The sequence below is a fragment of the Burkholderia sp. PU8-34 genome (assembly GCF_053427725.1).
Genome location: NZ_JBSAXC010000014.1, coordinates 112,408 through 168,454 on the forward strand (window position 1 = coordinate 112,408; position 56,047 = coordinate 168,454).

At 66.6% G+C, this 56,047-nt stretch carries 54 protein-coding genes and 1 tRNA gene (2 of these 55 running past the window's edge); 24 read left to right on the forward strand and 31 right to left on the reverse strand.

The genetic code is table 11. From position 1 onward, the window contains the following. The 3 genes from ACV22Z_RS27185 to mpl form a co-directional block, all read right to left on the reverse strand. Positions 1–906, reverse strand: the start of a protein-coding gene (locus tag ACV22Z_RS27185) for an RNB domain-containing ribonuclease (protein WP_448079366.1). It extends 1,188 nt beyond the left edge of the window; the window shows 906 of its 2,094 coding nt (coding positions 1–906); its start codon is at positions 904–906; its stop codon lies off the left edge, out of view. Between the two features lie 82 nt (positions 907–988). Continuing rightward, entirely contained in the window at positions 989–1,558 is a 570-nt protein-coding gene (locus tag ACV22Z_RS27190; RefSeq protein WP_448079367.1) for a YqiA/YcfP family alpha/beta fold hydrolase, read from the reverse strand. Beyond that, complete coding sequence (mpl, locus tag ACV22Z_RS27195; protein ID WP_448079368.1) at positions 1,555–3,168, reverse strand: UDP-N-acetylmuramate:L-alanyl-gamma-D-glutamyl-meso-diaminopimelate ligase; 1,614 nt, start codon at positions 3,166–3,168, stop codon at positions 1,555–1,557. Before mpl ends, ACV22Z_RS27190 begins: the two co-directional genes overlap by 4 nt. Before the next feature lie 41 nt (positions 3,169–3,209). Here mpl and ACV22Z_RS27200 point away from each other — a divergent pair, with 41 nt between their 5' ends. The 10 genes from ACV22Z_RS27200 (at position 3,210) to ACV22Z_RS27245 (ending at position 11,757) form a co-directional block, all read left to right on the forward strand. Then, a complete protein-coding gene (locus tag ACV22Z_RS27200) occupies positions 3,210–3,854 on the forward strand; it encodes a UDP-N-acetylmuramate--alanine ligase (protein ID WP_448079369.1) in 645 nt (214 codons plus the stop codon). Positions 3,855–3,861: 7 nt separating this feature from the next. Beyond that, complete coding sequence (locus ACV22Z_RS27205) at positions 3,862–4,410, forward strand: TlpA family protein disulfide reductase (protein ID WP_448079426.1); 549 nt, start codon at positions 3,862–3,864, stop codon at positions 4,408–4,410. 195 nt (positions 4,411–4,605) lie between these two features. Continuing rightward, positions 4,606–5,058 (forward strand): type II 3-dehydroquinate dehydratase, encoded by a 453-nt coding sequence (gene aroQ, locus ACV22Z_RS27210; RefSeq protein WP_448079370.1) that lies wholly within the window; start codon positions 4,606–4,608, stop codon positions 5,056–5,058. Positions 5,059–5,123: 65 nt separating this feature from the next. Next, a complete protein-coding gene (gene accB, locus ACV22Z_RS27215; RefSeq protein WP_448079371.1) occupies positions 5,124–5,603 on the forward strand; it encodes an acetyl-CoA carboxylase biotin carboxyl carrier protein in 480 nt (159 codons plus the stop codon). Positions 5,604–5,688: 85 nt separating this feature from the next. After that, positions 5,689–7,056: an acetyl-CoA carboxylase biotin carboxylase subunit gene (gene accC, locus ACV22Z_RS27220; RefSeq protein ID WP_448079372.1), complete on the forward strand. Its 1,368-nt coding sequence runs from the start codon at positions 5,689–5,691 to the stop codon at positions 7,054–7,056. A 2-nt stretch (positions 7,057–7,058) separates the two neighbouring features. Then, entirely contained in the window at positions 7,059–7,961 is a 903-nt protein-coding gene (prmA, locus tag ACV22Z_RS27225; RefSeq protein ID WP_448079373.1) for a 50S ribosomal protein L11 methyltransferase, read from the forward strand. Positions 7,962–8,006: 45 nt separating this feature from the next. Continuing rightward, positions 8,007–9,659, forward strand: coding sequence for a DUF3426 domain-containing protein (locus ACV22Z_RS27230; protein WP_448079374.1), 1,653 nt, complete (start codon positions 8,007–8,009; stop codon positions 9,657–9,659). Positions 9,660–9,732: 73 nt separating this feature from the next. Next, complete coding sequence (gene tpx / locus ACV22Z_RS27235) at positions 9,733–10,236, forward strand: thiol peroxidase (RefSeq protein ID WP_448079375.1); 504 nt, start codon at positions 9,733–9,735, stop codon at positions 10,234–10,236. A gap of 89 nt (positions 10,237–10,325) precedes the next feature. Then, on the forward strand, positions 10,326–11,264 hold the full coding sequence (locus ACV22Z_RS27240; protein ID WP_448079376.1) for a carbohydrate kinase family protein: 939 nt from the start codon (positions 10,326–10,328) through the stop codon (positions 11,262–11,264). Between the two features lie 19 nt (positions 11,265–11,283). Next, complete coding sequence (locus ACV22Z_RS27245) at positions 11,284–11,757, forward strand: glycine zipper 2TM domain-containing protein (protein ID WP_448079377.1); 474 nt, start codon at positions 11,284–11,286, stop codon at positions 11,755–11,757. Between the two features lie 203 nt (positions 11,758–11,960). Here ACV22Z_RS27245 and ACV22Z_RS27250 read toward each other — a convergent pair whose 3' ends face one another. The 7 genes from ACV22Z_RS27250 to ACV22Z_RS27280 form a co-directional block, all read right to left on the reverse strand. Beyond that, positions 11,961–12,680 (reverse strand): histone H1-like DNA-binding protein, encoded by a 720-nt coding sequence (locus tag ACV22Z_RS27250; protein ID WP_448079378.1) that lies wholly within the window; start codon positions 12,678–12,680, stop codon positions 11,961–11,963. A 28-nt stretch (positions 12,681–12,708) separates the two neighbouring features. Further along, positions 12,709–13,041 carry a hypothetical protein gene (locus ACV22Z_RS27255; RefSeq protein ID WP_448079379.1) on the reverse strand — a complete coding sequence of 111 codons (333 nt, stop codon included), beginning with the start codon at positions 13,039–13,041 and terminating at the stop codon, positions 12,709–12,711. 84 nt (positions 13,042–13,125) lie between these two features. After that, entirely contained in the window at positions 13,126–14,337 is a 1,212-nt protein-coding gene (locus tag ACV22Z_RS27260) for a ribonucleotide-diphosphate reductase subunit beta (RefSeq protein ID WP_448079380.1), read from the reverse strand. A 363-nt stretch (positions 14,338–14,700) separates the two neighbouring features. Continuing rightward, positions 14,701–17,676, reverse strand: a complete 2,976-nt coding sequence (locus tag ACV22Z_RS27265; protein WP_448079381.1) for a ribonucleoside-diphosphate reductase subunit alpha — start codon at positions 17,674–17,676, stop codon at positions 14,701–14,703. Positions 17,677–18,127: 451 nt separating this feature from the next. Beyond that, on the reverse strand, positions 18,128–18,718 hold the full coding sequence (ampD, locus tag ACV22Z_RS27270; RefSeq protein WP_448079382.1) for a 1,6-anhydro-N-acetylmuramyl-L-alanine amidase AmpD: 591 nt from the start codon (positions 18,716–18,718) through the stop codon (positions 18,128–18,130). Then, on the reverse strand, positions 18,715–19,047 hold the full coding sequence (locus tag ACV22Z_RS27275; RefSeq protein WP_448079383.1) for a PP0621 family protein: 333 nt from the start codon (positions 19,045–19,047) through the stop codon (positions 18,715–18,717). Before ACV22Z_RS27275 ends, ampD begins: the two co-directional genes overlap by 4 nt. Positions 19,048–19,062: 15 nt before the next feature. Beyond that, a complete protein-coding gene (locus ACV22Z_RS27280) occupies positions 19,063–19,959 on the reverse strand; it encodes a cytochrome C assembly family protein (RefSeq protein WP_448079384.1) in 897 nt (298 codons plus the stop codon). Positions 19,960–20,046: 87 nt separating this feature from the next. Between ACV22Z_RS27280 and ffh the strand changes: the two genes are divergently transcribed. Beyond that, positions 20,047–21,414, forward strand: coding sequence for a signal recognition particle protein (gene ffh / locus ACV22Z_RS27285; protein WP_448079385.1), 1,368 nt, complete (start codon positions 20,047–20,049; stop codon positions 21,412–21,414). Between the two features lie 95 nt (positions 21,415–21,509). Then, complete coding sequence (locus ACV22Z_RS27290; protein WP_448079386.1) at positions 21,510–22,061, forward strand: hypoxanthine-guanine phosphoribosyltransferase; 552 nt, start codon at positions 21,510–21,512, stop codon at positions 22,059–22,061. 88 nt (positions 22,062–22,149) lie between these two features. Here the strand turns inward: ACV22Z_RS27290 and ACV22Z_RS27295 are convergent, their stop codons facing one another. Together ACV22Z_RS27295 and ACV22Z_RS27300 are read right to left on the reverse strand one after the other, a co-directional pair. After that, complete coding sequence (locus ACV22Z_RS27295; RefSeq protein ID WP_448079387.1) at positions 22,150–22,752, reverse strand: MarC family protein; 603 nt, start codon at positions 22,750–22,752, stop codon at positions 22,150–22,152. A 21-nt stretch (positions 22,753–22,773) separates the two neighbouring features. Further along, positions 22,774–24,510 carry a proline--tRNA ligase gene (locus ACV22Z_RS27300; protein WP_448079388.1) on the reverse strand — a complete coding sequence of 579 codons (1,737 nt, stop codon included), beginning with the start codon at positions 24,508–24,510 and terminating at the stop codon, positions 22,774–22,776. A gap of 218 nt (positions 24,511–24,728) precedes the next feature. Here ACV22Z_RS27300 and ACV22Z_RS27305 point away from each other — a divergent pair, with 218 nt between their 5' ends. Next, positions 24,729–25,373, forward strand: a complete 645-nt coding sequence (locus ACV22Z_RS27305; RefSeq protein WP_448079389.1) for an RNA pyrophosphohydrolase — start codon at positions 24,729–24,731, stop codon at positions 25,371–25,373. 64 nt (positions 25,374–25,437) lie between these two features. Beyond that, entirely contained in the window at positions 25,438–25,995 is a 558-nt protein-coding gene (locus ACV22Z_RS27310; RefSeq protein ID WP_448079390.1) for a CNP1-like family protein, read from the forward strand. A gap of 91 nt (positions 25,996–26,086) precedes the next feature. Here the strand turns inward: ACV22Z_RS27310 and proB are convergent, their stop codons facing one another. The 4 genes from proB to rplU all read right to left on the reverse strand — a co-directional run bounded on the left by proB (position 26,087) and on the right by rplU (position 29,154). Then, positions 26,087–27,205 (reverse strand): glutamate 5-kinase, encoded by a 1,119-nt coding sequence (gene proB / locus ACV22Z_RS27315; protein ID WP_448079391.1) that lies wholly within the window; start codon positions 27,203–27,205, stop codon positions 26,087–26,089. 91 nt (positions 27,206–27,296) lie between these two features. Continuing rightward, complete coding sequence (obgE, locus tag ACV22Z_RS27320) at positions 27,297–28,400, reverse strand: GTPase ObgE (protein WP_448079392.1); 1,104 nt, start codon at positions 28,398–28,400, stop codon at positions 27,297–27,299. Between the two features lie 154 nt (positions 28,401–28,554). Next, positions 28,555–28,818: a 50S ribosomal protein L27 gene (gene rpmA / locus ACV22Z_RS27325; RefSeq protein ID WP_006400419.1), complete on the reverse strand. Its 264-nt coding sequence runs from the start codon at positions 28,816–28,818 to the stop codon at positions 28,555–28,557. A gap of 24 nt (positions 28,819–28,842) precedes the next feature. Next, positions 28,843–29,154, reverse strand: coding sequence for a 50S ribosomal protein L21 (gene rplU / locus ACV22Z_RS27330; RefSeq protein WP_006025184.1), 312 nt, complete (start codon positions 29,152–29,154; stop codon positions 28,843–28,845). Between the two features lie 210 nt (positions 29,155–29,364). Between rplU and ACV22Z_RS27335 the strand changes: the two genes are divergently transcribed. The 9 genes from ACV22Z_RS27335 (at position 29,365) to ACV22Z_RS27375 (ending at position 37,506) form a co-directional block, all read left to right on the forward strand. Then, positions 29,365–30,360, forward strand: a complete 996-nt coding sequence (locus tag ACV22Z_RS27335; protein ID WP_448079393.1) for a polyprenyl synthetase family protein — start codon at positions 29,365–29,367, stop codon at positions 30,358–30,360. A gap of 212 nt (positions 30,361–30,572) precedes the next feature. Continuing rightward, positions 30,573–30,649, forward strand: a tRNA-Pro gene (locus tag ACV22Z_RS27340). A gap of 142 nt (positions 30,650–30,791) precedes the next feature. Further along, the gene (locus tag ACV22Z_RS27345) at positions 30,792–32,084 is read left to right on the forward strand and encodes an HlyC/CorC family transporter (RefSeq protein ID WP_448079394.1); all 1,293 of its coding nucleotides are present in this window, start codon (positions 30,792–30,794) and stop codon (positions 32,082–32,084) included. Between the two features lie 126 nt (positions 32,085–32,210). Beyond that, positions 32,211–33,470, forward strand: a complete 1,260-nt coding sequence (locus ACV22Z_RS27350) for a GspE/PulE family protein (protein WP_448079395.1) — start codon at positions 32,211–32,213, stop codon at positions 33,468–33,470. Continuing rightward, positions 33,467–34,678 (forward strand): type II secretion system F family protein, encoded by a 1,212-nt coding sequence (locus ACV22Z_RS27355; RefSeq protein WP_448079396.1) that lies wholly within the window; start codon positions 33,467–33,469, stop codon positions 34,676–34,678. The genes ACV22Z_RS27350 and ACV22Z_RS27355 overlap by 4 nt, the downstream gene beginning before the upstream one ends. A gap of 45 nt (positions 34,679–34,723) precedes the next feature. Beyond that, positions 34,724–35,617 carry a prepilin peptidase gene (locus tag ACV22Z_RS27360; RefSeq protein WP_448079397.1) on the forward strand — a complete coding sequence of 298 codons (894 nt, stop codon included), beginning with the start codon at positions 34,724–34,726 and terminating at the stop codon, positions 35,615–35,617. Between the two features lie 156 nt (positions 35,618–35,773). Next, positions 35,774–36,382: a dephospho-CoA kinase gene (gene coaE, locus ACV22Z_RS27365; protein WP_448079398.1), complete on the forward strand. Its 609-nt coding sequence runs from the start codon at positions 35,774–35,776 to the stop codon at positions 36,380–36,382. A gap of 139 nt (positions 36,383–36,521) precedes the next feature. Next, positions 36,522–37,277: a cell division protein ZapD gene (gene zapD / locus ACV22Z_RS27370; RefSeq protein WP_448079427.1), complete on the forward strand. Its 756-nt coding sequence runs from the start codon at positions 36,522–36,524 to the stop codon at positions 37,275–37,277. 28 nt (positions 37,278–37,305) lie between these two features. Next, complete coding sequence (locus tag ACV22Z_RS27375) at positions 37,306–37,506, forward strand: DNA gyrase inhibitor YacG (RefSeq protein ID WP_448079399.1); 201 nt, start codon at positions 37,306–37,308, stop codon at positions 37,504–37,506. 74 nt (positions 37,507–37,580) lie between these two features. On the opposite strand, the gene ACV22Z_RS27380 is transcribed toward ACV22Z_RS27375, so the two are convergent. The 4 genes from ACV22Z_RS27380 to secA form a co-directional block, all read right to left on the reverse strand. After that, positions 37,581–38,024 (reverse strand): NUDIX domain-containing protein, encoded by a 444-nt coding sequence (locus ACV22Z_RS27380; RefSeq protein ID WP_448079400.1) that lies wholly within the window; start codon positions 38,022–38,024, stop codon positions 37,581–37,583. Further along, complete coding sequence (locus tag ACV22Z_RS27385; protein ID WP_448079401.1) at positions 38,021–38,890, reverse strand: ATP-binding protein; 870 nt, start codon at positions 38,888–38,890, stop codon at positions 38,021–38,023. Before ACV22Z_RS27385 ends, ACV22Z_RS27380 begins: the two co-directional genes overlap by 4 nt. Positions 38,891–38,909: 19 nt before the next feature. After that, positions 38,910–40,151: a bifunctional glutamate N-acetyltransferase/amino-acid acetyltransferase ArgJ gene (gene argJ, locus ACV22Z_RS27390; RefSeq protein ID WP_448079402.1), complete on the reverse strand. Its 1,242-nt coding sequence runs from the start codon at positions 40,149–40,151 to the stop codon at positions 38,910–38,912. 142 nt (positions 40,152–40,293) lie between these two features. Then, positions 40,294–43,089 (reverse strand): preprotein translocase subunit SecA, encoded by a 2,796-nt coding sequence (gene secA / locus ACV22Z_RS27395; protein ID WP_448079403.1) that lies wholly within the window; start codon positions 43,087–43,089, stop codon positions 40,294–40,296. A gap of 256 nt (positions 43,090–43,345) precedes the next feature. Here secA and ACV22Z_RS27400 point away from each other — a divergent pair, with 256 nt between their 5' ends. Beyond that, positions 43,346–43,822 (forward strand): DciA family protein, encoded by a 477-nt coding sequence (locus ACV22Z_RS27400; RefSeq protein WP_448079404.1) that lies wholly within the window; start codon positions 43,346–43,348, stop codon positions 43,820–43,822. An 80-nt stretch (positions 43,823–43,902) separates the two neighbouring features. Here the strand turns inward: ACV22Z_RS27400 and lpxC are convergent, their stop codons facing one another. From lpxC to mraY, 11 genes are all read right to left on the reverse strand, one after another. Continuing rightward, positions 43,903–44,820: a UDP-3-O-acyl-N-acetylglucosamine deacetylase gene (gene lpxC / locus ACV22Z_RS27405; protein ID WP_448079405.1), complete on the reverse strand. Its 918-nt coding sequence runs from the start codon at positions 44,818–44,820 to the stop codon at positions 43,903–43,905. 240 nt (positions 44,821–45,060) lie between these two features. After that, a complete protein-coding gene (locus tag ACV22Z_RS27410) occupies positions 45,061–45,567 on the reverse strand; it encodes a redoxin family protein (RefSeq protein WP_448079406.1) in 507 nt (168 codons plus the stop codon). A gap of 184 nt (positions 45,568–45,751) precedes the next feature. After that, on the reverse strand, positions 45,752–46,951 hold the full coding sequence (gene ftsZ, locus ACV22Z_RS27415; protein ID WP_017333468.1) for a cell division protein FtsZ: 1,200 nt from the start codon (positions 46,949–46,951) through the stop codon (positions 45,752–45,754). 193 nt (positions 46,952–47,144) lie between these two features. After that, a complete protein-coding gene (gene ftsA / locus ACV22Z_RS27420) occupies positions 47,145–48,377 on the reverse strand; it encodes a cell division protein FtsA (protein WP_124509643.1) in 1,233 nt (410 codons plus the stop codon). Between the two features lie 26 nt (positions 48,378–48,403). Beyond that, positions 48,404–49,156 (reverse strand): cell division protein FtsQ/DivIB, encoded by a 753-nt coding sequence (locus ACV22Z_RS27425; protein WP_448079407.1) that lies wholly within the window; start codon positions 49,154–49,156, stop codon positions 48,404–48,406. A 20-nt stretch (positions 49,157–49,176) separates the two neighbouring features. After that, positions 49,177–50,118, reverse strand: coding sequence for a D-alanine--D-alanine ligase (locus tag ACV22Z_RS27430; RefSeq protein ID WP_448079408.1), 942 nt, complete (start codon positions 50,116–50,118; stop codon positions 49,177–49,179). A gap of 105 nt (positions 50,119–50,223) precedes the next feature. Beyond that, positions 50,224–51,621 (reverse strand): UDP-N-acetylmuramate--L-alanine ligase, encoded by a 1,398-nt coding sequence (murC, locus tag ACV22Z_RS27435; protein WP_448079409.1) that lies wholly within the window; start codon positions 51,619–51,621, stop codon positions 50,224–50,226. Next, complete coding sequence (gene murG, locus ACV22Z_RS27440; RefSeq protein ID WP_448079410.1) at positions 51,618–52,721, reverse strand: undecaprenyldiphospho-muramoylpentapeptide beta-N-acetylglucosaminyltransferase; 1,104 nt, start codon at positions 52,719–52,721, stop codon at positions 51,618–51,620. The genes murC and murG overlap by 4 nt, the downstream gene beginning before the upstream one ends. Then, positions 52,718–54,001, reverse strand: a complete 1,284-nt coding sequence (gene ftsW, locus ACV22Z_RS27445) for a putative lipid II flippase FtsW (RefSeq protein WP_448079411.1) — start codon at positions 53,999–54,001, stop codon at positions 52,718–52,720. Before ftsW ends, murG begins: the two co-directional genes overlap by 4 nt. Next, positions 53,998–55,509, reverse strand: a complete 1,512-nt coding sequence (gene murD / locus ACV22Z_RS27450) for a UDP-N-acetylmuramoyl-L-alanine--D-glutamate ligase (RefSeq protein ID WP_448079412.1) — start codon at positions 55,507–55,509, stop codon at positions 53,998–54,000. Before murD ends, ftsW begins: the two co-directional genes overlap by 4 nt. A 28-nt stretch (positions 55,510–55,537) precedes the next feature. Continuing rightward, positions 55,538–56,047 carry the end of a phospho-N-acetylmuramoyl-pentapeptide-transferase gene (gene mraY / locus ACV22Z_RS27455; RefSeq protein ID WP_084900420.1) on the reverse strand. Its footprint extends 660 nt past the window's final position, so only the last 510 of its 1,170 coding nucleotides appear in the window; its start codon lies beyond the right edge, outside the window; it ends in the stop codon at positions 55,538–55,540.

Below are 56,047 nucleotides of genomic sequence, written 5' to 3' on the forward strand. Positions count from 1 at the left end.
GCCGGGCATGTAGACGGTCGACAGGCGCCCGCGCGCGATCGCGTCGACCGCGTCGCCGCGCGCGATGCCGAGCGCCGGCGCCGCGATGTGCACGCCGATCCGCACCCGGCCGTCGGACAGATGCTCGACCGAGAACGCGTCGTCGATCTCGGTCGTCGTGATGTCGTCGATCGAGAACGCCTCGACGTCGGCGCGCGGCAGGTCGTCGGGCAGCGCACCGACGCTGACGGGCGGAAAGCCGGTGCCGTGCGGGAAGAATTCGGCGAGGAAGCGCGCCTCGTGCAGCGCGCGCGCGGACGCGATGCCGCCGCAGTCGAGCATCAGCCGCGCGGGCGACACGCCGCGCGCGCCGGCCGCCGCCTCGAGCGCCTTGTATTCGATCGCGTTCTTGTCCGGACGGGTCAGCAGCGCGAGCACCTTGCCGTCGAACGCTTCCGGCAGCTTGCCGGCCTTCAGCTCCTCTTCGTACTGCGCCTGGACGAGCGCCTGCTGGCGCTTGCGCTCGAGCGACGCGAGCGCCATCTTGAGCTGCTCTTCCGGCGCGCGCTGGTACTGGCCCCGCCCCTTGCGGCGGAAATAGACGGGCGAGCCATGCAGGCGCAGCACCAGCGCCGCGCGCTCGACCGGGCCGTACGACGCGCCGAAGTACTCGTCGGCGAGCGTCGCATACGCGAACTCCTCGGCCGGCGCGCATTCCCACAGGAAATCCAGGTCGATCTGCTGCGCGGCCTCATCGGCCTGCTGCATCAGCTCGCCCGCGGCCGGCTTCTCGAATTCGATCAGCACGTCCTTCGCGCGTACCTTCGCGCGCCGCCCGCCGGGCAACTCGACCTGAAACGCATCGCCCTGGCGCGACAGCACGCTGCCCGCCTTGAAACTGCCCGATTCCTCGAAGAAAACGTTCACTCAGTACTCTCGTTCAGACTGCCGGGCGCCGCCGTCGACGGGGCGCCGCGTGATGATTGGGGTTCGATGGCCTGCAGCCGGTTCATGTCGCGGGGCTGTCGCAAAATGCGAGAACGTCGTCGACATAGTCGGCAAATTCGCTGATTCCGTGATCGCTGCCTTCGATCACGCGGGTTCGCGCACCCGGGTAATGGGCGAGCATCTCGCGATAGTCGAGCACTTCGTCGCCCGTGGCCGCGAACAGATAGTAGCGCTCGGGGCGCGTGATCGCCGGCACGCGCAGCGCGTCGAGCTCATCCAGATGATGCCGCTCGACGACGATCGTGCCGCCGCCATGCCATAGCGGCTGCTCGCCGAGATGCTGCTCGAGGTCGCGCTGCGGCACGGTCGCCGGATTCAGCAGCACGGCCTTCCAGCCGTGCTTCTCCGCGAGCCACGTTGCGTAATAGCCGCCGAGCGAGCTGCCGATCACCGTCACGTCGCGTGCGCCGGCGACTTCGGCTTCCGCCGCCGCGATCGCGTCGAGCGGCGCCATCGACAGCATCGGGCAGCGCCATTCGGCGGTGCGTCCGAGTGCGTCCATCCGTGCGGCGAGCAGTTGCGACTTCGCCGACTGCGGCGACGAGCGAAAGCCGTGCAGGTACAGGATCACGCGCGGCTCCCGCCGGCGTCGAGCGCGTCGAGCAGCTTCTGGTGGACGCCGCCGAAGCCGCCGTTGCTCATCACGAGCACGTGGTCGCCCGGGCGCGCGGCCGCCGCGACAGCCTTCACCAGCAGATGGAGATCGTCGAACGCGCGCGCCTTGTCGCCGAGCGGCGCGAGCGCTTCGCCGAGGTTCCAGCCGAGCGCGTCGCGGCCGGCCGGTGCGCCGTAGCCGAACACGAGATCGGCATCGGCGAGGCTCGCCGGCAATTGCGACTTCATCACGCCGAGCTTCATCGTGTTCGAGCGCGGCTCGAGCACGGCGAGAATGCGGGTGTTTTGCCCGCCGATGCGCGCACGAAGGCCGGCGATCGTGGTTTCGATCGCGGTCGGGTGATGCGCGAAGTCGTCGTAGACGGTCACGCCGTTCACGCTGCCGCGCACTTCCATGCGGCGCTTCACGTTGCGGAACGACGCGAGGGAAGCTGCCGCCTGCGCGGGCGGCACGCCGACGTGGCGCGCGGCGGCGATCGCCGCGAGCGCGTTCATCCGGTTGTGCTCGCCCTGCACCTGCCACGCGACTTCGCCGAGCCGTTCGCCGCGCCAGTAAACGGCAAAGCGCTCGTCGACCGGCACACCGTCCTCGGCGGGCAGCGCCTGCCAGCCGCCGTCGACGCCGAAGCGCTCGACCTCGCTCCAGCAGCCGCGCGCGAGCACGCGCTCGAGCGCGTCTTCTCGGCCGTTGCTGACCAGCCGCCCGACGCCCGGCACGGTGCGCACCAGGTGATGGAATTGCGTCTCGATCGCAGCGAGATCCGGGAAGATGTCGGCGTGATCGAATTCCAGGTTGTTTAGCACCGCGGTGCGCGGCCGGTAATGGACGAACTTCGAGCGCTTGTCGAAGAACGCGGTGTCGTATTCGTCGGCCTCGATCACGAAGAAGCTCGAATCGGTCAGCCGCGCGGACACGCCGAAGTTCAGCGGCACGCCGCCGATCAGGAAGCCCGGGTTCAGGCCGGCATCCTCGAGCAGCCATGCGAGCATCGACGACGTCGTCGTCTTGCCGTGCGTGCCGGCGACCGCGAGCACCCACTTGCCGGCGAGCACATGCTCGCCGAGCCACTGCGGGCCCGACATGTAAGGCAGGCCGCGATCGAGGATCGCTTCCATCAGCGGATTGCCGCGCGTCACGACGTTGCCGATCACGAACAGGTCGGGCTTCAGGTCGATCTGCTCGGCGCCGTAGCCTTCGATCAGCTGGATGCCCTGTGCCTCGAGCTGCGTGCTCATCGGCGGATAGACGCCCGCGTCGCAGCCGGTGACCGTGTGCCCCGCCGCGCGCGCGAGAACGGCCAGACCGCCCATGAAGGTGCCGCAGATGCCAAGAATGTGGATGTGCATAGGTGAATGCTTTCGCGCCGCCGGGCGCCGTCGATTCGGAAAGGATAGTTCTGCGGCGCGCCGGACAGGCCGCGCGGCCGGCGCCCGGCCAACGCATGTTGCCGCGACACAAAGAGCGCTATTGTAACTGACGGCCAGCCGCCCCCGGCGCCCCGCGCGACGCAAGCGGGCCCCGCCACGGGCGCCGGGCGCCGGGCGCCGGGCGGCGCGCGGCCGCACCGCGTCCGGGCGCCGCGGCGATCGAGTATGATTGCCGCATCATGTCTCGCAAACCCTTAGTCGATCCGCGGCGCGTCCGCGAGGAAATTGCCCAGGCCGCCGCGCGCCTCATCGCGGAGGACGGCCTGGACTACGCCGGCGCGAAGCGCAAGGCCGCGCGCCAGTTGCTCGGCGACTCGCGCGTTGCCGGCGAATGGCTGCCGGATAACGACCTGATCGAGGAAGCGCTGCGCGAATATCTCGTACTGTTCCAGAGCGACACGCAGCCCGACGAACTGCGCCGCCTGCGCGAAGTCGCGCTCGACTGGATGCGGCGGCTCGCCGACTTCAATCCGTATGTGACGGGCGCCGTGCTGAACGGCACTGCAAACGCGCATTCGGACATTCACCTGCAGACGTTTACCGACAACCCGAAGGACGTCGCGATCTCGCTGCTGAACCAGAACGTCCAGTACGACGTGTCCGAAACCCGCCACTTTGCGGGCCGCGGCGACGTCGAGACGCTGAGCTTCCTGTGGCGCATACAGCGCGACGCGGACGCCGTGGGCATCCACGTCGCGCTGTATGCGAGCGACGACCTGCGCGGCGCGGTGAAGGCCGACGCCCGCGGCCGGCTGCCGCGTGCCGATGCGGCCGCGCTGCGCGCGCTCCTCGCGGCGAGCGACGTCCCTTCCGAACCCACCTGATCCGATGATGAATATGAAACGCATGCTGGCGCTCGCCGTCGTCGCGGCGGCCGCCGTCGCGGGCGGCCTCGCTGCCGGCCACTGGTTCCGCGGCGCCCCGGCCGACTCCGTCGCCGAGGCCGCGCCCGCCCCCGGCAACCCGGTCGACCAGCTGTGGGCCGCCGCGCTGACCGACGTCGACGGCAAACCGGCGACGCTGGCTTCGTTCAAGGGCCAGAAGATCGTCGTCAACTTCTGGGCGTCGTGGTGCGGCCCGTGCGTCGAGGAGATGCCGGAACTCGTCGCACTGTCGCACGAGTACAAACAGAAAGGCATCCGCTTCGTCGGGATCGGCGTCGATTCCGGGCAGAACGTGAAGACCTTCCTGCAGAAAGTGAAGGTCGACTATCCGGTTTTCGTCAGCGGCTACGCCGGCGCCGATCTGGCCCGTAATTTCGGAAATACGGCTGGCGCGCTGCCTTTTACCGTCGTGATCGACGAACATGGCAAAATCCGCGAGACAAAATTAGGACAAATCCAGCCGGCCGAACTGAAAAAGACGCTCGATGCGCTTTGAGCCGGACGTGCGCACGCGCTGCACGTTGCCGGCGATTTGTATTGCGATCGACGCAATTTCGCGTGAATTCGCCGATACTTTGCGCGCACGCCGGTAATTCTTACAGGCGTCGCGCGGATGGCCGTTCGGCAAAACTAGACAAATTTCTCTAAATAGCGCTAAAGTTCGCGCAATTCCGCAGAAATAGAAGCGACCATGACACGATTGCTGGTGCTGCACGGCCCGAACCTGAACCTTCTCGGCACCCGGGAACCGGAGGTGTATGGCCGCGTCACGCTCTCGCAGATCGATCAGGCGCTCGCCGCGCGCGCGCAGGAAGCCGGTGCCGAACTGACGTCGTTCCAGAGCAACCACGAAGGCGCGCTCGTCGACCGCATCCAGGCCGCGCGGGATGAACAAACCGATTTCATCCTGATCAATCCGGCCGCGTACACGCACACTAGCGTCGCAATCCGGGACGCGATTGCCGGCGTCGGCATCCCGTTCGTCGAGATTCACCTGTCGAACGTGCACCGCCGCGAAGCGTTCAGGCACCACTCCTACTTTTCCGACCAGGCCGAAGGCGTCATCTGCGGGCTCGGCTGGAAAGGCTACCTGTACGCGCTCGAATACGCGCTCGACAAGCTGCAAGGCGCGTCGCGCGGCTGATTTCACGATCTAGATTCAGCGCCGGCTCCAACCGGCGCTTTCACGTATTGAAAGGGGAATTCCCGATGGATCTTCGTAAGCTGAAAACTCTGATCGACCTCGTCTCCGAGTCCGGCATCTCCGAGCTGGAAGTGACGGAAGGCGAAGGCAAGGTGCGTATCGTCAAGAACGCGCCGCCGGTCTACGTGCAGCCGACGGGCGGATATGCCCCGCAAATCAGCATGCCCGCGCAAACGATGGCACTGCCGGCCGAGGGCGCGGCCGGTGCTGCGTCGGCCGGCGGCGCGGCACCCGCGGCCGCCGCGCCGCAGGGCCACGTCGTGACGTCGCCGATGGTCGGCACCTTCTACCGTGCGCCGTCGCCGGGCGCGGACCCGTTCGCCCAGGTCGGCGACACGGTCAAGGAAGGCCAGACGCTCTGCATCATCGAAGCGATGAAGCTCCTCAACGAGATCGAGTCGGACAAGGCCGGCGTGATCAAGGAAATCCTCGTCGAGAACGGCCAGGCCGTCGAATACGGCCAGCCGCTCTTCGTGATCGGCTAAAGTCCGCCGCGCGGCTTCCCCGCCGCGCGCCGCCGATGCTCGCCAGGCGCCGCTCGCGCGCCCCTCGAAGAGACGAATAATCACTATGTTTGAAAAAATCCTCATTGCCAACCGCGGTGAAATCGCGCTGCGCATCCAGCGCGCGTGCCGCGAGCTGGGCGTCAAGACGGTGGTCGTCTACTCGGAAGCCGACAAGGAAGCCAAGTACGTGCGCCTCGCGGACGAAGCCGTCTGCATCGGCCCCGCCCCGTCGAACCTGAGCTACCTGAACATGCCCGCGCTGATCAGCGCGGCGGAAGTCACCGACGCCGAGGCGATCCACCCCGGCTACGGCTTCCTGTCAGAGAACGCCGACTTCGCGGAACGCGTCGAGCAGTCGGGCTTCACGTTCATCGGCCCGCGTCCGGAAACGATCCGCCTGATGGGCGACAAGGTCACCGCGAAGCAGACGATGATCAAGACCGGCGTGCCGTGCGTGCCGGGCTCGGAAGGCGCATTGCCGGACGATCCGAAGGAGATCGTGAAGATTGCGCGCGCGATCGGCTATCCGGTCATCATCAAGGCCGCGGGCGGCGGCGGCGGCCGCGGGATGCGCGTCGTGCACACCGAGGCTGCGCTCGTCAACGCGGTCAACATGACCCGCGAGGAAGCCGGCCGTGCGTTCGGCAACCCGCAGGTGTACATGGAGAAATTCCTCGAAAACCCGCGCCACATCGAGATCCAGGTGCTGTCCGACGCGCACAAGAACGCGCTGTGGCTCGGCGAGCGCGACTGCTCGATGCAGCGCCGCCACCAGAAGGTGATCGAGGAAGCGCCGGCGCCCGGCATCCCGCGCCGCCTGATCGACCGGATCGGCGATCGCTGCGCGGACGCGTGCAAGAAGATGGGCTACCTCGGCGCGGGCACGTTCGAATTCCTGTACGAGAACGGCGAGTTCTACTTCATCGAGATGAACACGCGCGTGCAGGTCGAGCACCCGGTGTCGGAGCTGATCACGGGCGTCGACATCGTGCAGGAACAGATCCGCATCGCGGCCGGCGAGAAGCTCGCGCTGCGCCAGCGCGACGTCCAGTTCCGCGGACATGCGATCGAATGCCGGATCAACGCCGAAGATCCGTTCAAGTTCACGCCGTCGCCGGGCCGGATCACGTCGTGGCATACGCCGGGCGGCCCGGGCGTGCGCGTCGACTCGCATGCGTACAATGGCTATTTCGTACCGCCGAACTATGATTCGATGATCGGCAAGCTGATCACCTACGGCGCGACCCGCGAGCAGGCGATCAGCCGGATGCGCATCGCGCTGTCGGAAATGGTGGTCGAAGGCATCCAGACCAACATCCCGCTGCACCGCGAGCTGATGATCGACTCGAAGTTCGTCGAAGGCGGCACCAGCATCCACTACCTCGAAAACCGGCTCGCACAGAAGCAGCAGGTCGCACCGGAAGAAGCGTAAGCATGAGCTATCGCGAACTCGTCGTCGAACTGGCCCGGGAGCATGCGGAGGCACTGTCCGACGCATTGCTCGAGCTGGGTGCGCTGTCGGTGTCCGTCGAGGACGCCGATGCCGATACGCCTGACGAGCAGCCGCTCTTCGGCGAACCGGGCCTCGTGCCCGACCGCACTGCGTGGCAGCACTCGCGCGTGGTCGCGCTCCTGCCGCCCGATCACGATCCGGCCGTGCTGCTCGCTGCGGCCGCGAACGACATCGGTCTTTCGGCGGCGCCGAAGTTTGACGTGCGCGAAGTCGAGGAACAGGACTGGGTGCGTCTTACGCAATCGCAATTCGATCCGATCCCGATCGGCGAGCGGATCTGGGTCGTGCCGTCGTGGCACGACGCGCCGGACCCCGACGCGCTCGTGCTCGAGCTCGATCCGGGCCTCGCGTTCGGCACCGGCAGCCATCCGACGACGCGCCTCTGCATGGAATGGCTCGAGCAGTCGGTAAAGCCCGGCCAGTCGGTGCTCGACTACGGCTGCGGCTCGGGGATCCTCGCGATCCTCGCGCAGAAATGCGGGGCGAACCCCGTCGTCGGCGTCGACATCGATCCGCAAGCGGTCGAATCGGCGCGGCAGAACAGCGAACGCAACCGTGCCGACGTCACGTACGGGCTGCCGGACGAATGCCCGGCCGGCGAATTCGACATCGTCGTCGCCAACATCCTGTCGAATCCGCTGAAGCTGATGGCGTCGATGCTCGCGTCGAAGGTGAAGCCGGGCGGGCGCATCGCGCTGTCGGGCGTGCTCGCGCGCCAGGCGGACGAAGTCGCGGCCGTCTATGCACGCTACGTCGACATCTCGGTCTGGCGCGAGCACGAAGGTTGGGTATGCCTCGCCGGAACCCGGCTGGAAAGCCATTAGAATAGCGCTGTCCTTCACTCTGGCCAGCAGGCCGCCCGGCTCGACATGCTTCTTGCGACGCGCTGCCCTCATTGCGAAACCGTGTTCCGCCTGCAGCAGGAACAGCTGGCGTTACACGGCGGGCTCGTGCGCTGCGGGCACTGCCAGCAGGTCTTCGATGCGGCCGCGTCGCTCGTCGACGAACACGCGGCGCAGCCCGAGCCGGCCGTAGCGGATGCGGCGCACGGCGATAGTGCCGTCGCCCGCTCGGCCGATGCGGCAAGCACTGCCGAAAGCGGCGCCGTCGAAGCGCATGCAACCGGCGAATCCGCCGTCGAAGCGCGCGACACCGGTCGCTCCGCTGCTAAGGTTTCTGCTGCTGAGGTTTCCGCTGCTCAGGTTCCCACTGCTGAGGTTCCTGCTGCCGAGGTTCCTGCCGCCGACGCTCCCGCTGCCGAAGTTCCCGCTGCCGAAGTTCCCGCAGCCGAGGTTTCTGCCGCCGAGGTTCCCGCTGCCGAGGTTTCTGCCGCCGAAGCTCCTGCTCCCGAAGCAGCGCATGGCGAGGGTCAACACGCGGTGTCCCCACCGCGACTGTTCGTCGAGACCACGCACGAAGAACGACCCGCGCATGCCAACTTCCGTCCCGATCACTGGGACATGTGGGCGCCGTGGCTCGACGGCAACGTCGATCCGGCGCTTCAGCACAGCGTGCGCAGCGTCAGCACCGAACCGCTCGTTCCTGTCTCGCTGCCCGACAGCGGCGTGACATCCGGCGCCGAGCCAGGCGTCGTCCGCCTGACGGGTACGCCGCAGCCCTCGTCCCCCGTTTCCCCGGCAACGACCGATGCGTCCGCCTCAGGCGCATTGCCGCCGATTTCGCCGACGCACGGCGACGAACCGGCGGCTTCGGCATTTGCAGCCCTCGGCGCGGCGCACGACGCGCGCGAACCGCACCTCGCGGCCGACCAGCCGCCCGCATCGCCCGACGAAGAGCAGACCGCCGCCGATCACGCGCCGTTTTCCGCGCCCCGCGATGCGCACGAACCGCGTTTCGTCACCGATATCCATCACGCACCGGCCCCGGCAACGCCCGCCGATGACGATCGCGCGGCCGGCCGCACCGAGCGCGAGCCGCGTTTCGCAGCCGATGCGCCGCGCGAACCGTTCACGGCCGCCCCCGATGACGACGACCGTCCGCATTTCACCGTCACGCGCGAAACGCGCGCGCCGGCACGGCGCGGCCTGCTCGGCGGCTTCCTCGGCGGCCTCGTGGCCGCCGCACTCGCGGTGCTGCTCGTCGTGCAGCTCGCGTGGTGGCAGCGCGAGTCGCTGATGATCTACTGGCCGGTCACGCAGGGCTGGTTCCGGCAACTGTGCGCGCCGCTCGGCTGCACGGTCGCGCCACCGCGCGCGATCGACGGGTTGCGGCTCGACGCGACCGACCTGCGCCAGATCGACGGCCCGCGCGTGCTCGAGCTGAAGGCGCCGCTGACCAATCGCTACCGTGTCGCGCTCGCGTACCCGTCGCTCGAGCTGACATTGCTCGACGACACCAATCACATCACCGTGCGCCGCGTGCTCGCCCCGCGCGAGTACGTCCGCCCCGGCACGCCGATCGAAGCCGGGCTGCCGGCCGGCGCGACACAGACGATGATCGTCCGCCTCGACACGAACGGCGCCCCCGCATCGAATTTCCGCGTCCAGATCTTCTATCCTTGACGCCCCGCGGCGCGCAGACGCGCGCCCGTCTCAACCCGCGCGTCCACGCGACGCGCTACTTCGGAGCACGAACATGAGCAAAGTTACGCTGGGTGGCAACCCGATCGACATCGCCGGCACGTTCCCGGCCGTCGGCGCACAAGCCCCCGATTTCTCGCTGGTCGGCAAGGACCTCGCCGACCTGACGCTCGCCAGCTTCGCCGGCAAGCGCAAGGTGCTGAACATCGTGCCGAGCCTGGACACGCCGACCTGCGCAACGTCGACCCGCAAGTTCAACGAAGCCGCATCGTCGCTCGACAACACCGTCGTGGTCGTCGTGTCGGCCGACCTGCCGTTCGCCGCAACGCGCTTCTGCACGACCGAAGGCCTCGCGAACGTGCTGACCGCATCGACGTTCCGCACCGGCCGCGCGTTCGCGAACGCGTACGGCGTCGACGTGACGAGCGGCCCGCTGAACGGCCTGACCGCACGTGCCGTCGTCGTGCTCGACGCCGACAACAAGGTGCTGCACGCACAGCTCGTCGGCGAGATCAAGGACGAGCCGAACTACGACGCCGCGCTCGCCGCCCTCAAGTAATCCCGGCTGCCGCCCGTGCCGCGCGGCGCCCGCTGGGCGCGCGCACGCCGGGCGGCGCCACCAACACGCTCATTACAGGAACGCACGCCTTGACTACGCTGATCTGCGGCTCGCTCGCCTACGACAACATCATGACCTTCGAGGGCCGGTTTCGCGAGCACATCCTGCCCGACCAGGTTCACCTTCTCAATGTGAGCTTTCTCGTGCCGACGATGCGCCGCGAATTCGGCGGCTGCGCAGGCAACATCGCGTACGCGCTGCACATGCTGGGAGGCGATGCGCGCATCATGGCGACGCTCGGCGCAAACGACGCGGACCGCTATCTCGAGCGTCTCGACGGCCTCGGCCTGTCGAAGGCAAACGTGCGCGTGGTGCCCGATACGCACACCGCGCAGGCGATGATCACGACCGATCTCGAGAACAACCAGATCACGGCCTTCCACCCGGGCGCGATGATGCAGTCGCACGCGAACCGCGCGGACGAAGTGCCGGGCGTGAAGCTCGGCATCGTCGCGCCGGACGGCTTCGACGGCATGGTGCAGCACGCCGAGCAATTCGCGCGCGCGGGCATCCCGTTCATCTTCGATCCGGGCCAGGGCCTGCCGCTTTTCGACGGTGCGACGCTGCGCCGCATCATTGAACTCGCCACGTTCGTCACGGTCAACGACTACGAAGGCAAGCTCGTCAGCGACAAGACGGGCTGGTCGGAACAGGAAATCGCCAGCCGGGTCCAGGCGTTGATCATCACGCGCGGCGAGCACGGCGCCACCATTCTTCACAAAAACGGCGAAGAACAGATTCCCGCGGTGCCCGCCGAGCGCGTCGTCGATCCCACCGGCTGCGGCGACGCCTTCCGGGGCGGCCTGCTGTACGGCATCGAAAACGGCCTCGACTGGGCGACCACGGGGCGCCTGGCCAGCCTGATGGGCTCGATCAAGATCGCTCACCAGGGGCCGCAAACCTACTCGCTGACTCGCGCCGAGATCGATGCACGCTTCGAGGCTGCGTTCGGCTACAGTCTCAAATGAATATTGTGGGAGAGCACAAATGTTGACGAAAAAGACCCTCACACTCGGGGCCATGCTGACCGCCACGCTGACGCTGGCGGGCTGCTTCACGCCGCCGGGCTCGGCCGACGTCTATAGCGTCGGCCAGGCGCAGCGGGAGCAGACCGTGCGGATGGGCACGGTCGAAAGCGTCCGCGCGGTACGGATCCAGTCCGACGGCGGCGGCAGCGCGATCGGCACGCTCGGCGGCGGCGCGCTCGGCGCGGTCGCGGGCAGCGCGATCGGTGGCGGCAAGGGCTCGATCCTGACCGCCATCGCAGGCGGTCTCGCGGGCGCGGTCGCAGGCAACGCGATCGGCGAGAACCTCAGCACCGCGAACGGTGTCGAAATCACCGTGCGCCTCGACAACGGCGACATGCGCTCGATCACGCAGGCGGCAAGCGGCGAAGTGTTCCGCGCCGGCGAACGTGTGCGGCTGCTGTCGAGCGGCGGCGTCACGCGCGTCACGCACTGACCGGTATCCTCAGCACGCGGCGCAAGCCGCGGTCGAACGCATGCGCGAAGCTGCGCATGCGTTTTTTTTCGCCTGCGCGCGCCGCGCTGCCGCGCGCGGACGAAAAAAATCCCGCCACCTGAGCCTGATGGCGGGACCGATTGAGTAGCGCTACTCAACCCGCGGACACCGCATGAGTGTCCGGGTGACGGTGCAATCCGCGATTACGGACGGCTGCCGGTCGGGAACGGCCACGCTGCTGCCGGGTTGAGCGCGGTCTTCACGCCCGATGCCGGCGCAACCGATGCGGTCGACGCGGTCGTCGCCGGTGCCGCCTTCTTCACGACAGCCTTCTTCGGCGCAGCAGCTTTCTTCGGCGCAGCTGCCTTCTTCGCAGGGGCAGCAGCAGGGGCAGCAGCAGCCGTCGTGACGGGCGCAGCCTTCTTCGCCGGTGCGGCCTTCTTCGCAGCAGCCTTCTTCGCCGGTGCAGCCTTCTTCGCCGGTGCAGCCTTCTTCGCCGGTGCAGCCTTCTTCGCCGGTGCAGCCTTCTTCGCAGCAGCCTTCTTCGCCGGTGCAGCCTTCTTCGCTGCGACCTTCTTCACGGCAACCTTCTTCGCTGCGACCTTCTTGACCGCTGCCTTCTTGGCCGGTGCCGCCTTCTTCGCAGCAACCTTCTTCGCAGCAACCTTCTTCACTGCAACTTTCTTCGCAGCGACCTTCTTGGCAGCAACCTTCTTCGTTGCGACCTTCTTGGCTGCAACCTTCTTCGCTGCCGCCTTCTTCGCCGGTGCCGCCTTCTTCGCAGCAACCTTCTTCACAGCGACCTTCTTGGCCGCAACCTTCTTCACTGCAGCGGCCTTCTTCGCCGGCGCGGCAGCCTTCTTCGCTACGGTCTTCTTCGCAGCAGCCTTCTTCGCAGCCGGTTTCTTCTTGGCAGTAGCCATGTTGTTCTCCTTCAGGTTCAGATGAGAGTCAGTTCAAACTACACCCTTCGTCAAAACCCGCTTCCCGCGGACGCTGTTCAGGACGTGCGCTGCGAAGCGGGCTATTCATCGGCGTACGCGGATACCACGCGCTTACGCTAATGAATACGGTATGGCGCACGTGACCATCGGGCCTCGCGCGCCAAATCAAGTCGGCGGCCGGCACACCACGCGCCGCCACCCAAGATCGCTTGAGCTTGATCAAGCGGACGGCCACACGGCCATCCGCTTTTTCCGGAGGGAAGTTTGCCCATCCCACTGAAGGGTTCGCAAAGTGCCTGTCGTGTCGTTGGGCCGTTAAGGCACCGGGCATGCTTTGCATCAGGCGTTCTTGCTCCTAAACCTTGTGCCGGGGCCGAGAGGCCGCCGGCTTCAACATCGTCGTGACGTGTGTCGCTGCTGCCGGTTATTCCCAGGACAGCGCGCCACCCGTCTGATACTCGATCACGCGCGTCTCGAAGAAGTTGCGTTCCTTCTTCAGGTCGATCATCTCGCTCATCCACGGGAACGGGTTTTCCTCGTTCGGGTACAGCGGATCGAGGCCGATCTGCTGGCAACGGCGGTTGCAGATGAAACGCAGATAGCTCTTGAACATCGACGCGTTCAAACCCAGCACGCCGCGCGGCATCGTGTCCTCGGCGTAGCGGTATTCGAGATCGACAGCCTGCTTGAACAGCTCGCGGATCTCCGCACGGAACTCGGCGGTCCACAGGTGCGGGTTTTCGAGCTTGATCTGGTTGATCAGGTCGATGCCGAAATTGCAGTGCATCGACTCGTCGCGCAGGATGTACTGATATTGCTCTGCAGCACCCGTCATCTTGTTCTGGCGGCCGAGCGCGAGGATCTGCGTGAACCCGACATAGAAGAACAGGCCTTCCATGATGCAGGCGAACACGATCAGCGACTTCAGCAGCTTCTGATCCGCCTCGAGCGTGCCGGTCTTGAAGGCCGGGTCCGTCAGCGTGTGGATGAACGGGATCAGGAATTCGTCTTTCGCACGGATCGACGTGACCTCGTGGTACGCATTGAAGATCTCGCCTTCGTCGAGACCGAGCGATTCGACAATATATTGGTACGCGTGCGTGTGGATCGCTTCTTCGAACGCCTGGCGCAGCAGGAACTGCCGGCACTCCGGCGCCGTGATGTGGCGGTACGTGCCGAGCACGATGTTGTTCGCGGCGAGCGAGTCGGCCGTCACGAAGAAGCCGAGGTTGCGCTTGACGATGCGGCGCTCGTCTTCGGTCAGGCCGTTCGGATCCTTCCACAGCGCGATGTCGCGGGACATGTTGATTTCCTGCGGCATCCAGTGGTTCGCGCAACCGGCCAGATACTTTTCCCACGCCCACTTGTACTTGAACGGCACCAGCTGATTGACGTCAGTCTGGCCGTTGATGATGCGCTTGTCGGCGACATTCACGCGCGCTTCCGAACCGGCAGCGGGAACAGCTGATGCTAGCGGTGCGACCGCAAGATCGCCTTGGAAAATGTCACGAGCCTGTTGGGCGGCAGGCGCTGCAGCCTGCATTCCGACAGCCGTGCCTGCGGGGGTGCGCATCGCGTTTTGCTGCGCTCCGCTCGCGGGCGTTACGGCGGTCATCTCGTCATCCCAGTTGAGCATAAATTCTCACCATCAATTTAGAACGGTTTGTACCATCTTTTCCTGAGCGATAAAAGGGCTCGCTCACGAAAAATCCCTTTTTCGATTCGCGTTGCGACCTCGATACAACACTTTGAGCAACGCATCGTCGTTCATGCAGCGCGCGACGTGTGCCGCGCGTGTATCGCGAGGTGCGCTCGACGTATCGAACGCCGATCGAAACGTGGTGCCGTCGGGGCTGCTTCGATCGCTTGTCACCGCCTGCAACGCGTGTGCCGCGTTACAGATTCCTTATCATTTTTTTAGTTGAGAGCGGCGCGCACTTCAACCTTTATCGGTTGCCGTGCGCGCCGCGTGGTGCCTCGCCGAGTCAGATGCGCGGCGTTACTGGCACGCTTCACACTCGTCGAAGCCCGCATCACCCGGACGCAGCGTGCACACCGGGCCATCCGCCTCGACCGGCGCGGCGCTCATCGCGCCTGCCGACGACGCTTCGCCGCCCGCCGCACCGAAGCCGCCCGCTGCGCCTTGCGCACCACCGCCCGCGCCACCGCTCGTCGGCACCGCGTTCAGCGCGCCGTGCGCGACCGTCGACTTCTCGACGTGCGTCGCCGCCATCGTGCGCAGGTAGTACGTCGTCTTCAGGCCGCGCAGCCATGCGAGCTTGTAGACCTCGTCGAGCTTCTTGCCCGACGCGCCGCCCATGTAGATGTTCAGCGACTGCGCCTGGTCGATCCACTTCTGGCGACGCGACGCCGCCTCGACCAGCCACGTCGGATCGACTTCGAACGCGGTCGCGTAGATCGCGCGCAGGTCGGCCGGGATGCGGTCGATGCGCGACAGCATGCCGTCGAAGTACTTCAGGTCCGCGACCATCACCTCGTCCCACAGGCCGCGCTCCTTCAGGTCGCGCACCAGGAACTCGTTGACCACCGTGAATTCGCCCGACAGGTTCGACTTCACGTACAGGTTCTGGAAGGTCGGCTCGATGCACGCCGACACGCCGATGATGTTCGAGATCGTCGCCGTCGGCGCGATCGCGACGCAGTTCGAGTTGCGCATGCCGTGCGTCGCGATCCGCGAACGCAACTCCGTCCAGTCGAGCGACTCCGACGTGTCGACCTCGACGTAGCCGCCGCGCGCTTCCGTCAGCAGCTTCAGCGTGTCCTGCGGGAGGATGCCGCGATCCCACAGCGAGCCGCGGTAGCTCGAGTAGCGGCCGCGTTCCTCGGCCAGCTCGGTCGACGCGTAGTACGCGTAGTAGCAGACCGCTTCCATCGAACGGTCGGCGAACTCGACCGCCGCTTCCGACGCGTACGGCGTGCGCAGCAGGTGCAGGCAGTCCTGGAAGCCCATGATGCCCATGCCGACCGGGCGGTGCTTCAGGTTCGAGTTACGCGCCTTCGGCACCGCGTAGTAGTTGATGTCGATCACGTTGTCGAGCATGCGCATCGCGACGCTGATCGTGCGCTTGAGCTTGTCGTGGTCGAGCGCGTAGCTGCCGTCCGCCTGCTTCACGAGGTGCGCGACCAGGTTCACGGAGCCCAGGTTGCAGACTGCGATCTCGGTGTCGCTCGTGTTCAGCGTGATTTCCGTGCACAGGTTCGACGAGTGGACGACGCCGACGTGCTGCTGCGGCGAGCGCACGTTGCACGGATCCTTGAACGTGATCCACGGGTGGCCGGTCTCGAACAGCATGCCGAGCATCTTGCGCCACAGCTGCTGCGCCGGGATCTTCTTGAACAGCTTGATCTCGCCGCGAGCGACCTTGGCCTCGTACGCCGTGTAGGCGGCCTCGAACTCGGCGCCGAACTTGTCGTGCAGGTCCGGGCAGGTCGACGGCGAGAACAGCGTCCAGTCGGCGCCTTCCATCACGCGCTTCATGAACAGGTCGGGAATCCAGTTCGCCGTGTTCATGTCGTGCGTGCGGCGGCGGTCGTCGCCGGTGTTCTTGCGCAGCTCGAGGAATTCCTCGATGTCGAGGTGCCACGATTCGAGATACGCGCACACCGCGCCCTTGCGCTTGCCGCCCTGGTTGACCGCGACCGCGGTGTCGTTGACGACCTTCAGGAACGGCACGACGCCTTGCGACTTGCCGTTCGTGCCCTTGATATGCGAGCCGAGCGCACGCACGCGGGTCCAGTCGTTGCCGAGGCCGCCGGCGAACTTCGACAGCAGCGCATTTTCCTTCAGCGCTTCATAGATGCCGTCGAGATCGTCCGCGACCGTCGTCAGGTAGCACGACGACAGCTGCGAGCGGTGGGTGCCCGAGTTGAACAGCGTCGGCGTCGAGCTCATGAAGTCGAAGCTCGACAGCACGTTGTAGAACTCGATCGCACGCGCTTCACGGTCGATTTCATTCAGCGACAGGCCCATCGCGACGCGCATGAAGAACGCCTGCGGCATTTCGATGCGGGTGCCGTCGACGTGCAGGAAGTAGCGGTCGTACAGCGTCTGCAGGCCGAGGTAGCCGAACTGCAGGTCGCGGTTCGCGTCGAGCGCTGCGCCGAGGCGCGCCAGGTCGAACTGCAGCAGCTTGTCGTCGAGCAGGCCGGCGTCGACGCCGCGCTTCAGGAACTGCGGGAAGTACTCTGTGTAGCGGCTCGACATCTCGGCCTGGACCACTTCCTCGCCGAGGATCTCGCGGCGGATCGTGTGCAGCAGGATGCGCGCCGTGACCTGGCTGTACGCCGGGTCCTTCTCGATCATCGTGCGGGCCGCCAGGATCGCCGAGTCGTACACCTGGCTCATCGGCACGCCGTCGTACAGGTTCTTCACCGTCTCCGCGACGATCGGGTCGGGGTTAACCGCAGTGCCGAGGCCGTCACAGGCCGACACGATCAGCGCGCGCAGCGCGTTCAGGTCGAGCGGACGCGTGACGCCCTTGTCGACGACGTTGATGCCGCCGCTCGATTCGACCACGGCCGCTTCCTCGCCCGCATGCTGGCGCTCGAGGTGGCGCTTCTCGCGATACAGCACGTACGCACGCGCGACGTTGTGCTCGCCGCCGCGCATCAGCGCGAGCTCGACCTGGTCCTGGATGTCCTCGATATGGAACGTGCCGCCGTTCGGGCGGCTGCGCACGAGCGCGCGCACGACGTTGTGCGTCAGCTGCTCGACGAGTTCGCGCACGCGCGCCGATGCCGCGCCCTGCCCGCCATTGACGGCCAGGAAAGCCTTGGTCACCGCGATCGCGATCTTCGAAGGCTCGAACGAGACCACGCTGCCGTTACGGCGGATCACCTTGTAGTCGGCGAACGTGGCCTGCGGCGCGAGCGCGTGCGCGCCTTGTTCGGTCCCGCCGAGAGGGCGGCTCGAGGCGCTCTCGTACTGGGACGTCGCGTTGTCGGTGGTTTGCATGTGCAAAGCTCCTGGTGTTGGATGGTGCGGAGAGAACCGCGGATTAAAACGAACGCTGCGCAATGCGATGCGCGAGCGGTAAGACGCGAGCGATGTGTCGAAGGGGTCGGTTCGGTCGTGGCGATACACGTGATGCCGTGTCGTGCTTCGTCATGTGTATCGCGACCCGTCGATGTTCGCTGCGCTGGTCGCGACGCCCTGACCGCCCGGCCTGGCGCGCCGCCCTGAGAACGCTGTCCGCCGACGTTGCCCGCCGGCCGGTGCCGCTCGGGTTCCCCCTGCGACACACACTACATCTAGTGCAGAACCGCTCAACTGGCACCAAGTATAGTGGACATTCGAACGACGTCCAACTGGATAATTTGCGCGATAGCCCTTGACATCGCTCGCGCGCAGACGCGGCAAGGCATTGGTCGGAGAAAAAAAATTTACGTGCCGGAAAACCGTACGCTCAGTGCTGCCGGAAAGGAAAGTATTCGGCGGAAAGGCCGGCATCGCCTGCGAAGCGTTGCCAATCGAAGTGCGGGCCGGGGTCGGTCTTCCGCCCCGGCGCGACGTCGGCATGACCGGCGAACGCGTCCACCGGATAGCGGGCGGCGAGCGCGCGCGCAAGCGTGGCGAGCGTCGCGTACTGCGCGGCCTCGAACGGCACGTCGTCCGCGCCTTCGAGTTCGATGCCGATCGAGAAATCGTTGCAGCGCGGCCGGCCGAAGAAATCGGACGCGCCCGCGTGCCATGCCCGCTCGTCGCACGACACGAACTGCACGAGTTCGCCGTCGCGACGGACGAGGAAGTGCGCGGACACGCGCACGCCGCGCAGGTGAGCCTGGTAATAAGGGTGCGTGTCGCAGTCGAGACGGTTCAGGAACAGCGCCTCGATCGCATCGCCGCCGAACTCGCCGGGCGGCAGGCTGATGTTGTGGACGACGACGAGCGTCGGCACGGCGCCGGCCGGACGTGCCTCGAAGTTCGGCGACGGCGCGTGGCGCGCTTCGCGCACCCAGCCGTTCCCGTCGATCGACAAAGACGGCGTGCCGCTCATCGCGCGTCGCGCTCGCTCGCGCGCGCTGCGTGGCGCTGCGCATGATCGGTGCTGCAGAAGTATTCGCCGCCTGCGGAGACCGCGTCGCCCTTCGGCGCATGCACACCGCATTCGGCGCAGCGCACCATCGGCTCGGGGAGCGACTGCGCGTCACCGGCGCGCGTGGCACCTGCGCCGCCGCCATATCCCGACGCACCGTTGCCGGGCCCGGCTTCACGACCGGCGCCCTGCCCGGCCCGCGCCTGCGCCTGCGCCTGCGCCTGGCGCAGCTTGCGCTGGATCCACGAGCCCGCGAAGAACAGGAGGATGAGGAGAAGTATCTGTCGCATCGGAAAAACGGACGGTCAAATCACGGAGCGGTGCAGCAGCACCTCGAACACAAAGCGGCTGCCGACATACGCGAGCAGCAGCGCGGCGAACGACACGAGCACCCAGCGCGCGGCCGCGCGACCGCGCCAGCCCGACGTCCTGCGCGCAATCAGCAGCCCGCCGAACATCAGCCACGACAGGATCGCGAACACGGTCTTGTGGTCGAGCCGCAGCGCGCGCGCGTCGACCTGCTCGCTGAACAGCATCCCCGACGCGAGCGTCAGCGTCAGCAGTACGAAACCCGCGCCGATCAGCCGGAACAGCAACTTCTCGAGCGTGAGGAGCGGCGGCAGCGTCTCGAGCCAGCTCGCGATCCAGCCCGTCGAGCCCGTGCGTCCGCCGCTCCTCAGCGACTGCAGGCGCCGCTCGACCATCAGCATCAGCACCGCGTGCAGCGCCGCGATCGCGAACAGGCCGTACGCGATGTTCGCGATCAGGAAGTGCAGCTTGAACAGCGGCGCTGCGGCATAAGGCAGCACCCGCACGCCGCCGAACACGAGCGGCAGCAGCGACGCGCCGCACGCGAGCGGCAGCACGAGCAGGCGCAGGCTGTCGAGCGGGAAGAAAAAGCTCTCGATCCAGTAGATGCCGGCGCCGAGCCAGAACATCGCGGACAGCGCGAACGCGAAGCCGAACACCATCGCGTCGTGCGGAAAGATCGTCATGTGGAGCAGCACGCCGTGCGCGACGAGCGCAGCGAACAGCAGCGCGCGGCCCGCGCCGCTCATGCCTGAGGCGGCGGACGCCGGGACCGGCACGGCCGGTACGCTCGCGACGAGCGGCGAAGCCACGCCCTGGCGGTGCGCGCGCCAGCCGGCGACGGCGAGACCGCCGTACAGGATCGCAGTGAGGGCATACAGTACAATATCCATGTTCGAAGTTTACACTAGGCCCCCTTCCCGCGACGGCTCCCGATTCAGTCCCGCCGCGCCTTCGGGCCCCACTGTCCATCGCTCCCCATGCTCGACAATCTCACTCAACGGATGGCGCGCGTCGTCAAGACGCTGCGCGGCGAGGCCCGGCTCACCGAGGCGAACACCCAGGAGATGCTCCGCGAGGTGCGTCTCGCGCTCCTCGAGGCCGACGTCGCCCTGCCCGTCGTTCGCGAATTCATCGCGAAGGTCAAGGAAAAGGCGCTCGGCGAGGAGGTGATCAGCAGCCTGTCGCCCGGCCAGGCACTCGTCGGCGTGGTCCAGAAGGAGCTGACCGCCGTGATCGGCGGCGACTACGAAGGCAAGGCCGCCGAGCTGAACCTCGCGGTCACGCCGCCCGCCGTCATCCTGATGGCCGGCCTGCAGGGCGCCGGCAAGACGACCACCGCCGGCAAGCTCGCGAAGCTCCTTCGCGAGAAGTACAAGAAGAAAGTGCTGACGGTGTCGTGCGACGTGTACCGCCCCGCCGCGATCATGCAGCTGAAAACGGTGAGCGAACAGGTCGGCGCCGATTTCTTCCCGTCGACGCCGGACCAGAAGCCCGTCGACATCGCAGTCGCGGCCGTCGACTGGGCGAAGCGCCACTACCATGACGTGCTGATCGTCGACACGGCCGGCCGTCTCGGCATCGACGAAGCGATGATGCAGGAGATCGCGGCGCTGCACGGCACGCTGAAGCCGGCCGAAACGCTGTTCGTCGTCGACGCGATGCTCGGCCAGGATGCCGTCAACACCGCGAAGGCGTTCAACGACGCGCTGCCGCTCACCGGCGTCGTGCTGACGAAGCTCGACGGCGACTCGCGCGGCGGCGCCGCGCTGTCGGTGCGTCACATCACCGGCAAGCCGATCAAGTTCGTCGGCGTCGCCGAGAAGCTCGACGGCCTCGAGATCTTCCATCCGGACCGGATGGCGAACCGGATCCTCGGCATGGGCGACATCCTCGCGCTCGTCGAGGAAGCGCAGCGCGGCGTCGACGTGCAGGCCGCGCAGAAGCTCGCCGACAAGGTCAAGAAAGGCGGCGACTTCGACCTGAACGATTTCCGCGCGCAGATCTCGCAGATGAAGAACATGGGCGGCCTGTCGTCGCTGATGGACAAGCTGCCCGCGCAGTTCCAGCAGGCGGCTGCCGGCGCTGACATGGGCCAGGCCGAAAAGCAGATCCGCCGGATGGAAGGGATCATCAGCTCGATGACGCCCGCCGAGCGCGCAAAACCCGAGATCATCAAGGCGACGCGCAAGCGCCGCATTGCAGCCGGCGCGGGCGTGCCGGTGCAGGAAGTCAACCGGATGCTGAACCAGTACGACCAGATGCGTACGATGATGAAGAAGCTGAAGGGCGGCAACATGCAGAAGATGATGCGCGGCCTGAAGGGCATGATGCCCGGCCTGCGCTGATTTCGTCCGGGCGGACGGCGCGCGGGTTTTTGCTGTAGCGCGCTCCGGCCGTTCTGCCTCATCCTTATTTGTATCCCGACTGCCCGCCTGAACACATGAACCGCGAAGAAGCCCTCCACATTTTCGAACACTCCGAAGAGATCGTCTCGGCGGACGCCGTCAACGCGTCGATCGCCCGGATGGCCGACGCGATCCGCGCCGAGATCGGCGACGCGTTCCCGCTCGTCCTCTCGGTGATGGGCGGCGCCGCGGTGTTTACCGGGATGCTGCTGCCGCATCTCGATTTCCCGCTCGAATTCGACTACATCCACCTGACCCGCTACCGCAACACGACGCAGGGCAGCCCGGAGATGCACTGGCGCGTCGCGCCGCGCGAATCGGTGAAGGACCGCATCGTGCTCGTGCTCGACGACATCCTCGACGAAGGCGAGACGATGGCCGCGATCCGCGACCGCATCCTCGACATGGGCGCGACGCGCTTCATGTCCGCCGTGCTGTGCGAGAAGACGCTCGCGAAGGCGAAGCCGCTGCATCCGGACTTCTGCGGCTTCAAGGTGCCGGACCGCTACGTGTTCGGCTGCGGGATGGACGCGAAAGGCTACTGGCGCAACCTGCCGACGATCCGCGCGCTGACCGCGAACGCCTGACGCCCGCGCGGCCCGCAAAAAGAAAAGCGGCGCTCCGGTTTTCCCGGAGCGCCGCTTTTTCGTTGAAGCGCCGTCGACCGCCGCTGCGCTACAGCTGATGTACGAACACGCGGATCCCGCCCAGCATCATCTCGACCGAGATCGCGACGAGCACGAGACCCATCAGCCGCTCGAACGCCGCGACCGTACGCTCGCCGAGCCATTGCTGGATCCGCTCGGCCAGCACCAGGGTGACCGCGCAGACGATCATCGTGACGGTCAGCGCGCCTGCCCACTCGATCATCTTGCCGGGCGCCTGCGACGTCAGCAGCATCACCGTCGCGAGCGCCGACGGCCCCGCGAGCGCCGGGATCGCGAGCGGCACGATGAACGGCTCGCCGCCCGCCCGCGGATCGTTGCCGAGCGCGCCGTCCGGATGCGGAAAGATCATCCGCAGCGCGATCAGGAACAGCACGATGCCGCCGCCGATGCGCAACGACAGGTCGGTGAGGTTCATCATCCGCAGGAAGCGGTCGCCGACGACCATGAAGAACAGCAGGATCACGAACGCGATCCCCACTTCGCGCAGGATCAGCTTCACGCGCCGCTCGCGCGGCACACTCCGCATCGCCGAGATGAACAGCGGAATGTTGCCGAGCGGATCGGTGATCAGCAGAAGGAGCACGGTGGCCGACAGGAAGGTGTATTCCACCGTGTCCTCCGGTCGGCCGGCTTAGCGCGCGAGCGCCGCGCGAACCTTGTCCGCGACCGTCGCCGCGGCCGTGTCGGCCGGCAGCAGCGTCGCCTCGGTGTCGCGGCGGCCCTGGTACTCGATCTTGCCTTCCTTCAGGCCGCGCTCGCCGATCACGAGACGGTGCGGCACGCCGATCAACTCCCAGTCGGCGAACATCACGCCCGGGCGCTCGCCGCGATCGTCGAGGATCACGTCGATGCCGGCCGCGGCCAGCTCCGCGTACAGCTTGTCGGCCGCTTCGCGCACCGCGTCGCTGCGGTCATAACCCATCGGGCACAGCACGACCTCGAACGGCGCGATCGACTCCGGCCAGATGATGCCCTTGTCGTCGAAGTTCTGTTCGATCGCCGCGCCGAGAATGCGCGTGACGCCCACCCCGTAGCAGCCCATCAGCATCGGCTGCGGCTTGCCCGACTCGTCGAGGAACGTCGCGCCCATCGCTTCCGAATACTTGGTGCCGAGCTGGAACACGTGGCCGACCTCGATGCCGCGGCAGATGTCGATCACGCCCTTGCCGTCCGGCGACGGGTCGCCCTTCTGCACGTTGCGGATGTCGGCGACTTCCGGTTCCGGCAGATCGCGGCCCCAGTTCACGCCGGCGATGTGATAGTCGACCTCGTTCGCGCCGACGACGAAATCGCTCATGTTCGCAACCGTGCGATCGGCGATCACCTTCACCGGCTTCTTCGTGCCGATCGGGCCGAGGTAGCCCGGCGGCGTGCCGAACCACTCGACGATTTCCGGCTCGGTCGCGAAGCGGTGGTTCGCCAGGCCCGGCAGCTTCGACGCCTTGATCTCGTTCAGGTCGTGATCGCCGCGCAGCATCAGCAGCCAGATCGTCGGTTCCGCGCCTTCGTTGTCCGTCGCAAGCACGATCGACTTGATCGTGCGCGCGAGCGGAATGCCCATCAGCTCGGCGACGGCCTCGCACTTCGCCTTGCCCGGCGTCGCGACCTTCGCCATCGGCTCGGCGGGCGCGGCGCGCTCGTCGAGCAGCGGCAGCGCTTCGGCCGCCTCGATGTTCGCTGCGAAATCGGAGGTCGGGCAGTAGGCGATCGCGTCTTCGCCGGTGTCGGCGATCACGTGGAACTCATGCGAGAAGTTGCCGCCGATCGAGCCGCTGTCGGCCGCGACCGGACGGAACTCGAGGCCGAGGCGCGTGAAGATGCGCACGTATGCGTCGTACATCTTGCGATACGACTCGCGCAGGCCGTCGGCGTCCTTGTCGAACGAGTACGCGTCCTTCATGATGAATTCGCGGCCGCGCATCACGCCGAAGCGCGGACGGATCTCGTCGCGGAACTTCGTCTGGATCTGGTAGAAGTTCACCGGCATCTGCCGGTAGCTCTTGATCTGGTTGCGCGCGATGTCGGTGATCACTTCCTCGTGCGTCGGCCCGATCACGAAGTCGTTGTCCTTGCGGTCCTTGAAGCGCAGCAGCTCGGGGCCGTACTGCTCCCAGCGGCCCGACTCCTGCCACAGCTCGGCCGGCTGCACGGCCGGCATCAGCAGCTCGATGGCGCCAGCCCGGTTCATTTCCTCGCGCACGATTGCCTCGACCTTGCGAATGGAACGCAGGCCGACCGGCAGGTAGTTGTAGATGCCGCCGGCGACACGACGGATCATGCCGGCGCGCACCATCAGCTTGTGGCTGACGATCTCTGCGTCGGCGGGTGCCTCTTTCAGGGTGCCGATAAAGAAACGGGAAGCTTTCATGCGGACGGTTCCAAAAACGGCGCCCCCAGGCGGGGCGCCCGAAAAAGATTCAAGGAGAAAAAGCTGCGCGCGGCGAACGACGATGGCGCAGATGACGTAGCAGACAAATCAGGGACAATTCAGTCGGTGCGCCCCGCGCGGATTCGCTCCGTTACGGTGCGCAGCGCCCGGTATCTGTTTATAATCAAAGCAATTTTAAAGGATTCGAAGGTGGTTGTATGCTGGATCGTGAAGGCTTTCGCCCGAACGTCGGCATCATCCTCTTGAACGCGCGCAACGAGGTGTTTTGGGGCAAGCGGCTCCGCGAGCACTCCTGGCAGTTTCCTCAAGGTGGGATCAAGTACGGCGAGACCCCCATGCAGGCGATGTACCGGGAACTGCACGAGGAGACAGGCCTGCACCCGGAACACGTCAAGATAATCGGCCGCACACGCGACTGGTTGCGTTACGAGGTGCCTGACAAGTTCATCAAACGCGAAGTACGCGGCCATTACCGCGGCCAGAAGCAGATCTGGTTCCTGCTGCGGATGGTCGGACGCGATTGCGACATTTGCTTGCGCGCGACCGATCACCCGGAGTTCGATGCATGGCGCTGGAACGAGTACTGGGTGCCGCTCGATGCGGTGATCGAGTTCAAGCGGGATGTCTATCAGTTGGCGCTGACGGAACTGTCGCGCTTCCTGCGCCGCCCGGCGCAGAGGGCCGACAGGCCGCGAGGTTTGCGTCCGCGCTATCCGCGCGTCGTGGATTCGCAGCCCCATCAGACGGTAACGGTTGTCGATGCATCGGTGGTGTGTTCCGAGGTCGAAGTGGAAGCGAGCACGCTGGACGAGGCACCGCCTCGCCTGATCCTCGGCGAATGACAAGTCGGACTGCATGACCGGGCGCGACCATGGTGTCGCGCCCTTTTTTTACAAGGAATGCATATTGAAAGCGATTGCTCTCGCGCTCACGTCGCTCGCAGCCGTGGCCGCCCTGGCCGGCTGCGCGCATTCGAACACGTCGTCCAACAAGGATGACAGCGCGTTCGTGTATCTGCTGGACCGCCAGCCGACCTGGAAGGAAAACACCGTCGACACGTTGCCGCCGCTGCCGCAGGCAGGCGACCTGCTGCCCTTCAACGTGTCGCAGAACACGCCGCTCAAGTTCTTCGTCGACGCGAAATCGCTCGCGGTCGGCACCGATGGCATCGTCCGGTATACGGTCGTCGTCACGAGCCCGGCCGGCGCACGCAACATCATTTACGAAGGGATCCGCTGCGATACGTACGAGTGGCGCCAGTACGCGGGCCTGAACGCGGACCACGACGGCTGGGATCGCACGGTCGAGAACGACTGGCGCCGCATCGAGAATGGCGAGCTGAACGCGTACCACGCCGCGCTCTACCAGGACTACTTCTGCGCAAACAAGATGCCGATGGGCACGTCGCAGTCGATTCTCGAGAACATCAAGTATCACCGCACCGCGCTGAACCAGCTGCGCTGATCGCGCGCGGCACGCAGCCGCCGCCATGCAAAAAGCCCGCGTCGCCGCGGGCTTTTTTTGTGCCGTCACCGCCGTCACCGCGGCGCGCGACTCACACGAGCACGAGGTTGTCGCGGTGGATCAGCTCCGGCTCGAGCATGTAGCCGAGCACCGATTCGATCTCGCCGCTCGGCTTGCGCTGGATCAGCTTCGTCTCCGCGCTGCTGTAATTGGTGAGACCGCGCGCGACCTCACGCCCGTCGGGGCCGACGCATGCGATCACCTCGCCGCGTGCGAACACGCCCTGCACGCTGACGATACCGATCGGCAGCAGGCTCTTGCCGCCCGACGTCAGCTTTTCAACTGCGCCGGCGTCGATCACGACGTGCCCGCGCACCTGCAGGTGATCCGCCATCCACTGCTTGCGCGCAGCCATCCGCGCCGTGCGCGCGATCAGCTGCGTGCCGATCGCCTCGCCCGCGGCGAGACGCGCGAGCACGTCGGGTTCGCGCCCACTTGCGATCACGGTGTTCGCGCCGCTGTGGGCCGCACGCTTGGCCGCGAGAATCTTCGTCAGCATGCCGCCGCGACCGAGGCTCGACCCCGCGCCGCCCGCCATCGCCTCGAGCTCCGGCGCGCCCGCGTTCGCTTCCGCGACGAGCGTTGCCGACGGGTCCTTGCGCGGATCGGCAGTGAAAAGGCCCGCCTGGTCGGTGAGGATGATCAGCGCATCGCCTTCGATCAGGTTCGCCACGAGCGCGCCGAGTGTGTCGTTGTCGCCGAACTTGATTTCGTCGGTGACGACGGTGTCGTTCTCGTTGATGATCGGCACGACGCCGAGCCGCAGCAGCGTGAGCAGCGTCGAACGCGCGTTCAGGTAGCGCTCGCGGTCCGCGAGGTCGGCATGGGTGAGCAGGATCTGCGCGGTGCGGATGCCGTGTTCGGAGAAACGGCTTTCATAGACCTGCGCGAGCCCCATCTGCCCGACCGCGGCCGCGGCCTGCAACTCGTCGATCTCGCGCGGACGCTTGCTCCAGCCGAGCCGCTGCATGCCTTCCGCGATCGCGCCCGAGCTGACGAGCACGACTTCCTTGCCCTCGTCGCGCAGCGCGGCGATCTGGGCCGCCCAGCGGCCAATTGCGGCATGATCGAGCCCCTTGCCGTCGTTGGTCACGAGGCTGGATCCCACCTTCACCACCAATCGCTTCGAATCCGCGATGATCGAACGCATCGTGCGCTGTCTCCTGTAAGTGATGCCTAGCCCGGCCGGGCGCGATTGAATTCCGCCGCCGGGCGGCTCGCGCCCGGTGCATGCTGACCGCTCAGGCGTCGCTGTCCTGAGCGTCGGCCGACGGCGCGTCGCGGAAGCGCACGTCGGCCGCCAGATCTTCCGCTTCCTCGGCGCGATGCGCGTCCGAATGCGCCGCGAGGTAATCGTAGATCGCATAGCACAGCGCCTCGCAGCCCTGGCCCGTCAGCGCCGAAATCTCGAACACGGGGCCGTCCCAGCCGAAGCGCTCGAGGAAATCCGCGACGCGCGCCTCGCGCTCGTCCTCGGGCACCATGTCGAGCTTGTTGAGCACGAGCCAGCGCGGCTTCTCGTAGAGCGCCTCGTCGTACTTGCGCAGCTCGCCGACGATCGCCGTCGCCTCGGCAACCGGATCGACGTTTTCGTCGAACGGCGCGAGATCCACGAGATGCAGCAGCACGCCCGTACGCTGCAGGTGACGCAGGAACTGATGGCCGAGGCCTGCGCCTTCGGCCGCGCCCTCGATCAGTCCCGGGATGTCGGCGATCACGAAGCTCTTGCTCGGCCCGACGCGCACGACGCCGAGATTCGGCGCGAGCGTCGTGAACGGGTAATCGGCAATCTTCGGCTTCGCATTCGACACCGACGAAATGAACGTCGACTTGCCCGCGTTCGGCATGCCGAGCAGGCCGACGTCGGCGAGCACCTTCAGCTCGAGCCGCAGCATCCGGCGTTCGCCGGGCTTGCCGTCGGTCTTCTGGCGCGGCGCGCGGTTCGTGCTCGACTTGAAGTGCAGGTTGCCGAGACCGCCCGCCCCGCCATTCGCGAGCATCACTTTCTGGTCGTGCTCGGTCAGGTCGGCGATCAGCTCGCCGGTGTCCATGTCGTTGATGATCGTGCCGACCGGCATGCGCAGCGTGATATCGTCGCCGCCCTTGCCGTAGCAGTCCGAACCGCGGCCGTTCTCGCCGTTGCGCGCCAGGTGCTTCTTCGCGTAACGGTAGTCGATCAGCGTGTTGATGTTGCGGTCGGCGATCGCATAGACACTGCCGCCCCGGCCGCCGTCGCCGCCGTCCGGCCCGCCGAACGGAACGAATTTCTCGCGGCGCATCGACGCGCTGCCATCGCCTCCGTCTCCGGCGATGACTTCGATTCGTGCTTCGTCAATGAACTTCATTCGTTACTCCGCCCAGTATTTCCGCTATTGTGCCGCGCGCCGCCGCGCTTGAACAATCGGCCATCCGGCCAATTGCGCCTGCGCAGCGACAAAATAAAAAAGGCCCCGCGACAACTGCGGGGCCTTCAGGCTACGAAGCCCGTGGATGCCTGACTTAGGCTGCCGCCGGGACGACGATGACCGTATGCTTCTTGTCCGCGCCCTTCGTCGCGAACTTCACGTGGCCGTCGACCAGCGCGAACAGGGTGTGATCCTTGCCCATGCCGACGTTCTCGCCAGCGTGCATGCGGGTGCCGCGCTGACGCACGATGATGCCGCCGGCGTTGATCGCCTGGCCGCCGTACACCTTCACGCCGAGACGTTTCGACTCGGAGTCGCGGCCGTTCCGGGAAGAGCCGCCTGCCTTTTTGTGTGCCATCTGATTGCTCCTTTACCGAGGCGCTTACGCGTTGATCGCGTCGATGCGCAGCTCAGTGTAGTTCTGGCGGTGGCCGCCGTGCTTTTGGTAGTGCTTCCGGCGACGCATCTTGAAGATGGTGACCTTGGCATGACGACCGTGCGACACAACGGTGGCCTTGACGGAAGCCCCACTGACCAGCGGCGTACCGAACTTAATCGATTCGCCTTCGCCCACTGCGAGAACCTGGTCGAGCGTGATTTCAGCGTCAATGTCAGCCGGTATCTGTTCTACTTTGAGTTTTTCGCCAACGGCAACCTTGTACTGCTTGCCGCCGGTTTTTATGACCGCGTACATTGAGAACCTCACTCTGGATCCAATTTTTCCGCACACCACGCGCGGAAAAGGCGTGATTATACAGAGAGTTAGCAGCGCTGTCAAAGCCGATCAGCGATTGCCGCGCGCGGGCCTCGGCCGGACGGCCAAAATCGCGCATGCGGCGCGGGCGACAACCCGGCGTGCCGCGGATTCGACTTATAATCCGCGGCATCACCCAATTCCATGATCATGTCGTCGTCCACCGCCTCCCCCACCCTCAGCGCCGCCCATCTGCTCGCCCCGATCGCCAGCGATATGGAGCAGGTGAATCGCGTCATCCGGCAAAGCCTCGCGTCCGACGTGGTGCTGATCAACCAGATCGCCGAGTACATCATCGGCGCGGGCGGCAAGCGGCTGCGTCCGGCGTTGCTGCTGCTCGTCGCGGGCGCGCTCGGCGAAACGTCGCACCAGCGGCATGTGCTGGCCGCCGTCGTCGAGTTCATCCACACGGCGACGCTGCTGCACGACGACGTCGTCGACGAATCCGAGCTGCGGCGCGGCCGCCAGACGGCCAATGCGCTGTTCGGCAACGCGGCGAGCGTGCTGGTAGGCGACTACCTCTATTCCCGCTCGTTCGAGATGATGGTCGGCGTCGGCAAGATGCGCGTGATGGAGATTCTCTCCGAAGCGACGACCATCATTTCCGAAGGCGAGGTGCTGCAGCTGCTGAACATGCACGACGCGGACGTCGACGAGTCCCGCTACATGCAGGTGATCCGCTACAAGACGGCCAAGCTGTTCGAGGCGTCGGCCCGTCTCGGCGCGGTTCTCGCGGGCGTCGACGCAACGACCGAAGCCGCCGCCGCCGAATACGGTCGCCGCATCGGCACCGCGTTCCAGATCATGGACGACTGGCTCGACTACGCGGGCACCGCCGAAGCGATGGGCAAGAATGCCGGCGACGACCTGCGCGAAGGCAAGCCGACGCTGCCGCTCATCTACCTGATCGAGCGCGGCACGCCCGAACAGGCCAAGCTCGCGCGCGAAGCGATCGAGCAAGGCGGTACCGACCGCTTCGACACGATTTTCGACGCGATCACGCGCTCCGGCGCGCTCGACCACACGCTCGAATGCGCGCGACAGGAAGCGCAGGCCGCGGCCGCCGCGATCGCCGCGTTCCCGGATTCCGTCTACAAGGAAAGCCTGCTCGAGCTGTGCTCGTATTCGACGTCGCGACAATCGTGAACGCACGCGGCCGGGTGCGAGCCGCCCGACCGCTTTAGTACTTCCGGCCTCCGTCCTTGACGATGAGGCCGGTCGAAATGGACCGCCAGACCAGCATCTCAAAAATTTCTTCAAAAAAGTGTTCCATTTTCGAAAAAGTGTCGGTATAGTTATGTTCTTGGCTGATGACGCAGCGGTCTTAAAGAAGACTGCCTAGTCGGAAGAGTCCAAATCGGGGTGTAGCTTAGCCTGGTAGAGCGCTACGTTCGGGACGTAGAGGCCGGAGGTTCGAATCCTCTCACCCCGACCAGATTTGTGAAAAACCGTGCACGCAAGTGCACGGTTTTTTTTTGCCTGATGGCCGGGAAGGCCGATCCGCTTCGCGACACGTCCCGGCCACCGGCCTCTGCTATAGTCCCTCCATCCCTGTCCTTCACTGCCCTTTCCGACGCGTGGACCAAATTCCCTTATGGGCGCAAATCGGCGCCGTCTTCCTGCTTCTCCTCTGCTCCAGCTTCTTTTCCATTTCCGAAACCGCGATGATGGCGCTCAACCGCCATCGGCTGAAGCACCTCGCGGGCAAGGGCGCGCTGGGCGCCAAAACGACCCAGGGTCTGCTCACGCGCACCGACCAGCTGCTCAGCGTGATCCTGATCGGCAACAACCTGTTCAACACGATCATCCCGGTCCTCACGACGTCGATCGCACTGCATACGTTCGGCCGTAACAACCTCGCGCTGTCGATCGCGACCGGCATCGTCGCGTTCCTGATCATCGTGTTCGCGGAGATCGCGCCGAAGATCGCCGGCGCGACGTTCCCCGAGCGCATCGCACTGCCCGCGAGCCTCGTGATCGCGCCGCTGATGCGCGTGCTCAAGCCGATCGTCTGGTTCGTCAACGCACTGGCGCACGGAGTACTGTGGGTGCTGCGCATCAATACGGCCAAGGGTCGCGACCAGCGGATGTCGCCCGATGAATTGCGCACCATCGTGCTCGAGTCGAGCAGCTTCATGCCGACCAAGCACCGCAGCATCCTGCTCAACCTGTTCGACCTCGAGAACATCACCGTCGACGACGTGATGGTGCCGCGCCGTCAGATCGAATCGCTCAATTTCTTTGCGCCGCTCGACGACATCCTCCATCAGCTGGAGACCTGCTATCACAACCGGCTCGTCGTCTACGAGGGCGACATCGACAAGGTGCTCGGCGTCCTGCACGTGCGCAAGACGCTGACCGCGCTGCACAACCAGGATTTCGACCGCGAAACGCTGCGTACGCTGCTCGCCGAGCCGTACTACGTGCCGTCGGGCACGCCGGTGTTCCAGCAGCTTCAGTTCTTCCAGGAAAGCCGCCATCGCACGGCGCTGATCGTCAACGAATACGGCGAGCTCGAAGGCCTCGTCACGCCCGAGGACATCATCGAGGAGCTGATCGGCGAGTTCACGACGTCGATGCCGCGCAGCGAGCGCAAGGGCGGCTGGGACGAGAACGGTGAATGCATCGTCGCGGCCAGCATGCCGCTGCGCGAGCTGAACCGCTGGCTGCACCTGAAACTGCCGACGGACGGGCCGAAGACGCTCAACGGCCTGATCCTCGAAGTCCTCGAGGAAATTCCAGAAGACGACGTGTGCCTGAAGGTCGGCGACGTGATGCTCGAGGTGATGCGCAGCGACGACCAGGCGGTGCGCACCGTCAAGCTCTTCAAGCCGCGCACGGCTCGCAACGCGCGCAGCCTCGTGCATTGAAGGGCATCAAGGCCGGCTCACGCTCACCGCGAGCTTGCGCTGGCCGAACGGCCGACTGTCGGCGCCGCCGTTGCCGCGCGACCATGCCAGGGTCACGGTAACAAGGCGGCCGACGCGCCGGCAATCATGCTTTTCAACCCATCCGACGGGATGCCCGCCATTCCCGACCCTGCGCCGTCCGCCGGCCCTCGCCCGCTCGACGCGGCCCGGCTCGACGAAGCACCCGCCGCGCGCCTCCTGACGGATACGCTGCGCGCCGCGAGCGAGCGCGCGGCGTCCGACATCCACATCGAACCGTTCGAAGCCGGCTGGCGGATCCGCCTGCGCGTCGACGGCGTGCTGCACGAGCAGTCGCGGCCGCCCGTGCACTTGCGCGACGCATTCGTTACCCGGATCAAGGTGCTCGCGCGCATGGACATCGCCGAGCGCCGCCTCCCGCAGGACGGCCGGCTGCGCATCGCGTTGACCGACGGCGAACGCGGCGACTACCGGGTCAGCTCGCTTCCCACGCTGTTCGGCGAAAAACTCGTGCTGCGCCGTCTCGAAACGCTGCCGCCCGAACTCACGCTCGCCAACCTCGGCTTCGACGCGCAACAGGCCGCCGCCATGGAGGCGGCGATCCGCGCGCCGCACGGCCTCGTGCTCGTTACCGGGCCGACAGGCAGCGGCAAGACGCTGTCGCTGTATTGCGCGCTGCAGATGCTCGATCGCGATGCATACAACGTCTGCACGGTCGAGGATCCGGCCGAGATCCAGCTCGACGGCATCAATCAGGTCGGCATCGCCGAGAAGGCCGGGCTGACCTTCGCCACCGCGCTGCGCGCGCTGTTGCGGCAGGATCCGGACGTCATCATGGTCGGCGAGATCCGCGATGCGGAAACGGCCGATGTCGCGATCAAGGCGGCGCAGACCGGGCACCTCGTGCTGTCGACGCTGCATACGAACGATGCGCCCGCCGCCGTCGCGCGACTGCTCGACATCGGCGTCGCGCCGTACAACCTCGCAGCGGCGCTGCGCCTCGTCACCGCGCAGCGCCTCGTGCGCCGCCTGTGCGCCACCTGCCGCACACCGTCGGACGCGCCGGCGCGCCTGTTGCGCGAAGCCGGCTGCGATCCGTCGGCGCTGGTATCGGGTTGGCGGCCGTTCGTTGCGCGCGGCTGCGCCGCCTGCCACGGCATCGGCTACCGGGGCCGCATCGGCGTGCACCAGACGATGCCGGTTTCGCCCGGGCTGGCGGAACGGATCGTTGCACGCGCGAGCGTCGGCCAGCTCGCCCGGCACGCCGCAAGCGAAGGCGTGCGCACGCTGCGCGCAGCCGTGCTCGCTCGCGTGCTGGACGGCACGACGAGTCTCTCGGAAGCGCTCGCGATGACGCCCGACGCATGAGTACGCAAACGCCGCCGCGGGAAATCCGCTTCGCCTGGCGCGGGCGCCACCGAGACGGCACGCCGCGCCGCGGGGCCATCATCGCGTTTGACGCAGCCGGCGCACGCGCGCACCTCGCGCGCAACGGCATCGCCGTGCTGTCGCTCGACGCGCGCGGCACGGCCCCGCCGCCGAACGCCCGCGGTCGCGATGTCACGCGCTTCACGCGTCAGCTCGCCAGCCTGCTGCAGGCCGGCTTGCCGCTCGCACCGTCGCTGGAGACGCTCGCGCGCACCGGCGGACCGGACGGCATGCCGCGCATCGCGGCCGGCCTTGCACGCCAGATCGTCGACGGTCGACGCTTCGCCGCGGCGCTCGCCCGCTATCCGTCGCAGTTCGGTTCGCTGTATTGCCAGCTGATCGAGGTCGGCGAGACGTCCGGTGCGCTCGGCACGGTGCTGACGCGCGTCGCGGACCACCGCGAGCGCGCTGATGCGCAGCGGCGCAAGCTGCGTGCCGCGCTCGCGTATCCGGTCGCGGTCATCGTGTTCGCGCTCGCCATCACGGTCGCGCTGATGCTGTGGGTCGTGCCGACGTTCCGGCAGATCTTCGACGGATTCGGCGCCGCGCTGCCGGCACCGACGCGCGTGCTGCTCGCGCTCGCGTCCGCGACATCGGCGTGGGGCCTTCCGCTGCTGGCCGGCGCCGCCGTGGCGAGCATCGCCGCCCGGCACGCCATCCGTCGCCTGCCCGCCGCGCGGTTCGCGTTTGCCAGCGCGATGTTGCGCGTGCCGCTCATTGGCGGCGCGCTGGGCCGGTTCGCCGCCGCGCGATGGTGCCGGTCGCTCGCGACCCTGCTCGGCGCCGGCGTGCCGCTCGCGGACGCGTTCGCGACGCTCGAACGCACGGCCGGCCATCCCGTGTACGAGCAGGCCACCGCGCGCATCGCCGCGCGCGTGCTGCAAGGCGCGCGGCTCGCCGATGCGATGCAGTCGGCCGGCTGCTTTCCGGACGACGTCGTCCGGCCGATCGCGGTCGCGGAAGAAACCGGCGCGCTCGATACGATGCTCGCCGACATCGCCGCGCTGTGCGAACGTCAGCTCGATGCGCATCTCGATACGCTCGCCGCGCTCGGCGAGCCGCTGATCGTGATCGTGCTGGGCGCGCTGGTGGGCAGCCTGGTCGTCGCGATGTACCTGCCCATCCTTCAGCTCGGCAACGTGGTGTAGCATCGCAACCGAATCTGTCGCCTTTTAGCCCGATCGCCCCGCCCCATGACATCCATGCCTCTGTTCGCTGCCCCCGCCTTGCCCGTGCTGGCGACGCTGCCGCCTGCCGCGCAGTACGCGTTCGCCGTCGTGTTCGGCCTGTGCGTCGGCAGCTTCATCAACGTCGTCGTTCATCGTCTGCCCGTGATGATGGAGCGCGCATGGCGCGCAGAAATCGCCGAAGCCACGGGCACCAGCGCGGAAACCGACGACGGCTATCCGCCGCGCTACGATCTGTGGCATCCGCGCAGCGCGTGTCCGCAATGCGGCCACGTGCTGCGGGTGTGGGAAAACATTCCGCTCGTCAGCTACCTGCTGCAGCGCGGACGCTGCCGCCAGTGCGGCCACGCGATCGGCATACGCTACCTGCTGATCGAACTGGCGGGCGCGTTGCTTGCCGCCGGCTCGCTCACCGCGTTCGGGCCGACCGTTGCCGCGCTCGCCGCGTTCGGCATGTGCGCCGCGCTGCTCGCGATGAGTGCAATCGACATCCGGACCGGCTACCTGCCCGACTCGATGACGCTGCCGCTCCTGTGGGCCGGGCTCGCGCTGAATCTCGGCGGCACGTTCACGTCGCTGCGCGCCGCCGTCATCGGCGCGATGGCCGGGTACCTGTTCCTGTGGTCGATCTACTGGCTGTTCAGGTGGCTGCGCGGCATCGAGGGCATCGGCTTCGGCGACCTGAAGCTGCTCGGCGCGCTCGGTGCATGGATGGGCTGGGCCGCGCTGCCGCAAGTGGTGCTGTTTGCCGCAGTGACGGGCGCGATCGTCGGCCTCGTCGCGACGTGGCGCGGCCGCATGCGTTTCGAGGAGCCGATTCCGTTCGGCCCGTTTCTCGCCGCCGGCGGTGCCGCGACGCTGTTTTTCGGCACCCCTTTCTACTCGGCGCTCGGAGGCTGAAATGAAACACCCCTCACGCTCACTTTGCTCGCTGCCCGCCGAAGGGGCGGTCAGCCGCTCACGGCCGGCTTTGCAAGGCCGGCCGGCTACGCAGGCACAGGGCGATGCTCTGGGCGTTCTTTGCTACGCCCTTGGGGCGGCCCGGCGGAGGCTGACATGTTTGCAGTAGGACTCACCGGTGGAATCGGCAGCGGCAAGACCACCGTCGCGGATTTGTTCGCGGCCCGCGGTGCGTCGCTCGTCGACACCGACCTGATCGCCCATCGCATCACCGCACCCGGCGGGCTCGCGATGCCGGCGATCGCGCAGGCATTCGGCGCCGAATTCGTCGCAGCGGACGGCTCGCTCGACCGCGCGAAGATGCGCACGCTGATCTTCAGCGACGATGCGGCACGGCGGCGTCTCGAGGCGATCACGCATCCGCTGATCCGCGCGGAGACCGACCGCGAAGGGCGCGACGCGCGAGGCGCGTACGTGATGTACGTCGTGCCGCTCCTCGTCGAGTCCGGCAACTGGAAGGCGCGCGTCGATCGCGTGCTCGTCGTCGATTGCGATGTCGAGACCCAGATCGCGCGCGTGATGCGCCGCAACGGATTCACGCACGAACAGGTCGAGGCGATCGTCGCGCGACAGGCGACGCGCGACGCGCGTCTCGCCGCTGCCGACGACGTGATCGTCAACGATGCGACGACACCCGATACACTCGCCGCGCAGGTCGATGCGCTGCACCAGCGCTATCTCGCTTACTCGTCAGAGGAAAAATGATCGCCGCATCGCGGCGCCGCGCGCACGCGGCCCGCGCGCGACCGTGTGACCGCGCACGAAATTGGCGCTTGGCCAGGGTAGACAGTGCGCATTAGAATGTCCTGCATTGTTTCATTCCCTACGCGAGAGGCGAGCGCGCTTGATTCTTTACGAGTATCCGTTCAATGAGCGAATTCGCACGTTGCTGCGCCTCGAAGACTTGTTCGAGCGCTTCGCGTTCTTTTTGGCTCAAGAAGACGCGCGAGAACATCACATCGCCCTGACGACGCTGTTCGAGATCGCCGAAGTCACAGGCCGCGCCGATCTGAAATCGGAGCTGATGAAGGAACTCGAACGTCAGCGCCAGACGCTCGCGCCGTTTCGCGGCAATCCCGGCATCGAACAGAACGCACTGGAAGCCGTGCTCGGCGAAATCGAGCAGACGCTCGCGAATCTCGCGCAAATGCAGGGCAAGACCGGCCAGCATCTGGTCGACAACGAATGGCTTGCCAGCATCCGCAGCCGCGCGGTCATTCCCGGCGGCACGTGCAAATTCGACCTGCCGTCGTACTACGCATGGCAGCAGTGGCCTGCCGAACAGCGGCGCCAGGACATCGCGAAGTGGATCATGCCGCTGCTGCCGCTGCGCGACGCTGCGGCAATCGTGCTGCGCCTCGCACGCGAATCGGGGCAGGCATCGAAGGTGATGGCGATGCAGGGCAGCTATCAGCAGATGCTGTCCGGTCGGAGCTATCAGCTGATGCAGGTGCGCGTGGCGCCGGAATTGCGCGTGATTCCCGAAGCAAGTGCGAACAAGTACATGCTGTGGGTGCGCTTCACGATGCAGGACGGCGACGTGCGGCCACGTGCGGTGGACATCGACGTGCCGTTCCACCTGACCCTGTGCAATCTGTAACGGCCGAGTGCCGGATCGACGTTTTCGTATGACTACCGTTGTGAAATGTCCGTCGTGCGGCGCCGAAGTGCGCTGGACACCTGAAAATCGCTTCCGTCCCTTCTGTTCCGCCCGCTGCAAGCAGCTCGATCTCGGCGCATGGGCTGCCGAAAAGTATCGGATCGGCAGCAATTCGGACGACGCTCCGTTGTCCGAAGAAGACGGCACGGACGGAAACCGTAACCGCTGAGCGGTTCGTCCTGCGGCGAGCGCACGATCGCGTGATCGTGATTCGGGCCCGCCACTGCGGACGAGCCCCGGACTTCAGCGTTGCGCTTCGTCCTTTGCAAGCAGTTCCAGGATCGGCAGCGCCGCAGGCAACAGCGGCGCAACGTCGACCGGCAGGTGCTGCCAGACGAACGCCTGCCCTTCCTTGCTGTGCGGCTCGCCCGTCCAGCCCGTCACCTTGCAGAAATAGAGCCGCACATACGCGTGCGGATAATCGTGCTCGAGCGTGTGCCAGCGATGGCAGGCCGTGACGACGATGCCGAGTTCCTCGTGGAGTTCGCGCGCGAGCGCGTCCTCGACGCTTTCCCCGGCCTCCAGCTTGCCGCCCGGAAACTCCCAGTAGCCTTCGTACGGCTTGCCCAGCAGGCGCTGCGCGAGCAGATACCGGCCGTCCGGCTGCACCATGATGCCGACCGCGACTTCGGTCACTTTCCGGCCGTCGGGCGCGTGCACGGCGTCCCGTGCGATGTCCGTGCTCATGCCTGCTCCTTGCGGCCCGACCAGTCGCGCGCGAACTGCCACGCGACGCGTCCCGAGCGCGAACCGCGCTCGAGCGCCCAGACGAGCGCATCGCCGCGCGCCGTTTCGATCTCGGCGTTGTCGCAGCCGAAATGGTGCAGCCAGTGCGCGACGATCCCGAGGTAATCGTCCTGCTTGAACGGATAGAAGCTGACCCACAAACCGAAGCGCTCGGACAGCGAAATCTTCTCCTCGACGACTTCGCCGGGATGGATCTCGCCGTCGGGCAGGTGCTTGTACGTCTCGTTGTCGCTCATGTACTCAGGCAGCAGATGGCGGCGATTCGACGTCGCGTAGATCAGCACGTTGTCCGATTGCGCGGCGACCGAGCCGTCGAGCGCGACCTTCAGCGCCTTGTAGCCCGACTCGCCTTCCTCGAACGACAGGTCATCGCAGAACACGACGAAGCGCTCGGGACGCTGTGCGATCAGCTCGACGATATCGCCGAGATCGTGCAGATCGTCCTTGTCGACTTCGATCAGGCGCAGCCCGTCCTTCGCATACGCGTTCAGGCACGCCTTGATCAGCGACGACTTGCCGGTACCGCGCGCGCCCGTCAGCAACACGTTGTTGGCCGGCTTCTGCTGCACGAACTGCCGCGTGTTCTGCTCGATCAGGCTTTTCTGGCGATCGATGTTGTGCAGGTCGGCGAGCGTGATCGTCGATGCGGCCGGCACCGGCTGCAGATAACCGCGCCCCTGGCGCTTGCGCCAGCGGAACGCGTGCGCGGCGTTCCAGTCGACGGCGGCCTGCGCCGGCGGCAGCATCGCCTCGAGACGGCCGAGCAGCGCTTCCGCGCGCGTCAGAAACTGTTCGAGCTTGTCCATGATGATCGACCGTCCTCGATCAGGAACGGTAGTCCGCGTTGATGCTCACGTAATCGTGCGACAGGTCGCACGTCCAGATCGTCGCCTGCGCGTCGCCGCGGCCGAGCAGCACGCGGATCGTGATCTCGCTCTGCTTCATCACGCGCTGGCCGTCCTCTTCCTGGTAGGCCGGGTTGCGGCCGCCCGCCTTCGCGACCAGCACGTCGTCGAGATACAGGTCGATCTTGCCGACGTCGAGATCGCCGACGCCCGCGTAGCCGATCGCCGCGAGAATGCGGCCGAGGTTCGGGTCCGACGCATAGAACGCGGTCTTCACGAGCGGGGAGTGGCCGATCGCGTATGCGATCTGGCGGCACTCGGCGACATTGCGGCCGCCTTCGACCTGCACCGTCATGAATTTCGTCGCGCCTTCGCCGTCGCGCACGATCAGCTGCGACAGCACTTGCGCGACTTCGGTCACCGCGTCGCGCAGCCCCGCGTACGCGGGCGAATCGGTCGACGTGATCTCCGGCAGCGTGCTCTTGCCGGACGCGATCAGGATGAACGAGTCGTTCGTCGACGTGTCGCCATCGATCGTGATGCAGTTGAACGAGCGGTCCGCGACTTCCTTCACGAGCGCGTCGAGCACCGGCTGCGCGACCTTCGCGTCGAACGCGAGGAAGCCGAGCATCGTCGCCATGTTCGGCTTGATCATGCCCGCCCCCTTGCTGATGCCCGTCAGCGTGACCGTGTGGCCGTCGATCGTCACCTGGCGCGACGTCGCCTTCGGCAGCGTGTCGGTCGTCATGATCGCCTGTGCCGCGTCGTACCAGTGCGCAGCCTGGCGGTTCGCGAGCGCCGCCGGCAGGCCGGCCTTCAGGCGGTCGATCGGCAGCGGCTCGAGAATCACGCCGGTCGAGAACGGCAGCACCTGCGACGGCTCGACGCCCGCGAGGCGCGCGAGCTCCGCGCAGGTCTCGCGTGCGTGCGCGAGGCCCGGCTCGCCGGTGCCCGCGTTCGCGTTGCCGGTGTTCACGACGAGCGCGCGAATGCCCGCGCCGCCCGCGCGCACCGTTGCCAGATGCTCGCGGCACACGGTCACGGGCGCTGCACAGAAGCGGTTCTCGGTGAATACGCCGGCGACCGTTGCGCCTTCCTCGACGGAAATGACCAGCACGTCCTTGCGATTCGGCTTGCGAATGTTCGCCTCGGCCCAGCCCAGCGTGACGCCGGCGACGGGATGCAGTTGGGCGGGATCGATCGACGGAAAATTGACAGCCATGGGGCACACCTGCCGGAAGGAAAATGCCGGCACATGCCGGCATCGATTGGAAGAACCGGCGGCCGCACGCGCGGACCGCCGCAACTGACATCACTCACGCGAAGCTGCTGGCGAAGCGGCGCGTTTCGCGCGCCGCCTTCGATCATGACAGCTTGCCGTGACAGTGCTTGTACTTCTTGCCGCTGCCGCACGGGCACGGATCGTTGCGGCCGACCTTCGGCATCTCGCCGCCGGGGCCGCTATGCGTCATCGCGCTGCCGACCATCTCGGCCGTCGCAGCCGCGACCGCCGCGCCGCCTGCCACCGGTGCGCCGGCTTCCGCGAACTCGGCATGCTGGTACTCGACGTTATCGAGATTGCCGCTGCCGCGCTCCTCGATCTGCTCGGCCGCTTCCTCGAGCTGCTCGGGCGACTGAATCTGGACGTTCATCACGATCCGCGTGACTTCCTGCTTGATCGCCTCGAGCATCGCGGCGAACAGCTCGAACGCCTCGCGCTTGTACTCCTGCTTCGGGTTCTTCTGCGCATAGCCGCGCAGGTGGATGCCCTGGCGCAGGTGGTCGAGCGCCGCGAGGTGCTCGCGCCACAGGCGGTCGACCGCCTGCAGCATCACCGAGCGCTCGAACGCGCTGAACGACTCGCGGCCGACCAGTGCGACCTTCGACTCGTACTGCTCGTCGGCCGCGGTCGTCACCGCTTCAAGAATCTCGTCGGCGGTGATCGACGACGACTCGTTCACCATTTCCTGGATCGCGAGATCGAGCTGCCAGTCGTTGCGCAGCGCTTCCTCGAGCTCGGGCACGTCCCACTGCTCTTCGATGCTGGCCGCCGGCACGAACTGGCGAACGACTTCGCTGATCACGCCGTGACGCATCGCGGTGATGGTCTCGGTGATGTCGTGCGCTTCGAGCAGCTCGTTGCGCTGCTGGTAAATGACCTTGCGCTGATCGTTCGCGACGTCGTCATACTCGAGCAGCTGCTTGCGGATGTCGAAGTTGCGGGCCTCGACCTTGCGCTGCGCAGATTCGATCGAGCGCGTGACGATGCCGGCCTCGATCGCCTCGCCTTCCGGCATTTTCAGGCGGTCCATGATCGAGCGCACGCGGTCGCCGGCGAAGATGCGCAGCAGCGGATCGTCGAGCGACAGGTAGAAGCGCGACGAGCCCGGATCGCCCTGACGGCCTGCACGGCCGCGGAGCTGGTTGTCGATCCGGCGCGACTCGTGGCGCTCGGTGCCGATGATGTGCAGGCCGCCCGCGGCCTTCACCTGCTCGTGCAGCGTCTCCCATTCGTCGTGGAGCTGCTGGATGCGGCGCGCCTTTTCGTCCGCCGGAACCGACTCGTCGGCCTCGATGAACGCGGCCTGCTTCTCGGCGTTGCCGCCGAGCACGATGTCGGTACCGCGGCCCGCCATGTTGGTCGCGATCGTGATGCGCTTCGGACGGCCCGCTTCGGCGACGATCGCCGCTTCACGCGCGTGCTGCTTCGCGTTCAGCACCTCGTGCGGCAGCCCGGCCTGCTTCAGCAGGTGCGACAGCAGCTCGGAGTTCTCGATCGACGTCGTGCCGACGAGCACCGGCTGGCCGCGCTCGTGGCAATCGCGAATGTCGCGGATCACCGCGTCGTAGCGCTCCTTCGCGGTCTTGTAGATCTGATCCTGCTTGTCGATCCGCTTCGGCGGACGGTTGGTCGGGATCACGACCGTCTCGAGACCGTAGATCTCGTTGAATTCGTACGCTTCGGTGTCCGCGGTGCCGGTCATGCCCGACAGCTTCGCGTACATCCGGAAGTAGTTCTGGAACGTGATCGACGCGAGCGTCTGGTTCTCGCTCTGGATCTTCACGTGCTCCTTCGCCTCGACCGCCTGGTGCAGGCCGTCGGACCAGCGGCGGCCCGCCATCAGGCGGCCCGTGAATTCGTCGACGATGATCACCTCGCCGTTCTGCACGACGTAGTGCTGGTCGATCTGGAACAGCGTGTGTGCGCGCAGCGCCGCGTACACGTGGTGCATCAGCGTGATGTTCTGCGGCGCATACAGGCTCTCGCCGTCACCGATCAGGCCCCACTCGGCGAGCAGGCGCTCGGCCTTCTCGTGGCCCGACTCCGTCAGGAACACCTGGCGCCCCTTTTCGTCGAGCGTATAGTCGCCCGGCTTCTCGACGCCCGTGCCGTCGGCCTTCTCTTCGCCGATCTGGCGCTCGAGCAGCGGCGGCAGCGCGTTCATCCGCACGTACAGCTCGGTGTGGTCCTCGGCCTGGCCCGAGATGATCAGCGGCGTACGCGCTTCGTCGATCAGGATCGAGTCGACCTCGTCGACCACCGCGAAATTGAGCGAGCGCTGCACGCGCGCGCCGGTCTCGTAGACCATGTTGTCGCGCAGGTAGTCGAAGCCGAACTCGTTGTTCGTGCCGTACGTGATGTCGGACGCGTAGGCCTGCTGCTTCTGCTCGTGCTCCATGCCGGACAGGTTGATGCCGACCGACAGCCCGAGGAAGTTGTAGAGGCGCGCCATCCACTCGGCGTCACGCTGCGCGAGGTAGTCGTTGACCGTCACGACGTGCACGCCGCGGCCCGACAGCGCATTCAGGTACACGGGCAGCGTCGCGACGAGCGTCTTGCCTTCGCCGGTGCGCATTTCGGCGATCTTGCCGTAATGGAGCACCATGCCGCCGATCAGCTGCACGTCGAAGTGGCGCATCTTCAGCACCCGGCGGCTCGCCTCGCGGCAGACCGCGAACGCCTCGGGCAGCAGCTTGTCGAGCGACTCGCCGGCCGCGATTCGCTGGCGGAACTCGTCCGTCTTGCCGCGCAACTGGTCGTCCGTCAGCTTCTCGATCTGCGTTTCGAGCGCATTGATCGCCGCGACGGTCTTTTGATATTGCTTGACGAGCCGCTGGTTGCGACTGCCAAAAATTTTCTGGAGAAAACCGGTTGTCATCGGATCGGATCCTGCGTCGCAGCACCGGCGCCCGGCGCGAGTTGCGCGCCCCGACGCCCGAGCCTCGGCGGCTTAGCGTATGAGTGGATTCAAACATCGAATTTTAGCACGCGGGGGAGCACGCGCCGGTGTCATGGCTTGACGGCCGACGCGTCCCGGCAACCGGGCGAGCGGCGCGAAAGCCCGCCGCAGGCGCGCCGCCACGGGTACAATCGGCGTCAACGTCCGCGCGCGTGCGCGCCCGAAGAATGCCTCGATGAACCGATTTTCCAAGCGTTTCGGCCCGCTCGCCGCGTATCGCCCGCAACCCGTGTCCGAAGTGCTCAACCGCACCGACGCATTCGCGGCGCTGCGCGCCGGCGTCGAACAGGTCGCGTCGCTGCAGCGCGACCTCGCCGCGCTCCTGCCCGACTATCTTGCGAACCACATCGAACCGGGCTTCATCAAGGACGGCACCCTGACCCTCTTTGCCGCGCACAACGCGCTGGCCGCGCGGCTGCGGCAGGTCGAGCCGCGGCTGCTCGCGGATCTCCAGCGGCGCGGCTGGCCGGTGACGACGCTGCGCGTGCGCGTGCGGCCGAAGGACGCGCCGGAGCCGCCGCACGTGAAGCAGGCGCGGATGACGTCGGTCGGCGCGGCCGCGCTGCGCGATCTCGCCGACCATCTCGAACCGTCGCCGCTGCAGGCCGCGCTCGCGCGGATGGCCGCGCGGCATGGCGCGAAGCCGCGCTGACGGCACGCGCCGCCGGCGGCGGCCGGCCAACGAAAAAGCGGCCCGAAGGCCGCTTTTTTATCGTTTGTGCAAACCGCCGCTCACGCGAATGCCGTCTGCATATCGAACGCGAAGCCTTTCGGCGCGGCCTGAGGATCGTCGAACGTGACGATCTCGTACGCGTCGTCGTGTGCGAGCAGCTCGCGCAGCAGCGCGTTGTTCAGCCCGTGACCCGACTTGTACGCGGTGTACGACGCCAGCAGCGGATGGCCGACCACATACAGGTCGCCGATCGCATCGAGCATCTTGTGCTTCACAAACTCGTCGTCGTAGCGCAGCCCGTCGTTGTTCAGGATGCGGTACTCGTCGAGCACGATCGCGTTGTCCATGCTGCCGCCGCGTGCGAGACCCAGCTCGCGCATCATCTCGACCTCGTGTGCGAAGCCGAACGTGCGTGCACGCGCGATCTCGCGCACGTACGACGTGTTCGCGAAATCGACCTCGAGCTCCTGGCCCGTCTTGTCGACGGCCGGGTGACGGAAGTCGATCGTGAACTTCAGCTTGAAGCCGAAATAGGGATCGAGACGCGCGAACTTGTCGCCGTCGCGAATTTCGACCGGCTTCTTCACCTTGATGAAACGCTTCGGCGCGTTCTGCTCTTCGATGCCGGCGGACTGGATCAGGAACACGAACGATGCCGCGCTGCCGTCCATGATCGGGATTTCCTCGGCCGTCACGTCGACATACAGGTTGTCGATGCCGAGGCCCGCGCATGCGGACATCAGATGCTCGACCGTCGACACGCGCGCGCCATCCTTCTGCAGCACCGACGCGAGCCGCGTGTCGCCGATCGACATCGCCGATGCCGGGATGTCGACGGGCGTGGGCAGATCGACACGCGAAAATACGATGCCCGTGCCCGGCGCCGCGGGACGGAGCGTCAGTTCGACCTTGCGGCCCGAGTGGAGACCGATACCGACGGTCTTCACGATCGATTTGATGGTGCGCTGCTTCAGCATGGTGTTCTTCGTCTTGATTGAAGATTTCAATCAGGAGTTATATTCGATAGGTGAGATTATAGCGTAATTCCCTATTCAACGCTGTTTGAAACTGCGTATCAAACTGTTTCGGCCGTTTACCCGCACCGATACGGGACGGGCCGACGCCCGGAACGGAGGCGTTTCCGGTCATCAGCCCGTGTTACAACTGCCCTGCGGCCGCTGCGCAACGTTGCCCGCAGGCAACGGCGCGCTGCGCAATCAGGACTTCAACATTGCCAGCACACTCGCCGCATCGCTCACTTCGAACTTGCCCGGCGCTTCGACGGCCAGCGTCTTGACCACACCGTCGTCGACCACCATCGCGTAGCGCAGGGAGCGAATCCCCATGCCACGCGCGGACAAATCCTGCGTCAGCCCCAGCGCATGAGTGAAAGCCGCGCTGCCGTCCGCCATCATGCGCACCTTGCCCGCGGTGTGCAGATCACGTCCCCAAGCGCCCATCACGAATGCGTCGTTGACGGACACGCACCAGATCTCGTCGATGCCGGCCGCGCGCAATTGCTCGGCGTGCTCGACGTAGCCCGGCACATGTTGCGCCGAACAGGTCGGCGTGAAAGCGCCGGGCAACCCGAAGATCACCACCCGCTTGCCCGCCGTCTGCTCGCGCACGCTGCGGGCGTTCGGCCCCAGCGTACAGCCGTCTTGCGCGTCGTCGATGAACTCGAACAGTTGCGCGTCGGGCAGCGCGTCGCCCACTTGAATCATGCCTGGTCCCTCATAGCGATACGGTTTCGCGTGTTACACGGACAGCACGGCCCATCCCGCCCCGCCGAAGCGAAGAGGGCACGTTTCCCGGCCCGGCGTCGCAGCCGACGCGGCCTGTCGTGGTCCGTAGCATCCGTCACGCGGCTACACCGCGGCGACCCCGCCGCGGCTTCGCCCGTGTGCGTCAGTCAGCCTGCTTGCGCAGGAAAGCCGGGATGTCGTACGTGTCGACACCCTTCTCCTGCAGCGCCTGCACGTGCGATGCCGCGGTTTCGCGCGAGTTGCGCCACACGGCCGGCGTGTCGAGCGCGCCGTAGTCGGCCGTGCTCACATGATGCGCCGGTGCGTAGCTGTTGTGCGACACCGCGTTGATCGGCTGGTTGTCCGTGCCGGTGCGCAGCAGCGTCATCGGTGCCGATTGCTGCTTCTTCGCCGCACGGCCCAGACCCGTCGCCACGACCGTCACGCGCAGCGCATCGCCCATCGCGTCGTCGTACACCGCACCGAAGATCACCGTGGCGTCTTCCGCCGCGTAGCTCTTGATCGTGTTCATCACTTCGCGCGTTTCCGACAGGCGCAGCGAACGGCTCGACGTGATGTTGACCAGCACGCCGCGCGCGCCCGACAGGTCGACGCCTTCGAGCAGCGGGCTCGCCACGGCCTGTTCCGCCGCGAGCCGCGCGCGATCGACGCCGGCGACCGTCGCCGTGCCCATCATCGCCTTGCCCTGCTCGCCCATCACCGTCTTCACGTCTTCGAAGTCGACGTTCACCAGGCCATCGACATTGATGATTTCGGCGATGCCGGCGACCGCGTTGTTCAACACGTCGTCCGCGCACTGGAAGCACTTGTCCATCTCGGCGTCATCGCCCATCACGTCGAACAGCTTGTCGTTCAGCACGACGATCAGCGAGTCGACGTGATCCTCCAGTTGCTGCGAACCTGCTTCAGCGACGCGCATCCGCTTGCCGCCTTCGAACTCGAACGGCTTGCTGACGACACCGACCGTCAGGATGCCCATCTCCTTCGCGATCTGCGCGACGACCGGCGCCGCGCCCGTGCCGGTGCCACCGCCCATGCCGGCCGTGATGAACACCATGTGCGCGCCGCGCAGCGCATCGGCGATGCGCTCACGTGCTTCTTCGGCAGCCGCACGGCCCATTTCCGGCTTCGCGCCGGCGCCGAGGCCGGTGTTGCCGAGCTGGATCACCGACGGTGCGCGCGAACGCGACAGCGCCTGCGCGTCCGTGTTCATCACGATGAAGTCGACGCCCTGCACGCCGCGGTTGATCATGTGCTGCACGGCATTGCCGCCAGCGCCGCCAACGCCCACCACCTTGATGATGGTGCCGTTGGTTTCGGTTTCCAGCATTTGGAATTCCATTGTTGCCTCCGTCAAGAAAATTACCGCTACTCGGCCGTTATTCGGCAGGAGATCGGGCAACCCCCTGTCGCGCGCCAGCCGCCGGCACCGGCGCGAATTCCGATTCGGTTCGTCCCCAAGAAAACCCCGGGCCGCCCCAAGTTTTCTTGGCCCCCTCGGGGGGCAGGCTCGGCATGCCGAGCCGTGGGGGGACTCAAAAATTGCTCAGGAACCATTCCTTCATCCGCGAGAAGATCTGCCCCGCGTTGCCGGACTGCACGGCGACCTTGCGGCCGCGCATGCGCTGGGCACTGCCTTCCACCAGCAGGCCCATCGCCGTCGAATAGCGCGGATTGCGCACGACGTCGGCGAGGCCGCCTGCGTACTCCGGCGCGCCGATGCGCACCGGTTTCAGGAAAATGTCTTCGCCGAGCTCGACCATGCCCGGCATCATCGCCGCGCCGCCGGTAATGACCACGCCGGAGCTCAGCAGTTCTTCGTAGCCCGACTCGCGCACGACCTGCTGCACGAGCGAGAACAGCTCCTCGACACGCGGCTCGATCACCGCCGCAAGCGCCTGGCGCGACAGCGTGCGTGGGCCGCGTTCGCCGAGGCCCGGCACTTCGACCATCTCGTCCGGATCGGCGAGCGCCTGCTTCGCGATCCCGTAGCCGACCTTGATGTCTTCCGCGTCCGGCGTCGGCGTGCGCAGCGCCATCGCAATGTCGCTCGTGATCTGGTCGCCGGCGATCGGAATCACCGCGGTGTGGCGGATCGCGCCTTCGGCGAAGATCGCGATGTCGGTCGTGCCGCCGCCGACGTCGACCAGCACCACGCCGAGATCCTTCTCGTCCTCGGTCAGCACCGCGAGCGACGACGCGAGCGGCTGCAGGATCAGGTCGTTCACTTCCAGCCCGCAGCGGCGCACGCACTTGACGATGTTCTGCGCGGCGCTCACCGCGCCCGTCACGATGTGCACCTTCACCTCGAGACGGATGCCGCTCATCCCGATCGGCTCGCGCACGTCTTCCTGGCCGTCGATGATGAATTCCTGCGTGAGGATGTGCAGCACCTGCTGGTCGGTCGGGATGTTGATCGCCTTCGCGGTCTCGATCACGCGCGCGACGTCCGTCTGCGTGACTTCCTTGTCCTTGATCGCGACCATCCCGCTCGAATTGAAGCTGCGGATGTGGCTGCCGGCGATCCCCGTGAACACGTTGGTGATCTTGCAGTCGGCCATCAGCTCGGCTTCCTCGAGCGCGCGCTGGATCGACTGCACGGTGGCCTCGATGTTGACCACCACACCCTTTTTCAGACCTTTCGATTCGCTCTGGCCGAGACCGATCACCTCGTAGTGGCCTTCGCCCTTCAGCTCGGCGACGACGGCCACGACCTTCGACGTGCCGATGTCGAGGGAAACCAGCAGATCTTTGTAGTCTTTGCTCATAAAGTGCTCTTGCGTGTGATCTCTCGTTACTTCTTGCGCTTGTCGGTATCGGTCAGGAACCGCATGCCCGCCGCGCGAATCGCGAATCCGTTCGGATAGCGCAGGTCCGCGTACTCGATGTCGTTGCCCCAGCGTTGCGTGACGGCCGGCCATGCGGCGACGAGACGCTGGCTCCGGTCATGCAGCGATTCGCTGTTGCGCTCCTTGCCCAGCTCGACCTGCATGCCGTTCGACAGCTTCACCGTCCACGCATAGCGCGCCGACAGCGTCACTTCCTCCGGCGCCGCCTTCAGCGGCGCGAACCAGTTCGTGAAGTCGCGGTACCGCGTGACGACTTCCTTCGCGCTGCCTTCCGGCCCGTCGAACGCGGGCAGCTCCTCGTCGAGCTCGCCCTGGTTAGCGGTGAATAGCTCGCCGTCGACGCTCACGAGCTGATTGCTGCCCCACGTCCCGAGCGGTTTGTACTCCTCGAGCGTGACAGCCAGCGCATTCGGCCATACGCGGCGCACGCTCGCGTGGCGCACCCACGGCATCTGCTCGAACGCAGTGCGCGCCGTATCGAGATCGACCGTGAAGAAATTGCCCTTCAGCCGCCCGACCACGCCCGCGCGCACGGTCGGCGCGTTGATGTGGTCGGTATCGCCATCGATCCGGATCTCGCGCAGCGCGAACGCCGGACGCTGGATCAGCCAGTAGCAGCCGGCCGCCGCCAACACGAGCAGCAGCAGCGCATACAGCGCGCTGGCGGCAAGGTTGAGTTGGCGAACGTTGTTCCACATGACGTCTTTCCGTTCCTGCTTCAGTCGTTGAGCGTGAGCGACAGCACCTTCACCACCAGCTCCGTGTAGCTGATGCCGACCGCGCGCGCGGCCTTCGGCGGCAGCGAATGATCGGTCATCCCGGGCGCCGTGTTCACTTCCAGGAAATACGCGTTGCCTGCGGCATCGAGCATGAAGTCCGCACGGCCCCAGTCGGTGCAGCCGAGCACGTCGAACGCGCGGCGCGCGACGCGCTTCAGCTCCGCTTCCTTGTCGGCGGGCAGGCCGCACGGAATCAGGTACTGCGTGTCGTTCGCGATGTACTTCGCGTGGTAGTCGTAGAACTCGCCGGCCGGCACGATCTTGATCAGCGGCAGGTCGAGATCGCCGGCGATGCACGCGGTGTACTCGCCGCCGCCCTCGATGCTCTTCTCGACGATCACGATCTTGTCGTGCGTCGCGGCTTCCGCGAGTGCAGCCGGCAGCGCATCGGCCGTCTTCACCTTCAGCACCGCGACGCTCGAGCCCTCGCTCGCCGGCTTCACGAACAGCGGCAGGCCGAGCTTCGCGACGATCTCGGCCGCGCGCGCGGCAAGATCGTCGCCGCGCAGCACCGTCTCGAACGGCGGCGTCGGCACGCCCGTCTGCTGCCACACGAGCTTCGTGCGGAACTTGTCGAGGCCGAGCGCCGACCCCAGCACGCCGCTGCCCGTGTAGCGGATCCCGTAGAAATCGAGCGCGCCCTGGATCTGGCCGTTCTCGCCATAACCGCCGTGCAGCGCGTTGAACGCGCGCACGAACCCTTCATCCTTCAGCGCCGCCAGCGGCCGCTCGGCCGGGTCGAACGGATGCGCGTCGATGCCCGCGTCGCGCAGGCCCTGCAGCACGAGCCGGCCCGAATTGAGCGACACCTCGCGCTCCGCGGACACGCCGCCGAGCAATACCGCCACCTTGCCGAAACGTTTCGGATCGATCCCGCTCATGTCATCCTCCGCCGGGCCGCCGCACGCCCCGAAAGAGACGCATGGTGGGGACGGGGGGGCTGTGCCCCCCCGAGCGAACGAAGTGAGCGTGGGGGTTGTTTCATATCATCCCTTCTGTTGCGTGTTCTGCACGACCTTCGCCGGCACGCCGCCGATCGAACCCGCGCCCATCGTGATCACCACGTCGCCGTTGCGGGCGACCTTCGCCAATGCATCCGGCACGTCGTCGACCGTCGCGACGAACACCGGGTCCACCTTGCCCGCCGCGCGCAGCGCACGCGACAGCGCGTCGCCGTTGGCGGTCGCGATCGCCGCCTCGCCCGCCGCGTAGACTTCCGTCAGCACCAGCGCATCGACCGTCGACAGCACGTTGACGAAATCGTCGAAACAGTCACGCGTGCGCGTATAGCGGTGCGGCTGGAACGCCAGCACGAGCCGGCGCCCCGGGAACGCGCCGCGCGCGGCCGCGACCGTCGCCGCCATCTCGACAGGGTGATGCCCGTAGTCGTCGATCAGCGTATAGCTGCCGCCGTCCGCCGCCGGTACCTCGCCGTAGCGCTGGAAGCGCCGGCCGACGCCGTTGAATTCCGCGAGCGCCTGCTGGATCGCGTCGTCGGACACGCCGAGATCCGTCGCGATCGCGATCGCCGCGAGCGCGTTCTGCACGTTGTGCAGGCCCGGCAGGTTCAGCACGACCGGCAGCGGCTCGCGCCCGTCGCGGATCACCGTGAAATGCATCCTGCCGTCGCGCGCGTCGATGTTCTCCGCGCGCACCTGCGCGTCCGGCGACAGCCCGTAACGCACCACCGGCTTCGAGATGAACGGGATGATCTGCCGCACGTTCGGATCGTCGACGCACACGACCGCGCTGCCGTAGAACGGCAGCCGCTGCGTGAATTCGATGAACGCCTGCTTGAGCCGAGCGAAGTCGTGGCCGTAGGTGTCCATGTGGTCGGCATCGATGTTCGTGATGACTTCGATTACCGGGAAGAGATTCAGGAACGACGCATCCGACTCGTCGGCCTCGGCGACGATGAAGTCGCCCGTGCCGAGCCGCGCGTTCGCGCCGGCGCTGATCAGGCGTCCGCCGATCACGAAGGTCGGATCGAGGCCGCCCGCGGCGAGCACGCTCGCGACGAGGCTCGTCGTCGTGGTCTTGCCGTGCGTGCCGGCGATCGCGATCCCCTGCTTCAGGCGCATCAGCTCGGCGAGCATCACCGCGCGCTGCACGATCGGCACGCGCTTCGCGCGCGCGGCCAGCACTTCCGGGTTGTCCGAACGCACGGCCGTCGACACGACGACCGCGTTCGCACCCTCGATGTTTGCCGCGTCATGACCGATCGCGATCCGCGCACCGAGCGCCTCGAGGCGCTCGGTCACCGTGTTGCGCGACAGGTCCGAGCCGCTGACCTGATAGCCGAGATTGACGAGCACTTCCGCGATGCCGCTCATGCCGGCGCCGCCGATCCCGACGAAATGAATGTGTTTGACGATGTGTTTCATTGCAGTTTTTCCAGGTTCGCGCCGGCCACCGTCGCGCAGACGCGCGCGACTTCATCGGTGGCATCCGGCTTCGCCAGCGAGCGCGAACGCTCCGCCATGTCCGCGAGCGACGCCCGCGACTGGCCGCGCAACCAGTCGGCGAGCAGCTCGGCCGACAGGTCGCGTTGTTGCACCAGCACCGCAGCACCCGCCTCGGCGAGAAACGCGGCGTTGGTCGTCTGATGATCGTCGACGGCATACGGGAACGGCACGAACAGCGCCGCGACACCCACCGCCGCGATCTCCGATACCGTCATCGCGCCCGAGCGGCAGATCACGAGATCCGCCGCGGCATACGCCGCTGCCATGTCGTCGATGAACGGCACGAGCTGCACGTCGCTGCCGTACGAAAGACCGGCGGCTTCGTAGTTCGCCTTCAGCGCGTCGATATGCTTCGCGCCCGCCTGATGCACGATGCGCGGACGCTCGCCCGGCGCCAGCATCGCGAGCGCGCGCGGCACGACTTCGTTCAGCGCGGCGGCGCCGAGGCTGCCGCCGACGACCAGCACGTTCAGCGGACCGCTGCGCGCCGCATAGCGTGCTTTGGGCGGTTCCGTGCGCGCAAGTTCCGCGCGGATCGGATTGCCCGTCCATTCGGCGTGCGGCAGCGCGTCCGGGAATGCGACGAGCACGCGCTTCGCGAGCTTCGCGAGCACCTTGTTCGCGAGGCCGGCGATCGAATTCTGTTCGTGCAGCACCAGCGGACGGCCCGACAGCGCCGTCATCACGCCCGCCGGGAACGTGATGTAGCCGCCCATCCCGAGCACCACATCCGGCCGCACGCGGCGCAGCGCGCCGAGGCTTTGCCCGCATGCGCGCAGCAGGTTGAACGGCAGCGACAGCTTGGTCCTCAGCCCCTTGCCGCGCACGCCGCCGAAGCGCACGTATTCCATCGGGATCCCGTGCTTCGGCACGAGCGTCGCTTCCATCCCCGCCGGATTGCCGAGCCATACGACGCGCCAGCCCGCCGCCTCCATCCGGTGCGCGACCGCGAGCCCCGGGAACACGTGGCCCCCGGTGCCGCCTGCCATCACCATCAGCGTGAGTCGCGGCGCGGTCATACCTTCCCTCCGCGCATCAGCACCCGGTTCTCGTAGTCGACCCGCAGCAGCACCGCGAGCGCGACGCAGTTCAGCAGAATGCCCGAGCCGCCATAGCTCACGAGCGGCAGCGTCAGACCCTTGGTCGGCAGCAGGCCGAGGTTCACGCCCATGTTGATGAACGCCTGCGCGCCGAACCAGATGCCGACGCCCTTCGCCGTCAACCCGGCGAACGTGCGGTCGAGCGCGAGCGCCTGGCGGCCGATCTCGAACGCGCGGCGCACGATCCAGTAGAACAGCAGGATCACGACCATCACGCCGATGAAGCCGAGCTCCTCGCCGATCACCGCGAGGATGAAGTCGGTATGCGCTTCGGGCAGGTAGTTCAGTTTCTCGACGCTGCCGCCGAGGCCGACGCCGAACCATTCGCCGCGGCCGAACGCGATCAGCGAGTGGGTGAGCTGGTACGCCTTGCCCTGCGCGTAGCGCTCGTCCCACGGATCGAGATACGCGAAGATCCGCTCGCGACGCCACGGCGACAGCCACACGAGCATCGTGAACGTGCCGACCGCCGTCGCGACGAGGCCGCCGAACAGCTTGCCGTTTACGCCGCCGAGGAACAGCACGCCCATCGCGATCGCGGCGATCACCATGAACGCACCCATGTCGGGCTCGAGCAGCAGCAGCGCGCCGACGAGGCCGACCGCACAGGCCATCGGCAGGAAGCCCTTCGCGAAGCTGTGCATGTACTCCTGCTTGCGCACCGTGTAGTTCGCCGCGTAGATCGTCACCGCGAGCTTCATGATTTCCGACGGCTGCATGTTCGTGATGCCGAGCGGAATCCAGCGGCGCGCACCGTTCACGCCCTTGCCGACGTGCGGAATCAGCACGATCACGAGGCCGACGAGCGCGATCAGGAAGAGATGCGGCGCGTACTTGTCCCACGTCGACACCGGCACGCGGAACGCGATCACCGCCGCGATGAACGCGACGACGAGCGACACGCAGTGGCGCATCAGGAACGCGTAATCGTGGTACGACGCGTATTTCGGCGAATCGGGCATCGCGATGGACGCCGAATAGACCATCACGACACCGAGCCCGAGCAGCGCGACCGCGACCCACAGCAACGAATAGTCGAAGTCGAGCATCCGCGACCGGCTCGGCCGCACGCCGCTGACGACGCTCGCGAGGCCGCCCGTCGCGGCGCGCGTGGCCGATGCGACACGGCCGCCGGCAGCATTGCCGCCGGCGTCGCGCTGACCGTTGAAACGGGAGACGAGGCGATCGGTCCAGCTCATGGCGTCGCTCCTTTGTCGATGGCGATGTCGTCCACGGCCGCGCGGAACACGTCCGCGCGATGAGCGTAATTCTTGAACATGTCGAGGCTCGCGCACGCGGGCGACAGCAGCACCGCGTCGCCCGCCTCTGCGAGGTCGGCCGCCGCGCGCACCGCTTCCTCGAGCGTCGCGTGGTCGACGAGCGGCACGCCCGTTTCCGCGAGCGTGTCGCGGATCGCCGGCGCGTCGCGGCCGATCAGCATCACCGCGCGGCACCAGCGCGCAACCGGCGCGACGAGCGGCGCGAAATCCTGCCCCTTGCCGTCGCCACCCGCGATCAGCACGATCTTCTGCGCAAGCCCGTCGAGCGCGGCCACCGTCGCGCCGACGTTCGTGCCCTTGCTGTCGTCGACGTAGTCGACGTCGTCGATCGTCGCGATCACTTCGACGCGATGCGCTTCGCCGCGGTATTCGCGCAGCCCGTGCAGCAGCGGCGCGGCCGGCAGGTCGATCGCGCGGGCGAGCGCAAACGCGGCCAATGCGTTCGCCGCGTTGTGCAGCCCGCGGATGCGCAGCGCGTCGGCCGGCATCAGGCGCTTCAGCGCGATGTCCGGCGCGTGCGCGACATCGCGCTTGCGACGTCGGCCCGTCGCCGGCTGGTCGGCGGCGTCGCGATCGATCGCCTCGACGAGCCATGCGATCCCGTTGTCGCGCGACAGCCCGTAATCGCCGTCATGCACGGGCTCGTTCAGGCCGAACGTGACCGTGCGCGGCGCATCGGCCGCGCCCGCAGCCGGTGCGAACTTCATCACCGCCGCGTCGTCGCGATTCAGCACGCGCGTCGTCGTCGCGCCGAAGATCCGGCCCTTTGCTGCCGCGTACGCGTCGAAGCTGCCGTGCCAGTCGAGGTGATCCTGAGTGATGTTGAGGATCGTGGCCGCGTCCGGCGCGAACGTGCGCGCGGTTTCGAGCTGGAAGCTCGACAGTTCGAGCACCCAGACGTCCGGCAGCGCGGTCGCGTCGATGGCGGCAGCAAGGCGATCGAGCATCGCCGGGCTGATGTTGCCCGCGACGCCGACCTTCTTGCCCGCGCGTTCGCACAGGAGGCCCGTGAGGCTCGTGGTCGTGGTCTTGCCGTTCGTGCCGGTGATCGCCAGCACCTTCGGCTGATAGCCGCTCGCGCCGAGCGCGCGCAGCGCCTGCGCGAAGAATTCCAGCTCGCCCCACACCGCGACGCCGCGCTCGTTCGCCGCCGCGATCAGCGCCGCGAGCGCCGGCTCGAGCGGCGACAGGCCGGGGCTCAGCCCGACGATCTCGACGCCGCCGTCGAGCAATGCGGGCGAAAACGGCCCGCCGACGAATTCCGCATCGATGCCTTCAGCCTGCAGCGCGGCAAGGTTCGGCGGCGCCTCGCGGGTATCGGCAATGCGCAGCCGGCACCCGTGCCTCGCGCACCACCGCGCGATCGCGAGGCCCGATTCGCCGAGCCCCAGCACCAGCACCATCGGCCGCTGCCGATCTCCAAACATCTCGCCAGACATCCTTGTTACCTTTCCTTTACCGCAATTTGAGGGTGGTCAGACCGAACAGGCACAGCATCAGCGTGATGATCCAGAAACGCACCACCACCTGCGTTTCCTTCCAGCCGGACAATTCGAAATGGTGATGCAGCGGCGCCATCTTCAGCAGGCGCCGCCCTTCGCCGTAGCGCTTCTTCGTGTACTTGAACCACGAGACCTGCAGCATCACCGACAGCGTTTCCGCGACGAAGATGCCGCCCATGATGAACAGCACGATTTCCTGGCGCACGATCACCGCGACCGTGCCGAGCGCGCCGCCGAGCGCCAGCGCGCCGACGTCGCCCATGAACACCTGCGCGGGGTGCGTGTTGTACCAGAGGAACGCGAGCCCTGCCCCGCCCATCGCGGAACAGAAGATCAGCAGTTCGCCCGCGCCCGGGATGTGCGGGAACAGCAGGTATTTCGAATAGACCGCGCTGCCCATCACGTACGCGAACACCCCCAGCGACGCGCCGACCAGCACGACCGGCATGATCACGAGGCCGTC

Coding starts and splice junctions, on each gene's coding strand:
- ACV22Z_RS27255 (WP_448079379.1), bottom strand. CDS start 13,041: ATGCAAAGCATGCCCGGTGCCTTAACGGCCCAACGACACGACAGGCAC.
- ACV22Z_RS27280 (WP_448079384.1), bottom strand. CDS start 19,959: ATGGATATTGTACTGTATGCCCTCACTGCGATCCTGTACGGCGGTCTC.
- ffh (WP_448079385.1), top strand. CDS start 20,047: ATGCTCGACAATCTCACTCAACGGATGGCGCGCGTCGTCAAGACGCTG.
- proB (WP_448079391.1), bottom strand. CDS start 27,205: ATGCGTTCGATCATCGCGGATTCGAAGCGATTGGTGGTGAAGGTGGGA.
- ACV22Z_RS27385 (WP_448079401.1), bottom strand. CDS start 38,890: ATGGACAAGCTCGAACAGTTTCTGACGCGCGCGGAAGCGCTGCTCGGC.
- ACV22Z_RS27200 (WP_448079369.1), top strand. CDS start 3,210: ATGTCTCGCAAACCCTTAGTCGATCCGCGGCGCGTCCGCGAGGAAATT.
- ACV22Z_RS27250 (WP_448079378.1), bottom strand. CDS start 12,680: ATGGCTACTGCCAAGAAGAAACCGGCTGCGAAGAAGGCTGCTGCGAAG.
- ampD (WP_448079382.1), bottom strand. CDS start 18,718: ATGAGCGGCACGCCGTCTTTGTCGATCGACGGGAACGGCTGGGTGCGC.
- ftsZ (WP_017333468.1), bottom strand. CDS start 46,951: ATGGAATTCCAAATGCTGGAAACCGAAACCAACGGCACCATCATCAAG.
- ftsA (WP_124509643.1), bottom strand. CDS start 48,377: ATGAGCAAAGACTACAAAGATCTGCTGGTTTCCCTCGACATCGGCACG.
- accC (WP_448079372.1), top strand. CDS start 5,689: ATGTTTGAAAAAATCCTCATTGCCAACCGCGGTGAAATCGCGCTGCGC.
- ACV22Z_RS27305 (WP_448079389.1), top strand. CDS start 24,729: ATGCTGGATCGTGAAGGCTTTCGCCCGAACGTCGGCATCATCCTCTTG.
- ACV22Z_RS27430 (WP_448079408.1), bottom strand. CDS start 50,118: ATGAGCGGGATCGATCCGAAACGTTTCGGCAAGGTGGCGGTATTGCTC.
- ACV22Z_RS27245 (WP_448079377.1), top strand. CDS start 11,284: ATGTTGACGAAAAAGACCCTCACACTCGGGGCCATGCTGACCGCCACG.
- prmA (WP_448079373.1), top strand. CDS start 7,059: ATGAGCTATCGCGAACTCGTCGTCGAACTGGCCCGGGAGCATGCGGAG.
- ACV22Z_RS27400 (WP_448079404.1), top strand. CDS start 43,346: ATGAACCGATTTTCCAAGCGTTTCGGCCCGCTCGCCGCGTATCGCCCG.
- lpxC (WP_448079405.1), bottom strand. CDS start 44,820: ATGCTGAAGCAGCGCACCATCAAATCGATCGTGAAGACCGTCGGTATC.
- obgE (WP_448079392.1), bottom strand. CDS start 28,400: ATGAAGTTCATTGACGAAGCACGAATCGAAGTCATCGCCGGAGACGGA.
- aroQ (WP_448079370.1), top strand. CDS start 4,606: ATGACACGATTGCTGGTGCTGCACGGCCCGAACCTGAACCTTCTCGGC.
- ACV22Z_RS27260 (WP_448079380.1), bottom strand. CDS start 14,337: ATGCTCAACTGGGATGACGAGATGACCGCCGTAACGCCCGCGAGCGGA.
- ACV22Z_RS27425 (WP_448079407.1), bottom strand. CDS start 49,156: ATGTGGAACAACGTTCGCCAACTCAACCTTGCCGCCAGCGCGCTGTAT.
- ACV22Z_RS27300 (WP_448079388.1), bottom strand. CDS start 24,510: ATGAAAGCTTCCCGTTTCTTTATCGGCACCCTGAAAGAGGCACCCGCC.
- ACV22Z_RS27360 (WP_448079397.1), top strand. CDS start 34,724: ATGACATCCATGCCTCTGTTCGCTGCCCCCGCCTTGCCCGTGCTGGCG.
- ACV22Z_RS27205 (WP_448079426.1), top strand. CDS start 3,862: ATGAATATGAAACGCATGCTGGCGCTCGCCGTCGTCGCGGCGGCCGCC.
- coaE (WP_448079398.1), top strand. CDS start 35,774: ATGTTTGCAGTAGGACTCACCGGTGGAATCGGCAGCGGCAAGACCACC.
- murD (WP_448079412.1), bottom strand. CDS start 55,509: ATGTTTGGAGATCGGCAGCGGCCGATGGTGCTGGTGCTGGGGCTCGGC.
- murC (WP_448079409.1), bottom strand. CDS start 51,621: ATGAAACACATCGTCAAACACATTCATTTCGTCGGGATCGGCGGCGCC.
- tpx (WP_448079375.1), top strand. CDS start 9,733: ATGAGCAAAGTTACGCTGGGTGGCAACCCGATCGACATCGCCGGCACG.
- murG (WP_448079410.1), bottom strand. CDS start 52,721: ATGACCGCGCCGCGACTCACGCTGATGGTGATGGCAGGCGGCACCGGG.
- rplU (WP_006025184.1), bottom strand. CDS start 29,154: ATGTACGCGGTCATAAAAACCGGCGGCAAGCAGTACAAGGTTGCCGTT.
- ACV22Z_RS27350 (WP_448079395.1), top strand. CDS start 32,211: ATGCTTTTCAACCCATCCGACGGGATGCCCGCCATTCCCGACCCTGCG.
- ACV22Z_RS27230 (WP_448079374.1), top strand. CDS start 8,007: ATGCTTCTTGCGACGCGCTGCCCTCATTGCGAAACCGTGTTCCGCCTG.
- ACV22Z_RS27290 (WP_448079386.1), top strand. CDS start 21,510: ATGAACCGCGAAGAAGCCCTCCACATTTTCGAACACTCCGAAGAGATC.
- argJ (WP_448079402.1), bottom strand. CDS start 40,151: ATGGCTGTCAATTTTCCGTCGATCGATCCCGCCCAACTGCATCCCGTC.
- ftsW (WP_448079411.1), bottom strand. CDS start 54,001: ATGAGCTGGACCGATCGCCTCGTCTCCCGTTTCAACGGTCAGCGCGAC.
- ACV22Z_RS27265 (WP_448079381.1), bottom strand. CDS start 17,676: ATGCAAACCACCGACAACGCGACGTCCCAGTACGAGAGCGCCTCGAGC.
- ACV22Z_RS27355 (WP_448079396.1), top strand. CDS start 33,467: ATGAGTACGCAAACGCCGCCGCGGGAAATCCGCTTCGCCTGGCGCGGG.
- ACV22Z_RS27375 (WP_448079399.1), top strand. CDS start 37,306: ATGACTACCGTTGTGAAATGTCCGTCGTGCGGCGCCGAAGTGCGCTGG.
- ACV22Z_RS27410 (WP_448079406.1), bottom strand. CDS start 45,567: ATGATTCAAGTGGGCGACGCGCTGCCCGACGCGCAACTGTTCGAGTTC.
- secA (WP_448079403.1), bottom strand. CDS start 43,089: ATGACAACCGGTTTTCTCCAGAAAATTTTTGGCAGTCGCAACCAGCGG.
- ACV22Z_RS27275 (WP_448079383.1), bottom strand. CDS start 19,047: ATGCGACAGATACTTCTCCTCATCCTCCTGTTCTTCGCGGGCTCGTGG.
- ACV22Z_RS27380 (WP_448079400.1), bottom strand. CDS start 38,024: ATGAGCACGGACATCGCACGGGACGCCGTGCACGCGCCCGACGGCCGG.
- accB (WP_448079371.1), top strand. CDS start 5,124: ATGGATCTTCGTAAGCTGAAAACTCTGATCGACCTCGTCTCCGAGTCC.
- rpmA (WP_006400419.1), bottom strand. CDS start 28,818: ATGGCACACAAAAAGGCAGGCGGCTCTTCCCGGAACGGCCGCGACTCC.
- ACV22Z_RS27335 (WP_448079393.1), top strand. CDS start 29,365: ATGTCGTCGTCCACCGCCTCCCCCACCCTCAGCGCCGCCCATCTGCTC.